This window comes from Fervidicella metallireducens AeB, assembly GCF_000601455.1.
GTDB classification, from domain to species: domain Bacteria; phylum Bacillota; class Clostridia; order Clostridiales; family Caloramatoraceae; genus Fervidicella; species Fervidicella metallireducens.
In genome coordinates, this window is record NZ_AZQP01000019.1 from 1 (window position 1) to 49,422 (window position 49,422).

43 protein-coding genes and 1 pseudogene are annotated in these 49,422 nt (G+C 31.7%); 17 read left to right on the forward strand and 27 right to left on the reverse strand.

What is annotated here, in order from left to right; genetic code table 11:
• Window positions 1-136: 136 nt before the first annotated feature.
• Window positions 137-454: a hypothetical protein gene (locus Q428_RS07120; RefSeq protein WP_035379537.1), complete on the reverse strand. Its 318-nt coding sequence runs from the start codon at window positions 452-454 to the stop codon at window positions 137-139.
• 132 nt (window positions 455-586) lie between these two features.
• Here Q428_RS07120 and Q428_RS07125 point away from each other — a divergent pair, with 132 nt between their 5' ends.
• Window positions 587-958, forward strand: a complete 372-nt coding sequence (locus Q428_RS07125) for a PilZ domain-containing protein (protein WP_035379539.1) — start codon at window positions 587-589, stop codon at window positions 956-958.
• Between the two features lie 7 nt (window positions 959-965).
• On the opposite strand, the gene Q428_RS07130 is transcribed toward Q428_RS07125, so the two are convergent.
• The 3 genes from Q428_RS07130 to Q428_RS07140 all read right to left on the reverse strand — a co-directional run bounded on the left by Q428_RS07130 (window position 966) and on the right by Q428_RS07140 (window position 3,179).
• Window positions 966-1,664, reverse strand: a complete 699-nt coding sequence (locus tag Q428_RS07130; RefSeq protein ID WP_035379541.1) for a 2-phosphosulfolactate phosphatase — start codon at window positions 1,662-1,664, stop codon at window positions 966-968.
• 376 nt (window positions 1,665-2,040) lie between these two features.
• Entirely contained in the window at window positions 2,041-2,241 is a 201-nt protein-coding gene (locus Q428_RS07135) for a hypothetical protein (protein ID WP_035379543.1), read from the reverse strand.
• 122 nt (window positions 2,242-2,363) lie between these two features.
• A complete protein-coding gene (locus Q428_RS07140) occupies window positions 2,364-3,179 on the reverse strand; it encodes a hypothetical protein (protein WP_035379545.1) in 816 nt (271 codons plus the stop codon).
• 185 nt (window positions 3,180-3,364) lie between these two features.
• Between Q428_RS07140 and Q428_RS07145 the strand changes: the two genes are divergently transcribed.
• From Q428_RS07145 to Q428_RS07155, 4 genes are all read left to right on the forward strand, one after another.
• Window positions 3,365-4,402 carry a YkvI family membrane protein gene (locus tag Q428_RS07145; protein WP_035379547.1) on the forward strand — a complete coding sequence of 346 codons (1,038 nt, stop codon included), beginning with the start codon at window positions 3,365-3,367 and terminating at the stop codon, window positions 4,400-4,402.
• Window positions 4,403-4,511: 109 nt separating this feature from the next.
• Window positions 4,512-4,880, forward strand: coding sequence for a Nif3-like dinuclear metal center hexameric protein (locus Q428_RS15955; protein WP_051515033.1), 369 nt, complete (start codon window positions 4,512-4,514; stop codon window positions 4,878-4,880).
• A gap of 2 nt (window positions 4,881-4,882) precedes the next feature.
• Window positions 4,883-5,341 carry a hypothetical protein gene (locus Q428_RS15960; protein WP_242847793.1) on the forward strand — a complete coding sequence of 153 codons (459 nt, stop codon included), beginning with the start codon at window positions 4,883-4,885 and terminating at the stop codon, window positions 5,339-5,341.
• A 223-nt stretch (window positions 5,342-5,564) separates the two neighbouring features.
• Window positions 5,565-7,442 carry a SpoIID/LytB domain-containing protein gene (locus tag Q428_RS07155; RefSeq protein ID WP_035379549.1) on the forward strand — a complete coding sequence of 626 codons (1,878 nt, stop codon included), beginning with the start codon at window positions 5,565-5,567 and terminating at the stop codon, window positions 7,440-7,442.
• Between the two features lie 85 nt (window positions 7,443-7,527).
• Here the strand turns inward: Q428_RS07155 and Q428_RS07160 are convergent, their stop codons facing one another.
• From Q428_RS07160 to cls, 7 genes are all read right to left on the reverse strand, one after another.
• A complete protein-coding gene (locus Q428_RS07160) occupies window positions 7,528-8,421 on the reverse strand; it encodes a radical SAM protein (protein ID WP_035379551.1) in 894 nt (297 codons plus the stop codon).
• 12 nt (window positions 8,422-8,433) lie between these two features.
• Window positions 8,434-9,114, reverse strand: a complete 681-nt coding sequence (locus Q428_RS07165) for a phosphatase PAP2 family protein (RefSeq protein WP_051515035.1) — start codon at window positions 9,112-9,114, stop codon at window positions 8,434-8,436.
• Window positions 9,115-9,199: 85 nt separating this feature from the next.
• Window positions 9,200-10,954 carry a sensor domain-containing diguanylate cyclase gene (locus Q428_RS07170; protein ID WP_035379553.1) on the reverse strand — a complete coding sequence of 585 codons (1,755 nt, stop codon included), beginning with the start codon at window positions 10,952-10,954 and terminating at the stop codon, window positions 9,200-9,202.
• 114 nt (window positions 10,955-11,068) lie between these two features.
• Complete coding sequence (locus tag Q428_RS07175) at window positions 11,069-11,737, reverse strand: hypothetical protein (RefSeq protein WP_051515036.1); 669 nt, start codon at window positions 11,735-11,737, stop codon at window positions 11,069-11,071.
• 188 nt (window positions 11,738-11,925) lie between these two features.
• The gene (locus tag Q428_RS07180) at window positions 11,926-13,503 is read right to left on the reverse strand and encodes a sodium:neurotransmitter symporter family protein (protein WP_035379554.1); all 1,578 of its coding nucleotides are present in this window, start codon (window positions 13,501-13,503) and stop codon (window positions 11,926-11,928) included.
• Window positions 13,504-13,754: 251 nt separating this feature from the next.
• On the reverse strand, window positions 13,755-14,414 hold the full coding sequence (locus Q428_RS07185) for a LexA family transcriptional regulator (protein WP_035379556.1): 660 nt from the start codon (window positions 14,412-14,414) through the stop codon (window positions 13,755-13,757).
• 82 nt (window positions 14,415-14,496) lie between these two features.
• Window positions 14,497-15,933 carry a cardiolipin synthase gene (gene cls, locus Q428_RS07190; RefSeq protein WP_152539085.1) on the reverse strand — a complete coding sequence of 479 codons (1,437 nt, stop codon included), beginning with the start codon at window positions 15,931-15,933 and terminating at the stop codon, window positions 14,497-14,499.
• Between the two features lie 319 nt (window positions 15,934-16,252).
• On the opposite strand from cls, the gene rocF reads away from it, so the two are divergent.
• From rocF to ltaE, 5 genes are all read left to right on the forward strand, one after another.
• Complete coding sequence (gene rocF, locus Q428_RS07195) at window positions 16,253-17,149, forward strand: arginase (protein WP_035379558.1); 897 nt, start codon at window positions 16,253-16,255, stop codon at window positions 17,147-17,149.
• A gap of 242 nt (window positions 17,150-17,391) precedes the next feature.
• Window positions 17,392-18,684, forward strand: coding sequence for a hydroxylamine reductase (hcp, locus tag Q428_RS07200; RefSeq protein WP_035379612.1), 1,293 nt, complete (start codon window positions 17,392-17,394; stop codon window positions 18,682-18,684).
• A 214-nt stretch (window positions 18,685-18,898) separates the two neighbouring features.
• Window positions 18,899-19,489 carry an ECF transporter S component gene (locus tag Q428_RS07205; protein ID WP_035379560.1) on the forward strand — a complete coding sequence of 197 codons (591 nt, stop codon included), beginning with the start codon at window positions 18,899-18,901 and terminating at the stop codon, window positions 19,487-19,489.
• 55 nt (window positions 19,490-19,544) lie between these two features.
• Complete coding sequence (locus Q428_RS07210) at window positions 19,545-20,528, forward strand: P1 family peptidase (protein WP_035379562.1); 984 nt, start codon at window positions 19,545-19,547, stop codon at window positions 20,526-20,528.
• Window positions 20,529-20,573: 45 nt separating this feature from the next.
• Window positions 20,574-21,611, forward strand: a complete 1,038-nt coding sequence (gene ltaE, locus Q428_RS07215; protein WP_035379564.1) for a low-specificity L-threonine aldolase — start codon at window positions 20,574-20,576, stop codon at window positions 21,609-21,611.
• Between the two features lie 44 nt (window positions 21,612-21,655).
• Here ltaE and Q428_RS07220 read toward each other — a convergent pair whose 3' ends face one another.
• The 4 genes from Q428_RS07220 to rluF all read right to left on the reverse strand — a co-directional run bounded on the left by Q428_RS07220 (window position 21,656) and on the right by rluF (window position 25,754).
• Window positions 21,656-22,057, reverse strand: a complete 402-nt coding sequence (locus Q428_RS07220; protein ID WP_035379566.1) for a hypothetical protein — start codon at window positions 22,055-22,057, stop codon at window positions 21,656-21,658.
• Between the two features lie 197 nt (window positions 22,058-22,254).
• Window positions 22,255-23,184: a PfkB family carbohydrate kinase gene (locus Q428_RS07225; RefSeq protein ID WP_035379568.1), complete on the reverse strand. Its 930-nt coding sequence runs from the start codon at window positions 23,182-23,184 to the stop codon at window positions 22,255-22,257.
• Window positions 23,185-23,291: 107 nt separating this feature from the next.
• On the reverse strand, window positions 23,292-24,848 hold the full coding sequence (locus Q428_RS07230; RefSeq protein ID WP_035379570.1) for an ABC-F family ATP-binding cassette domain-containing protein: 1,557 nt from the start codon (window positions 24,846-24,848) through the stop codon (window positions 23,292-23,294).
• Window positions 24,849-24,938: 90 nt separating this feature from the next.
• Window positions 24,939-25,754: a 23S rRNA pseudouridine(2604) synthase RluF gene (rluF, locus tag Q428_RS07235; protein ID WP_201769265.1), complete on the reverse strand. Its 816-nt coding sequence runs from the start codon at window positions 25,752-25,754 to the stop codon at window positions 24,939-24,941.
• 192 nt (window positions 25,755-25,946) lie between these two features.
• Between rluF and Q428_RS07240 the strand changes: the two genes are divergently transcribed.
• Complete coding sequence (locus Q428_RS07240; RefSeq protein ID WP_035379572.1) at window positions 25,947-26,384, forward strand: MarR family winged helix-turn-helix transcriptional regulator; 438 nt, start codon at window positions 25,947-25,949, stop codon at window positions 26,382-26,384.
• Between the two features lie 46 nt (window positions 26,385-26,430).
• On the forward strand, window positions 26,431-27,708 hold the full coding sequence (locus Q428_RS07245; protein ID WP_035379574.1) for an MFS transporter: 1,278 nt from the start codon (window positions 26,431-26,433) through the stop codon (window positions 27,706-27,708).
• Between the two features lie 48 nt (window positions 27,709-27,756).
• Here the strand turns inward: Q428_RS07245 and Q428_RS07250 are convergent, their stop codons facing one another.
• From Q428_RS07250 to Q428_RS07270, 5 genes are all read right to left on the reverse strand, one after another.
• On the reverse strand, window positions 27,757-30,144 hold the full coding sequence (locus Q428_RS07250) for a PAS domain-containing protein (RefSeq protein WP_051515037.1): 2,388 nt from the start codon (window positions 30,142-30,144) through the stop codon (window positions 27,757-27,759).
• A gap of 142 nt (window positions 30,145-30,286) precedes the next feature.
• Window positions 30,287-31,132: a rhomboid family intramembrane serine protease gene (locus Q428_RS07255; protein WP_035379576.1), complete on the reverse strand. Its 846-nt coding sequence runs from the start codon at window positions 31,130-31,132 to the stop codon at window positions 30,287-30,289.
• 86 nt (window positions 31,133-31,218) lie between these two features.
• Complete coding sequence (locus Q428_RS07260) at window positions 31,219-32,586, reverse strand: SpoVR family protein (RefSeq protein ID WP_035379578.1); 1,368 nt, start codon at window positions 32,584-32,586, stop codon at window positions 31,219-31,221.
• 3 nt (window positions 32,587-32,589) lie between these two features.
• Complete coding sequence (gene yhbH, locus Q428_RS07265) at window positions 32,590-33,753, reverse strand: sporulation protein YhbH (RefSeq protein WP_035379580.1); 1,164 nt, start codon at window positions 33,751-33,753, stop codon at window positions 32,590-32,592.
• Between the two features lie 4 nt (window positions 33,754-33,757).
• Window positions 33,758-35,680, reverse strand: coding sequence for a PrkA family serine protein kinase (locus Q428_RS07270; RefSeq protein ID WP_035379582.1), 1,923 nt, complete (start codon window positions 35,678-35,680; stop codon window positions 33,758-33,760).
• Window positions 35,681-35,986: 306 nt separating this feature from the next.
• Between Q428_RS07270 and Q428_RS07275 the strand changes: the two genes are divergently transcribed.
• Entirely contained in the window at window positions 35,987-37,276 is a 1,290-nt protein-coding gene (locus Q428_RS07275) for a sensor histidine kinase (RefSeq protein ID WP_242847794.1), read from the forward strand.
• Between the two features lie 46 nt (window positions 37,277-37,322).
• Window positions 37,323-38,206: pseudogene (locus Q428_RS07280) on the forward strand (response regulator).
• A gap of 71 nt (window positions 38,207-38,277) precedes the next feature.
• Here the strand turns inward: Q428_RS07280 and Q428_RS15965 are convergent.
• Together Q428_RS15965 and Q428_RS15970 are read right to left on the reverse strand one after the other, a co-directional pair.
• Entirely contained in the window at window positions 38,278-38,703 is a 426-nt protein-coding gene (locus Q428_RS15965) for a hypothetical protein (RefSeq protein ID WP_341349017.1), read from the reverse strand.
• Between the two features lie 17 nt (window positions 38,704-38,720).
• Entirely contained in the window at window positions 38,721-39,233 is a 513-nt protein-coding gene (locus Q428_RS15970) for an aromatic acid exporter family protein (protein WP_242847795.1), read from the reverse strand.
• A 162-nt stretch (window positions 39,234-39,395) separates the two neighbouring features.
• Here Q428_RS15970 and Q428_RS07290 point away from each other — a divergent pair, with 162 nt between their 5' ends.
• Window positions 39,396-39,656, forward strand: a complete 261-nt coding sequence (locus Q428_RS07290; RefSeq protein WP_035379586.1) for a thioredoxin family protein — start codon at window positions 39,396-39,398, stop codon at window positions 39,654-39,656.
• A gap of 89 nt (window positions 39,657-39,745) precedes the next feature.
• Here the strand turns inward: Q428_RS07290 and Q428_RS07295 are convergent, their stop codons facing one another.
• From Q428_RS07295 to Q428_RS07305, 3 genes are read right to left on the reverse strand one after another with little or no spacing between them, the layout of a single operon-like run.
• Entirely contained in the window at window positions 39,746-41,155 is a 1,410-nt protein-coding gene (locus tag Q428_RS07295) for a glycosyltransferase family 2 protein (protein WP_035379588.1), read from the reverse strand.
• Between the two features lie 5 nt (window positions 41,156-41,160).
• Window positions 41,161-42,306, reverse strand: coding sequence for a HEAT repeat domain-containing protein (locus Q428_RS07300; protein WP_035379590.1), 1,146 nt, complete (start codon window positions 42,304-42,306; stop codon window positions 41,161-41,163).
• A 10-nt stretch (window positions 42,307-42,316) separates the two neighbouring features.
• On the reverse strand, window positions 42,317-43,798 hold the full coding sequence (locus Q428_RS07305; protein WP_035379591.1) for a response regulator: 1,482 nt from the start codon (window positions 43,796-43,798) through the stop codon (window positions 42,317-42,319).
• 376 nt (window positions 43,799-44,174) lie between these two features.
• Between Q428_RS07305 and rbr the strand changes: the two genes are divergently transcribed.
• Window positions 44,175-44,759, forward strand: coding sequence for a rubrerythrin (gene rbr / locus Q428_RS07310; RefSeq protein WP_035379593.1), 585 nt, complete (start codon window positions 44,175-44,177; stop codon window positions 44,757-44,759).
• A 345-nt stretch (window positions 44,760-45,104) separates the two neighbouring features.
• Here rbr and Q428_RS07315 read toward each other — a convergent pair whose 3' ends face one another.
• Window positions 45,105-46,715: an Ig-like domain-containing protein gene (locus Q428_RS07315; RefSeq protein ID WP_035379602.1), complete on the reverse strand. Its 1,611-nt coding sequence runs from the start codon at window positions 46,713-46,715 to the stop codon at window positions 45,105-45,107.
• A 332-nt stretch (window positions 46,716-47,047) separates the two neighbouring features.
• Between Q428_RS07315 and dsdA the strand changes: the two genes are divergently transcribed.
• Window positions 47,048-48,412 (forward strand): D-serine ammonia-lyase, encoded by a 1,365-nt coding sequence (gene dsdA, locus Q428_RS07320; RefSeq protein WP_035379604.1) that lies wholly within the window; start codon window positions 47,048-47,050, stop codon window positions 48,410-48,412.
• Window positions 48,413-48,520: 108 nt separating this feature from the next.
• Here the strand turns inward: dsdA and Q428_RS07325 are convergent, their stop codons facing one another.
• Window positions 48,521-49,171, reverse strand: coding sequence for a diguanylate cyclase (locus Q428_RS07325; RefSeq protein ID WP_051515038.1), 651 nt, complete (start codon window positions 49,169-49,171; stop codon window positions 48,521-48,523).
• Window positions 49,172-49,422 lie beyond the last annotated feature (251 nt).

A 49,422-nucleotide genomic window follows, 5' to 3' on the forward strand; every position in this document is an offset into this window, starting at 1 on the left:
TTACTTTTATTCCTACTACATATATCATGAATTCAACATTTTTAAAATCAAAAACACAGAATCAAGCATCTCTGTGTTTTTGATTTATTCATCCTAACTCTTTGGGTAACATATCAGCAAATTGTTTTATATCTGATTATTTCTTTTCTTCTTTCTTATCACCAACGCCTCTCCTTGGTACACAAGAGGCTACAAATCCTATCAATATTGACTGTACTGAAGGCGCTATGATATTAAGATATCGCTCATACTCCAAGGCATAGACGATTACAGCTGTAAGTATATTAATTGCAACTGTGGCGATAAAGATATATATCACAAATTTAGCAAATGAACTTATGTATTTTTCCCAAATAGCATGTCTTTTGTATCCTGGAATTATTGCTGAAAATAAGATAAAAGTAACAATTACTATTCCTGCATCAAGTAATGCAACCTTTAGGAAAGTCCACATCAAAATCCCTCCAATTCTTGATTATAGTTTTTGCAATTTATAATTTTTCATTCAAAATAAAAGAAAATAAAACATTCTCAATCATTTATATTTTTGGTATAATATACCTAGCGGTATTAGGAGGGATAACAGGTGGGCTTTGAACAACGAAAATTTAAACGTGCAAAATTCGAATATGAAATACTATATCCAACCGTATTATTTAAAAATGACAAAAAAACTTTTTATGATAATGTTAAAATGTTTACCAGCGACATATCTGAAGCTGGTATTTGTTTGATTTCCAGTTTTTACATTCCTACTGACAGCTTTGTGTCCTTTTATTTAAGAATAGATGATAATCTGCCCTTTAAGGTTCTAGTTAAAATACGCTGGAACAAACTTACTGGTGGTTACTTTACCTGCGGTGGGGAATTTATAGGGCTCAGACTTGAAGAAATATATAAGATAAGAAAATTTATAGACAAATGCACACAATTAGAAAATATAGGGCATCCCTCATAGGGCTGTCCTATATTATTTTCCCATTTTTCACTTCAGGTACAATATCAACAATGTCTTCTTGAAAACAATATTCTATGTCTTCCTCAAGACCTATAGAAATCATATACTTGTAATGGCTAGCCATCTTTACATAAGAAAATAAATCACCTTTATTATCCCTGTATGCCATATATGCTGTTGCTGCCAAATCCTCTAATTCACCATTTTTTATCTCTAAAAGATTATAAATAATTTTACCTGCACAGATATAATCATCTAACGAAAATTTGCCATCAGTACCAGAACAAACAAATACAACATCCTTGCCAATTTCCGCTATTTTTTTTGAAACTGCTTTCCCATTTATAATTCCACCAATGAAAACATAAGCCCCATCACTGCATTTATTTATCGCCTTAGTTCCATTTGTTGTATTTAGTATTACTCTCTTTCCCCTGACTATATTTTCTTGATATTCTAAGGGAGAATTAGACAAATCAAATCCATTTATTTTCAATGCCTTTCTTTCGCCACCAATAATAGAATTATTATTCTTTAACTTGAAAGTCTCATCAATCTCAGTTGTTGCAACAACCTCCTTTGCTCCATTACTTAAAGCAGTAATTATTACAGATGTTGCCCTTAATACATCTATAACAACTGCAACTTTACCCTTCAAGTCAATCCTGTCCACATATTCTATTGAAGGTATTAAACTAATCTTCATTAATATCACCCCTTATTATTTTACAACCTAAGTAAAGATTTTTAAATAAGGCAAAATAAAAGGAGCTGTTTAAGCCCCTGATTATGTGTATAAAATTTAGTGGTTAACAGGTTTTTTGATACCGTTTTTTTTCTTAAGACACTTATGACGAGAACCTCTAAAAAAATTGAGAAAGCTTTCAAAAATATTATATAACTTTTTATATTTCTTCTGTTTCCTCTTGACCTTTAAGTCAATTACCCTAACCTCGCCACTCTCTCCGCCCATAATTCCACCCCATTTTAATTTTCATAATATTCTTTATATTCATTATATATGACATTCCCTTCATTTTCAACTTATGGTATATCTAGAAAAAATATTAAATGCATGTAACCTATTGAATCTGTTTTAAACTGTCTTTTTCTATATCGAATTCCCAGATTCCTTTTAGTTTCTGTTCCTCATCTGTTCCGTTTTTATCTGGAGTAACTTTAAATATAATTTTTCCTGGGGAAACAAAATAGCAACCTGACAAAGAAAACACATCCATTCTAAACTGCTTGTCAATACTTGTATTTAATATTTCCCCTTCCATGGTATACAATATTATTCTATGTTTACCACTATCCTGTATATTCTCAACTAAGAATTTTTTGTTATCTGGGGAAAAGCTGACTAATTGAATTTTGCTTTTAAAATATAAATCTATAGGTTTAATTATAACCGTTGGTTTTTTTCTTCCTGTCCCTGAGTTTGTTGTTCTTGATTCTGACCAGACTGCCCCCCTTGATCTTGTCCCTGACCACTTCCCTCTGCTAAGGCAAATGCTTCACTTGATTCTTCCATTTCAGCCATACCGATAAAACTATTTTCACTTATACTGGTAATCAATATCTTTTTCCCGTCTGAACTTAAAGCACAGGGTCCAAACTGATTTTTAGGAACCTTAAATTTTTGTTCTGGCAGAGACCCTTTTTTAGGTGTAATAAACTCTGGTAAATCACCTATTTTTATAATCTCTTCCCCTTTAACTTTGTATGAATCTCTTTTTACAATAGATTTATCCTTTCCATCAATAACTATGCTTTTATCCTCCTGAACTTTATCTATTACAATTTCACCATCTTCTTTTATCAATGTATATTTATATGTTTCATCCGAAAAGTAAGGAACTCCGTTGTAGGAATTATATATATGTACTTTAACAACAATTGCTCCTTCCTGAGAACTACCTTCTTCCTCATCATTTTCATCATCCTCTACTATTTTGTATCCTATTGGATGAGGGTTATCTTCTAATTTAACTTCCCTTATCTGGGATTTTAAATTTTTGCTATAAAAAGACTTCATTGCATCTATATTTCTTTCCAGTACAAATCTTAAATAATTATCTAAAAATTCACCTGCTGCTTTTTTGTCTATTTGTTCAACCTTCTTTTTATTATCACTATTCTCCTGCTGATTTGGTTTATCAGGGCACCCAGTTAAAAACATCATTAAAAATATCAGTATTACAGTTAAAATCTTCTTCAATTCACTCACCTCTCCTATTTTGTATTATTCCACTTTATATTGTTTTTAATCTATTACCTTATAAAAAGATTATAATAATCCCTATCCCACCCCCCTGACATTATAGTTATCATCCTTTAAGCAATGTGTATTTTTTTATGTTTTTCTGAATAGTATTAGTTGTATAGATTTTTGGAGGGATCTAATTGAAAAATGACTTAAAAATCGCCTTTGTATTCATTGGGACTATCGTTGGTGCAGGACTTGCATCTGGCCAGGAAGTTCTGCAATTTTTCAGCAGGTACGGTATCAAAGGATTTTATGGTATCATTCTCTGTTGCATTATATATTTTTTAATTTCCGTAATAATTGTTAATCTTTGTTTTAAAAATAATTATGGAAATTACAATGCTATTATAAGGTCAGTCTTCGGTGAAAGGCTTGGGTGGATAGTTGATTTAATTCTTACTCTTTTTATTTTTGGAAGTAACACCATAATGATATCAGGTGGTGGTGCCATGTTAAATGAATATGCAGGTATCAATAAAACAGCTGGTATATTCATTATGGCCTCCTTGGTGTTTTTAGTTGCTATCTTTTCAACGGAAGGGCTTATCCTTGTAAATTCAATAATTGTTCCATTTTCAACATCAATCATTGTAATCCTAGGTATAGCAGTTTTTTTTGTAAATCCTGATTATAAAGAACTGATTTCAAATATCCATATTTCAGTTCCACCAAGGAGCAACTGGGTTCTTTCCAGTATTCTATATGCATCTTTTAATCTGACGGTAGCAACAGGAGTCATTTGCCCAATGATTTCTGAAGGAATAAAGAAAAAACACTTTATTAACGGTTGTATACTTGGAAGTGCAATTTTAACGGCACTTGCTGCTGTAATAAATTTTTCTATCTTAATCTATGCTCCAAAAAGTTTTTATACTGAAATACCTAATCTGTACATAGCAAAGGAAATAAGCTCTGTTTTACCATTCATTGTAACATGTATTATCTGGCTCGAAATGTTTTCTACTGAAATAGGTAATCTATATAGTTTGTCAAAACGATTACAGGGCTCCTTAAAGGTTTCTTACACTTTTTCATTGATTATAATAATCCTTTTTTCAATACCCTTTTCATTTTTGGGTTTTTCAAATCTTATAAAAATGCTATACCCACCCTTTGGAGTAATCAGCTTTGTTTTTCTTATTGGTTGTACATTAAAATATTTTAAAACCCGCTGAAAATAAAATATTCTTTAGACAGATTTTAAATCATTAATTTTCCAGTTTATTTAAAAATTAAGCATAATATGTTATCATATTTTTATAAAGAATAAAGGGGGAAGTTCACATGTTAAATACAAAAGAAATTATGGACATTGCCTTATCCTTATCAGGTCTTAAAGAAACTCCATCTGATTCAGGTATAATAGTTGAAGGGGAGAACATTAAAAAAGTTTTAATTGGTGTAGATATGGATACTCCAGAACTTCTTGTTGCTAAAGAAATGGGCTTTGATTTGGTTATAAGTCATCATCCAAAAACTGGTTCACCTGATATTAATTTTCACAATGTAATGTTAAGACAAATAGATAAAATGGTCGAATTTGGCGTTCCAATAAACAAGGCACAAAAAGCTTTAAGAGAAAAGGTTGGAAGCATTGAAAGAGCCAGCCACCCAGGTAATTTTGACAGGTTCAATCCTTTGCAAAACTTATAGGTATGCCATACATGAATATACATATGCCCTGCGATATTATAACAGAGAACTACCTTCAGGGTTTATTAAATGAAAAATTTAAAGACAATCCAAAGGCTACCTTAAAAGATATAATAGATACTTTAAAGGAGATTCCAGAATATAAAAATTCAATTGTTAAACCAGTAATTAGAGTTGGGGGAAACGATGATTTTGCAGGAAAAATCGCTGTACTTATGGCTGGTGGCACAAATGGCGGAGAAAAGGTTTTTAAAGCTTATTTTGAAGCAGGCGTTGGCACAATCATTTGTATGCATATGCCTGAAGATGTAAGAAAAGCAGTGGTTGAGCAAAATATAGGCAATGTAATTGTTGCTGGTCATATGCCATCAGATTCAATAGGTATAAATATGCTTGTTGAGGAATTAAGGAACAGAGGTCTTGAAGTGACTACAATGAGCGGAATAATAAATAAGTTTTAGCCAAATAAACTGATATAAAATAATGTTCGATGCATATACCCATGATTCCAATACACAAAAGATAAAAATATTGGAGTTATGGGTATTTTTTGTAACATACTGCAACTTTTAACATCAGGTTCATTCTGTAAATTTTTTTAATAATTTTCAAAAACAGCAGGTGAATAAACTAGGTAAGTGATATAATATATTTGTTGTATAATTCTAATTGGGAGTGGTCTTATTGATAAGAAGAAAAAAATATAGATATAAACGAAAAGTTAAAAAGTATTATAACTTTAACATAAAATTATTCTCCTTTATCCTTGTTATTTTAGCTTTATTTATTTCAGCTGGATATTACATATTTTTCAGAAAGCTGACAATTAATTGTGGAATTGTTGTTGATAAACATGAAACTAAAAACTATTTAGAGCTTAAACTTGCATATGACGGCAAAACTCAAAGAGTTAAAGTAAAAAAATCAACAAAGTTAATTGATTCCATAGCCTATAACGTTACCTTAAAGGGGCTCTATGTTGACAAAATTGAACCCTGTAAAATTTACACTGGTGAAGTTCAATTTAAGGAGGGTAATTCAGTTGTATTAAGCAATAATAGCCTTACATTAAGTGAAAGGGTAAGATATTATAACTTCGCCAATAATAAATTGACTCCTGTATCCAATAAAGTAGTACTGGTAGGTTATTCTAACTGCAGATTTATTGCAGATAAATCAAATAAAATATCAGTTATCCTGGCAGATATTCCTGATATTAAAAAACTGAGAGTAGGGATTTCCAATTCTGATTTTACTTCATTAAATCATTCACAATTGATTATGGCTTCTAAAAAAGGGCTTTCTTTTCAATTTGATAACAACTTACATGAAATTAGACGAGGAGATGCACTGAAATTAACATATAACAATGGTATAATACATCTTTTCATTGTTAATGATGATAATAAAACTTTTCCAGTTAAAGCGTCAATTGGAACAACGAAAAACAAGATTTTAATTTATTCAAATTCAGATGTTCCTATAAAGATTAAATCTTTAAAACGTTCAAACACCCATGTACCTGAATATTTTGGTTCATTAAAGGTATTTATTAAAGATAAATCTATGCGATTAGTCAATGATGTTGATATAGAAGACTATTTAAAATATGTTGTTCCTTCAGAGATTCCTAGTTCTGCTGGGTTTGAGGGATACAAATCACAGGCAATTGCAGCAAGAACATATGCTTTATCCGATTTGATTTCTGGTAGATTTTCAAATGAGGGCTTTAACCTTGATGACTCTAATAAAAGTCAGGTTTATAATGAACGTTATCCAGTTGAAGAATCTGAGCAGAACAAATTAATCAGTGCTATTTCAGAGACAAGTGGTAAGATATTGTCATATAATAAAAAACTAATCGATGCCAAATATTATTCAACTTCCTGTGGTTTATCTGCTCCATTTAATCAGGTTTGGTATTCTTCGAATACTTCAAAAATCAGTAATCCAGAACCATATTTGGATTACGTTGATTTAACTGAAACTGGCATTAAGGATTTATCCAGTGAAGATATCGCCTCTACCTTTTTAAAGGATTGGACTACAAGGGCATTTGACTCTAATTCACAATATTTCCGCTGGAAAGTTGAACTGGATTATCAAACCCTTGAAAAAACAATTAACTCTAATATATATTTAAGATACACTAAATCACCTGATAGCTTTAAAAAGAAATGGTTATTTAATATTTATAAAAAGACCACTATACCTAAAGAAGGTATAGGAAAAATAAGAGATATTGAAATCAGCAAACGTGGACGTGCTGGAAATGTAATGGAGATGTTGATAACAACAGATGATGCTGTATATAAAATTGAAAAGGACATAAACATAAAAAGATTGCTTGCTCCTAAAAATTTTGAATTAAATTTTTTATATGGTAAACCTCAATATGTTTCCACATTTCCTTCAAGCTTCTTTGTTTTAGAAAAGGAATATAAAAAAAACAGCCTTAAAACTGTAACCATTTATGGTGGAGGATATGGTCATGGAGTGGGTATGAGCCAGACAGCTGTTATAGGTATGGTACGTAAAGGCTATAACCATGAAAAATTTTAAAATTTTTCTATAAGGATGTTACCATTACTGATTATAAAGATATCATTAATAACTCTTTTTAAAGGTCTGGATTAACTCCAGACCTTTATACACCTTCTAAATCAAAATTTGGCACATACTCCTCAGTTGCACTTTCAAATTCCTGAAAGAAACCATTTTCTAATCCTTTGGAGATAGCATAATCTATAAGCCCTTCATAATGATTTTTATTTATTCTCCTGTTTATTTCACTATATTGATGGGCTCTGAATAAAGGGGTATACTGACACATTATATTTAAATATATTTCCCGGGGAAGGTTTTCTAAAACCCAGTCGATTATTTTCTTTGAATCAAAAAGCAATCCTGGAAGCATTAAATGCCTTATCATCATCCCCTTGACAAGGAGCCCTTCCTCATTAAAAACGGGATTTCCAACCTGCCTATACATTTCTAACACTGCTTTTGATGCAGTTTTAAAATACCCATCAACCTTAGAGTATTTTTTCCCATACTTATCGTCAAAATACTTTATATCAGGAAGATATATATCAACCAATCCTTCAAGAAGCTTTAAAGCTTCAACCCTCTCATAGGAATTAGTATTGTATATAACAGGTATTGTAAGTCCACATTTTTTTGATAATATTATTGCCTCTCTTATTTGTGGTATGTAATGTGTTGGTGTAACTAAGTTTATATTATGAGCTTTTTTTCTCTGTAGTTCTAAAAAAATTTCTGCAAGTCTGTCAATAGAAATAACCTTTCCATACCCTTCATGGCTTATTTTATAGTTCTGACAATATACACAATGTAAATTGCAGTTACTGAAAAATATCGTTCCGGAACCATTTTCACCTGAAATACAAGGCTCTTCCCACTTATGGAGAAAAGCCTTTGCTATCTTTATATCAGCTGAAGATTTACATGCACCTATTTCATTTCTTCTATTAATTCCACATTCCCTTGGACAAACATTGCATCTTTCTATATTTATCATACTCATCACCATTTATCTATTTTCTGTAATATTAAATAAAACCTTTGCTCTTGAATGTAGCTGCTCTTTTACTTCATTATAGTTAAATCCTAAATATAAACCATATGCAATTATTGTAGCTGATATTGCATCATACACATAATGCTGCTTAATAAAAAAGGTAGAGAAAATTATTAATATACAACACACAGTTGAAACCATTTTCATAATAGGTGTTACACTTTCTTCCCTGTTTATATACACAGCTACTAAAACAGATTCTAATACATGAATGCTTGGAAAACAATTATAAGGATTATCTCTTTGGTATATTGCTCTCACTCCTCTAGCAAAAACATCTTCTCCATAAACAGTTGGCCTTGGTACTGTTGTTGGAAAAACATAGTATATAATAAAACACACTGCCATACCTAACAATATTCCACCTAGCAGCTTATAATACTTTTTTTCATTATAAACAGCAAAATAAAAAAATATAATTCCTAAATATACATACCAGAATGTATAAGGCACAATAAAATACTTGTTGAAGGGAACAAGCATATCAAACTTACTGGGAATATGATATACCCTGCCCCTGTCATTATTTAAATAAACATATACCAAAGACATTATAGCTATTGAAGATAAAAGCAGTAACCTTTTAATTACGTTTTTATAATCCTTTATTGCATCTTTAAAAAGTTGTATCATCCATATCCCCTCACTTTTTGCTGATAAACAATCCTACAACAATTATATATGTTATTTTTTAACAATATTTGCATCTTTTATTAAATTACTGTGAACAACTTTGTTTATCTCTGCAATCTGCTCCTGCTTCCTTATTTATTCCCCTATTGAAAACACAAACCCTATTTCTGCCTCTCTCTTTACACTCCTTATATAAAACTGTATCTGCATTATCGATTACACTATTTTTTTCATTTCCATCCTCAGGGTAAGAAGCTATACCGCCGCTGATAGTTATTTTGAGATTTTCCTCCCCAACTTTTATATTCATTTCTTCAACTCGTTCTCTAATTCTTTCTGATATTATAAGGGCATCTTCCTTTGATAAATCTTTAAATATTATGGCTATTTCTTCCCCTCCAAATCTACAAGGAATATCAGTTTTTCTTATGGACTTCATTATTATATCAGAAATTGACTTTAACACCTCATCCCCAATAAGGTGCCCATAGTTATCGTTAACGGTTTTAAAATTATCTACATCATACATAACTAAGGAAAAGGGTGTTTCACTTTCAATAAGGTTCTCAATTTCTCTATCAAAAACCCTTCTATTATATAACCTTGTTAAAGTATCCCTATTGGCCTGCATTTGCATGCTTCTATAGAATGTATCATTTTCTATTGCTAAAGCCATTTGGTTAGATAATATACTTATAATTTCCTGAATACCATTGTCTACAAATTCAGAAAGCTCCCTTCCTCCGCTTATCATTATAACTCCAGAAATTTTCCCTTTTATAATTATAGGAGCAAATATCATAACTTCTGAAACTTGAAGTAGCTTTCCCGTTATTCTGATTTTTTGATCCTTATCAACATTCTTACTTATATACACCTTACCTTCCATTAATGTTCTTATAGTTTTACCTGTTTCAGAAATATTGAACATCATCTCGCCAATATCTATATCTTCATTTCCGTTATAAGCAACGGGATAGACAACAGCATCATTTTCAATATCGAAGGTATAGACTGCACATACAGTATATGGGATAAGCTCCTTTAAGCTTATAATTAAATGTTTACACTTATCTCTAAAATCACCATATTTAACAATATCCTCTGTTATTTTCAGTAATGTTTTGATTGCTTCATTTTTAGCCTGAAGCTTCTTAAAGAGATAAATGCTATATTGAATAATAATTAAATTTCCAATTACTAAAACACATGCATATTCAGAATATTGGTATGCAATATATAATGTAATAGAAACCATAGTTGAAACTATATAATTGGTAATTATCATTCCCCTTGCTTCATGACTCATCCTGTTATATTTGCCTGATTTTAATGTACTTTCTATCTGGATAAAAGTTATATTTACTAAAATATAAAGAAGCATAATCAACAAAAAGGCTACTATTTTACCTGCAAAACCCGATAAATTAATATGCCTTAAGATATCTTCAGCAATTTTTGCTGATAGATATATGTTAATTATAAACATTGGGATATTAAATAAATGCCTTGATAAATTCAGTCTTTTCTTTATGTGGATGTCAATAAAGATAAAAGAAATAACCAAGGATATTAACTCAAATATCACACTTATTTCAACACCAAATACTATTATTAAAAACACCGTAAGGGTATCTGTAAAATCCAGACTCATTTTACCCACATCTATCACCATTGTTCGCATTGCTATACATGCAGTTAATGAAATAATTAGCAGCACAAAACCCTGTAAGTCGATGTCTTTAAAATTAGCATCAGAGATACAATGAAATAAAATATATCCAGTAAAAATATATAAAAATAGTCTAAAAATTGAATGGGGTATTTTATTTTTTTTCATAATTATCACCTTGCAATACAAATAACATATTCTATAATATACCATTTTAAGGTACAGTTTTCAATTTACAAATTCAGCCAGAAATTAACATATAAAAAATAAGCCTTAAAAGGCTTATACAAACATTTTTCTATGTTTTATTCCTATAATAACAGAGTATGTAGTAGAAAAAAATAATATTACCCCAAGAATAATAAATGCAATAGTTATGTTTTTTGTAAATTCATAGTTGATACCATTTGAAATAGCTTTAATATATCCTTCAAAATCCTTTGAAGCTAATATACCATTTTTTATCCACATTATAGAAGTTACAAAACCCATCGGTATAACTGCCATTGTCATAATGAATCCGTTATAATTTCTGTTTCTTAGTCCCTTTAACCCCATATATATAGGTACTATAAACAATATCGGTAGTACCCAGCTGAAATACATTGGTGATAAGGCTAAAAATAAAATGCAAGTTAATATAAAGGATTTGGCATATCTATTTAAATATTTTATCTCTCCCCTGAAATCATATAAAGCAGCATTGCAGAATCTGAAATAATATTCAATTTTTTCGTATTCCTTATCGTCTATGCTCTTTTGAACTTCCTTTCCTTTTTTCACAATACTGTTTAAAAGTTCTATTTTATCATCAGAGATATTTAAATCTCTGTAATTTTCTTTTATTGACTTTATTTCTTTTAAATACTTGTCTTTTTTATTTCCATTTATTTGTGAGTTTTTAATTTTTCTTTCAATAGAATCTAAAACAAACTGGAAATTCTTATCCATTACCTTCACCCCCAAAATCATATCTTTATATTAAAGCAGGGGAAAAATCCTCCTGCTTTAATTTTAACCCTTTAATTGTTTTTATCATGCTTCATTAAAGTGGTGAGGGTAATTATGCAGCAAACCAGGATTATCCCCCATGCACCTATTAAAAAAGCTAATGCACTACCTGACATAAAAATCCCTCCTTAAATTCTAACTATTAACTTACCTGTTTCAATTTCTTTTATATATTTACCCTTAATTGTTCTGTATGTTTGTATAAATCCAGCTATTAAAACTATAATCATAACTATTCTTGCAGCCTGAACCCATGGTATCAACTTAGGGCTGTTTTCAACAAAGCTTGGAATCAGTTTTAAATATCCAGCCTTATAGTAATCTCTAGTAGAGCCTATTAACAAGGCAATTATTGTTAGTGGTGTTAGAATCTGAATGAACAATGTGAAGAACCATTGTGGTACCTTCCAGTAACCCCCTCGGTTCATTTCTTCCAGTGCCTTACCTCCCATTAACCAACCTGTTGCAATGACTTCAATAAGTCCTAAAACAACAAGGAAATAACTACCTACCCAGTTATCAACTTCTGTCAAATATGCAAGGTCTGCTGTCTTTGTTAAGATTGGCTCTAATCCAACTGGAAGTCCTACTATAATATATAATCCAAAGACTATAACTGAGCCTAATTTTTTCTGCAGACCCATCTCCTCAAGCATCGCTACAAGATAATTGTACATAGCTATTGCAGATGTTATTCCTGCCATAAATAATATTAAGAACCATAATGCACCAAATAGTTGTCCTCCACCCATAGCTCTGAATATATTAGGAAGGGCTATAAAGGATAATCCTACCCCACTCTTCATGCCTTCAGGTCCTAAAAATGCATAACAGATAGGAATAGCTATACTTCCACCCATTATAACTTCAGCTAACTCATTTAGAGAAACAGTAGCAAAACCTGAAACAACTATATCATCATCTGCTTTTAGATATGAAGCATAGTTTTGAATTATTCCCATACCAAGTGATAAAGTAAAGAATATCTGTCCTGCTGCTGCAAGTGCAGATGTCCAATTAAGATCTGACCATCTTGGCGACCATATATAATTAAGTCCAGCAATTGGAGTCCAATCTGGTTTAACTGGAGCCCCAAGGGTTAAAGTTCTAATTATCAATATTATTCCAAAAACATAAATTAAAGGCATCATTATCTTTGCAACAACTTCGATTCCCTTCTGTACGCCTCTCATAACAGCAAAGCCTAAAATTGCAAGGGCAATCAACCAGAAAATAATTACCTTTGTTGGATCCTGAATATAAGAAACGAAGTATGCTCCTGTATCAACAGCCTTATCCATATATCCCCCAGTTAAAGATAAGAAGGAATATCCCAAAGTCCAACCTATAATATGGTTGTAATAACCATTCAATAATACCGTAACACTGAATGCAATGGCCCCTGCCAGGCCTCCTATTATAGCTGCAGTCCTAGGCTTTACACCTTCTCTAGCCTGTAAGTAGACCATTGGGCCTAAGGTTCCATGACCGTATTTTCCACCAAATCTTCCCTGATTCCATTCACAAAGCATCAGTGGAATACCTAGAATTATTAATGCTGCAAAGTAAGGAACCATGAATGCTCCTCCACCATTTTTTGCAGCTTGGTATGGGTATCTCCAGAAATTACCCAATCCAACTGCATTACCTGCCATAGCTAAAATCAGTCCTAATTTACTCCCCCAGTTCTCTCTTTTTTCCGTCATAATTGTCCCCCCTTTTTTGAATTTTTATTTATATATTAATTCATTTATTCAAATATTTCAACAATTATTCTTGAATAAAGTGGAAAATTAAATATTCTTTACATATTTAACCTGTTTATAAAAATACAAATATATTTTTCTATATTAATAAAATTATGGTGTTTGCAAGTGATTTGAAATATTCATGGAATACTTATAAAAAAAGAAACCCTCAGGATGAGAGCTTACTCTCCATTCCCAAAGGTTTTTATCTACAGCTCGATTTCTAATTTCACACATCTTCCAATTATATTTACTTCCTTCACATCCTTAGTTTCTGTTTTTATGTCATTATAATGGGATATTAACAGAACTTTATTTGCATCTAGTCTCTTTATTTGTCTTATTACCCTTTTTTCATTAATCTCAATAATGGAAATTGAATTGTTTACTATTTCAGGATTTTGAAATACCATTACACTATCTTCCTTCTGTATTCTGAAACCTCTCATGCTGTCATCAGGTACCTTTACATATAAAAGTTTTTCAGAATTATACCCTTCAACCTTTTTATCTATAACAGGAAGATATTTGTATCCGTAAATCTCCCTCATACTTATATCGCAGACAGGAATCTTTTTTAAAATATGGGAAAAGGCATCTTCCCATTGTTTGTTTACAGCTTTATTTTGCATATTTTCAGTTTCTTTAATGTTTTCAATGGGTTTATCTATCTCCTCAAAAACATCATCATCTATGTTAATATTAAAAGTCTTTTCCACCTTTTTTATGAAACTTTCATTTGCAATACGTCTTCCACTCTCAACTTCATTAATAAAACTTTCTGCAACTGCAAGTTTTTTTGCAAATTGTTTTGCTGTCAATCCATTTGCTATCCTGGTTTCCTGTATTTTCTTGCCAACCCTACTCATGGTAACACCTCTCATACATCAGTGATTTTGTGAAATATTGGTATAATTATAACAAAAATTAAAGTCCCTGAAAAGCTTTTAATTAAAGCAAGGAAGAGAACACCCTTGCAGCAGCCTCCATAAATCTGGTTATTTTAGGAGTTCTTTCATAGTCTTCAACAGAGTATTTCCTACTCTCCTTTAAATCATTTATAAATATTTCATCTAGCCTTTGGGTGAAATCCTCATCATATATTACTGCATTAACTTCATAATTCAACTCATAGCTTCTGATATCCATATTTGCTGTTCCAATTGTTGCTATTTTACCATCAATAGTAATATGTTTGGAATGTACAAATGCATCATCTTTATAAAAATATACCTCAGCACCACATTTCATTAATTCTGCTAAATATGTGCGTGATGCGTAATATACCATTATATGGTCGTACCTGCCGGGAAAAAGTATCTTTACCTTCACCCCGCTTAAGGCTGCTATTTTTAATGTCTCCATTATACTCTCTGTAGGAACAAAATAAGGTGTTGTTATATATATATTTTTTTTAGCCATTGTAATCATTTTAATCATTGTCTGCATTATAGATGGGTATTCTGAATCTGGTCCACTTTTAATTATTTGCATAACTTTTTTTCGTGGATTACCTACCGCTGGAAAATATTTTTCGAATTCCTCATCGTAAAAAAAACTACTATCATCTATTCTTTTTATCGCCCAAAAATCATCTAAAAAAACCGCCTGAAGGCCCAATACACCATCGCCTTTTATCATTATGTGCATATCTCTCCAATAACCCAATTTCCCCTTACCAAGATATTCATCTCCAATATTCATTCCCCCAATAAAACCAACCCTGCCATCTATTATTGCTATTTTTCTATGATTTCTATAATTAATCTGAGTATTAATATGTCTTAAAAGGGGTGCCAGAAAATAGGAATACTGTATCACATCTACTCCAGCTTCCTTTAGTTCCTTTATGTACCTCCTACCAACTTTTATTGACCCAACTCTATCCATTAAAAATCTGACCCTGACGCCCTCCTTAGCTTTTTTTATCAGCATCTCCTTAACCTTGTTTCCTATTTTGTCATCCTTTACTATGTAGTACTCTAAATGAATATGATGCTTTGCTTTAGCCATTTCATCAAGAAGATATTTAAATTTTTCCTCTCCATCAGAAAAAAGTTTAATATCATTTTCAACAAATAAGGGCGAATCACTGATATTGCCTAAAAGCTGTATAAGTTGTATATAATCCGGATTATCTATTCTATTTATAACCCTATAAATCAATTCCTTCACTGTTGGGGAAAATTCCTCGCTTAGTTTATGCCTTTTCCAGTTTCTACCCAAAAATATATATAATATTAAACCAACTGGCGGTAAAACCACAAAAACCAAGAGCCACGCAATTGTTTTTTCTGGACGTTTTCTTTCCAATATGATGATGATAATTGAAACAATTGCATTAATAAAAAACAACCAGGACAAAACATCTTGGATTTTAAGAAACATAATTTCACCCCCGCAATTCTGATGTTATCAATATTTATATCAGTAATTTTATAAAATGTAAACAATATTTTATTTGTCAGAATATTGATATCTATTTTAAAGCAAAATGTATTATATAGAACATTTTAAAAAAATAATTCTCTGTCAACTTTTATTTTTCTTAATTTTTTATAATTCACACAATATTTTTCTCTATAAATGAATAATAATTTATACTAAACTTCATATTCCAAATTCTGTTTATTTTTTCTGCTGGACATAGTTATTATTATCTAATAAAATTAATGCTAGTCTTATGTATATGAAAGGAGTTAGATAGATGAAAATAAATGTTATAGGAATGCCTATTCACTACGGAGCAGATAAAGAAGGCTGCGATTTTGCACCAAACAAGTTAAGAGAAATGAATATTCAAAAAACCATTGAGAATCTAGGATATGAAGTTGAAGATTTAGGTGACATAGATGTTGTAAAGGTTTCAAGTGAAGATAAATTTCAAGACCATCCAAAAATGAAATATTTAAACGCAATTTTAGATGCCAACACAAAACTTGCTGAAATGGTTCATCAATCGATATCTAAAGGCAATTTCCCTCTTATTCTTGGAGGAGATCATTGCCTTGGTCTTGGAAGTATTGCCGGTGTAAGCACACATATTGAAAAGCTAGGGGTTATTTGGATAGATGCCCACGGGGATCTAAATACTTTAGAAACTTCTCCTACTGGAAATATCCATGGTATGCCTTTAGCAGCAAGCATGGGCCTCGGTCATGAGTCACTTGTTAATATATATAAGGATAGAATAAAAATTAAAGAGGATTATATAGTTCATATAGCTGGCAGAGATTTAGACGAAGGAGAAATAGAAATCTTAAATCAATCTAAAATTAAAGCTTTTCCAATGGAAATGGTAAAGAAAGTGGGAATGACAAAGATAATTGAAGAAACTCTTCAATATCTAAAATCCAGGGTTGATGGTATACATGTAAGTTTTGATCTGGATGCTATAGATTCAAGATATGTACCTGGAACGGGAACTAAGGTAGATAACGGTATTACAGTTGAAGAAGCAAGACAGCTTCTTACTGCATTAGCCTCATCTGGCATGATGGTTTCATTAGATTTTGTTGAATTAAATCCACTCCTTGATGTAAATGATACTACTGCTAAAATATCTGTAGATTTATTGACGGATATATTTAAAAACTTGAAATAGTTTTTTATTAGGGCTGTCCCTTAGCATTTTAGTTGCTAATGTGACAGCCCCTTTTATGTGATAAAAATCCTCCTTAGTGTATGATATATATCACATCATTTTCTTTTTAAATTCGTTAATATAAATATGTAAATACGAAACGCAATAACATAGGAGGAATCAACATGTCATTCTTTAAAAATATTTTTGGTCAAAATAACGATTCACCAACACAAATTCAGAGGGAGGTACAAAAAATGGATATGTTTTGTTATCAATGTGAACAAACACCTAAGGGAGGTTGCACAAAATTTGGAGTTTGCGGCAAAAATCCAGTAATCTCAAGTCTACAGGATACAATTATTTTAGGTTTAAAGGGAGTTGCAGCATATGCAACACACGCAAGACAACTTGGATATACTGATCCTGAAGTTGATGCTATTACCCATGAGGCACTCTATACTACACTTACAAATGTCAACTTCAACCTTGAAGACCATATAAATATGGCATTAAAGGTTGGAACTGCTACCTGCAAAGTTATGGATTTATTAGATAGAGCTCATACAGACAAACTAGGAATACCATCACCAAAGGTAGTTACTGAAGATAAGGTAGAAGGCCACTGTATACTTGTAACAGGACATAATTTATACGCTTTAGAGGAATTATTAAAGCAAACTGAAGGAAAGGGCATTAACATTTACACCCACTCTGAAATGCTTCCTGCCCACGGATATCCAGAACTTAACAAATATCCTCATCTTAAGGGTAACGTAGGTAAAGCCTGGTATGATCAGAGAAAGGTTTTTGAAGAATTCCCAGGAGCAATACTAGTTACAACAAACTGTGTTATGCCAATTACAACTGGAAGTTACGGACATAGAACATATACTTATGATATTACTGGACTTGAAAATGTCAACAAAATTGAAAATGATGACTTCTCACCAATAATAGAAAAAGCATTATCTCTACCTAAGGCTAATATAGATTCAGATAAAAAACTTTTAACTGGATTCCATCATCAAACAGTATTAAGTATAGCTCCAGAAATAATTGATGCTGTAAAATCAGGCAAGATCAAAAGATTTTTTGTAATTGCAGGTTGTGATGCTCCAACAAAGGGTAGAGACTATTATAGAGAACTTGCCCTATCACTTCCAAAGGAATGTGTACTTTTAACGACATCATGTGGAAAATTCAGATTTAATGATGTAGACTACGGAACAGTACCAGGTACAAACATTCCTAGATTTATTGACTTAGGTCAATGCAATAACTCTGTTTCTGCTGTTAAAATAGCTGTGGCTCTTGCAGAGGCATTCAATTGCTCAGTAAATGATTTACCATTAAGCATAGTTCTTTCATGGTTTGAGCAAAAAGCTGTGGCTATATTATTAGGTCTTTTCAGCTTAGGAATTCAAAACATATATGTAGGACCAAAGGCACCAGAGTTCTTAGCTCCTGGAGTTGTTGATGTACTTGTAAAGAATTTCAACCTCCATATAGTAAGTGGAGATGCCCAGGCAGATTTAAAAGAAATGATGAAATAATTCACTTAATAAGGCTGCTGCACTAGCAACTAAAAATGCTAGTGCAGCGCCCTTTTAAACTTTCTTACAATTAAGACTTTTTCTTATCCTCTTTAAATTTCCAAAAAAAGTGATAGAATAATATTGTCGGTATTCTTAAAGAAACCGAACAATGATAACTCTAAAGGATTTTTCGACTTATATCCTTTGTGGAGTAAGAACGGAGGTAATTAATTTGGAACAAAGAGTAACAGCTAAAGGTTTAAAATTCAGCACAAGGCAGATTACCGTTATCGGATTATTATCTGCTATAAGCATTGTTCTTGGTATGACACCACTTGGATTTATACCTATACCACCAGCTAATGCAACTATAATGCATATACCTGTCATCATAGGTGCAATAGTAGAAGGACCTGTGGTTGGTGCAATGATTGGACTTATCTTTGGAATATCTAGTATAATTAAAGCAATCACCCAACCAAACATATTATCCTTTGCCTTTTTAAATCCTATTGTATCAGTTTTACCAAGGGTTTTAATTGGTATTACGGCGTACTATGCCTACAAAGCAATCCCTGGTAAATCCCATGTAATAAAATCTGCATTTGCAGCTGCAATAGGAACTATTACAAATACTGCAGGAGTTTTAGGTTTTATATATCTTCTATATATCCAGAAGTTCGCCGCAGCAAGTAACATAAGTCTTGAAAAGGCTAAAGCTGTAATTATAGGAATTGCAGCCACAAACGGAATTCCTGAAGTGTTAGTATCAATGGCAATTGTTATTCCAGTTACACTTATAATGAAAAATGTAAGAAAATAGTTATTCATCCCGGCTATAGCGGGATTTTTTAAAATATTATGGAGTGTGATTTTACATGAAGGAAATTAAAATTACTGATATTGAGGGTATTAAAATTGGTAATGCACAGGATTATGACGCTGCTACTGGATGTACTGTGATTATATGCCAAGAAGGTGCTGTTGCTGGAGTTGATGTAAGGGGTGGCGCTCCAGGAACACGTGAAACAGATCTTCTAAATCCAATAAATCTTGTAGACAGAATCCATGCAGTTGTACTTTCTGGTGGAAGTGCCTTTGGTCTTGATGCTTCATCTGGAATTATGAAATATCTTGAGGAGAATAATATAGGTTTTGATGTTGGTGTTACGAAGGTTCCTATTGTATGTAGTGCAGTGTTGTTTGACCTTGTAATCGGGAAAAATGATATACGCCCTGACAGCAGGATGGGATATAGTGCATGTGTAAATTCCAACTATACAAATGAACTTCAAAACGGTAATTATGGAGCTGGAACAGGGGCAACTGTTGGAAAATTTTTTGGACCGGAATATTCAATGAAGGGTGGCCTTGGTACATATTGTGTTCAGGTTGGAGATTTGAAAGTTGGTGCAATTGTAGCAGTTAACTGCCTTGGGGATGTTGTAGATACTAAATCAGGTCAAATAATAGCAGGTGCATTAACAAAAGATAAAAAAAACTTTCTTAATACCGAGAAAAGCATGATAAATAAGTATGGTGAAATCAGCAATGTCTTTAATGGCAACACTACAATTGCTACTGTTATAACAAATGCAAAACTAAATAAATCCAATGCTAATAAAATCGCTTCAATGGCACACAATGCCTTTGGTAGAGCCATTAGACCAGCACATACAATGTATGATGGAGATACAGTTTTTACAATGGCAACTGATAAAGTATCTGCAGATATAAACGTTGTAGGAGTTTTAGCCACAAATGTACTGGAAGAAGCCATTATAAGAGCTGTTCGCGATACATCCTCTCTTTTTGATTATAAATGTCATAAAGATATATCTGCCTCCCATAATTATATTTAAATATACAAAATATTTATATATAATAGAGTAAAAGGGGGTTATAGGATGAAATATATTGACCTTAGAAGCGATACAGTCACTGAACCAACTCTGGAAATGAGAGATGCTATGTACAGGGCTGTTGTTGGAGATGATGTCTATGGCGATGATCCAACAGTGAATGAACTTGAAGAATATGCAGCATATATAACTGGCAAAGAAGCTGCATTATTTGTTCCAAGCGGTACCTTTGGTAATCAACTTTCATTATTTACCCATTGCAAAAGGGGAAATGAAGTCATCTTAGGGGATGACTGTCATATAGTTATGCATGAAGTTGGTGCTGCTTCTGTTATAGCTGGTGTGCAGCTTAGAACTTTAAAGTCTGATAAAGGTAAACTAATGCTTGAGGATATTAAAGCTAAGATTAGACAATCAGATATCCACTATCCTGAAACTGGACTAATTTGTCTTGAAAATGCTCACTCTAACGGTAGGGTTTTCTCCATTGAATATATGAAGGAAATATATAATTTGGCTGAAAAACATAACATACCTGTTCACCTGGATGGAGCAAGACTATTTAATGCTGCAACTCATCTAAATGTGGAACCAAAGGAGATAACTTCATATTGCGACTCAGTTATGTTCTGTCTATCTAAGGGTCTTTGTGCCCCTGTAGGCTCCATATTGGCAGGTAATAAAGACTTTATTGATCGTGCAAGAAAAGGTAGAAAATTGATGGGCGGTGGCTTAAGACAAGCAGGCTTCTTAGCTGCAGCAGGACTTGTTGCCCTTAAAAAAATGCCACAAAGACTACATGAAGACCATGAAAATGCAATTTTTCTGGGACAGGAACTTTCTAAAATTCCTGGAATTAATGTTTATTCTGAAGATATACATATAAATATGGTTTTCTTTGAAATTGACAAAAAAGTCTACGATACAAGCAAGTTAGTTGAAAACTTTTTAAACAGAGGAATAAAAATAAATCCTGAAGAAGACGGCCTCATGAGGTTCGTTACAAACTATTGGGTTACCAGAGATGATATCGTATATGTAGTAGATAATTTTAAAGATTTCCTTCAGAAAAATATGTTATAAGTTAAAATCCTCCAGATAAGAATTTCTGGAGGATTTATTTTCATCTATTTTATCTCTAAAATGGCCATTCTCCCTTCACCACATTCATTACAGGGTATCTTCATATCTTCCCCTACAAGAAGCTCATAAAGGGATAACATATTCTTACTTTCACATTTTACACAGTTTTCAATTATATCAATTTTGGGGAAATTCATCCAGGCAACCATATACTCATCAGTAGCGTCCTCTATATATCTACTCTCTCTGACAACTTCACCGCAGTTTTTACAGATTTTATCAACCCAAAAACCTGATATTCCACTTTCCTTTGCCAAGTCATTGATACCTTCAGGATATCCATAATCTTCTTCTTTTCCGTCCCTTGTCACATAGAACTCTTTTCCCCAATAAAGAGTTTTTTCACTGCCGCAACATCGGCATTTTAATACCGCCATTTTACTCATGCTAACACCCCTAACATAAAATTGCTAAATTTATTTTGTATTATTCAGTCATCCCCATTAAACCCTAATCTATATATATCACATCAACCCCCAATTTTCAATATACAATTCAAAATATTTAGAAAATTAAAACCATTCCTGCATCACTTCGCCCTGCCTCCCAGTTAAATTCAATAAAAAATCCCCATAAGGGGATTTTACACAACTATTATATTCATTTTATTTTTAATTTCAGGATTAGTACTCTCACTTATGCTAATCGTTAAAGAAGCTACCTTTGTACCAATCTGAACTGATTTTTCAATGCCATAGCCTTCTACTAAACCATATACAGTGCCTGCAAAAAACGAATCCCCTGCGCCAGTTGTATCAACAACATCTACAGGAATTACATCTTTGTGTCCAAAAACATCAGCTATTGAGTCATAATAAACAGCACCTTTTTTACCTAAAGTAACTACTATTCTTTTTAGTCCTGATTTTGTCATTTCCTTTAATACTTCTTGGGAGTCATTAATATCCTGAATTTCCCTGCCGCTTATTATACTGAATTCGATATTGTTACATATTAAACAATCTAATCTGTTAAATATGTCTTTATTTCTTTTTATTACATCAGTATGACCTATTACTCCAAAAACCCTTTTATTATACTTCTCTGCTGCATCCAAAATTTTCTCAATATGTACAGCATCAAAGTCTAAGTCCAGAACAACGGCTTTGCAATTTTCAATTATTTCATCACAATCCCTGTCTATTATGTCATAAATATACTTTAAATCCGGCTGGTGTGATATTGATGCTGCTATATCTCCCTTTTCATTTAAAACAACCAACCACATCCCCATGCCGTCTTTTTCAACTATATTTACAAATTCAGTATTAACTCCTTCCTTCTTCAATCGGCTTAACACTTCAATTCCTGTACCACTATTATCAACGGCTGAAATAAACCTTGTTTTAAGTCCCATATAACTTAGATTTTCAACAACATTCCTGGCTACACCACCATGTTTGAATGTAACCTTACCCACATTTGTACCCTTTGGATTTAATATATCCCTTGGAAAACCCTTTATATCCACAAAAACTGCACCAAAAACAACTATATCATACTGCTTATCCACGTTTTTCTCTCCTCTTTTCTTATGTTTTCAAACCATCAAAAGATACCTGAGCTCAGGTTAAACCCTTCAGCCCAGGCTTTGTTAATGTAAAAGACCTTCATTATGTTCTATACAACCTTTGTCGTCCAATCCTCAACATTCCAAATATCAGTAACCCAATCTTCATAAAACTCAGGTTCATGGCATACAAGAAGAACAGTACCTTTAAATTCCTTTAAAGCCTTCTTCAATTCTTCCTTAGCATCTACATCCAAATGGTTTGTTGGTTCATCTAGAATTAACCAATTTACCTCCTTCAGCATTAACTTACACAATCTCACCTTTGCATTTTCTCCACCGCTTAAAACAGCCATTTGACTTGTGATATGGTCATTAGTTAATCCACATTTTGCAAGGGCTTGACGAACCTCATAGTTTGTTAATCCTGGATATTCATTCCATATTTCATCCATTGCAGTATTATAATTATCCCTGTTTGATTCCTGCTCGAAGTAACCCGGATATAAATATTCCCCAAGTTTAACCTCCCCTTCTACTGGTTTTAAAATCCCTAAAAGGGTCTTTAGCAGGGTGGATTTTCCCAGTCCATTTACACCTCTTATAGCAACTTTTTTACCCCTCTCTAAAGAGATATTAAGAGGTTTAGTAAGAGGTTCATCATATCCTATTACAAGATTATTAGCTTCAAACAAGAATTTTCCTGAAGCTCTTGCCTCTTTAAATTTAAAGCTAGGCTTTATTTTTTCCTTTGGCTTTTCTATAATTTCCATCTTATCAAGCTGCTTTTGTCTGCTCTTAGCACGTCCAGTAGTTGATATTCTTGCTTTATTTCTTGCTATAAAATCCTCTAATTTTTCAATTTCTTTCTGCTGTCTTTCATATGCCTGTAATTGCTGTTGTTTTTTAAGCTCATACATCTGAGTAAACTGGCTGTAATTTCCGGAATATCTTGTTAAGGTAGCATTTTCAACATGGTAAATGACATTAACAACAGAATCTAAAAACGGTATGTCATGGGAAACCAGAATAAATGCATTCTCATAATTTTGAAGATATCTTTTCAGCCATTCAATATGCTCTGCATCAAGATAATTAGTTGGCTCATCAAGGATTAATATCATTGGCTTCTCTAAAAGCAATTTTGTCAAAAGAACTTTCGTTCTCTGACCTCCACTAAGTTCTGACACGTCCCTCTCAAGACCTATATCTCCTAATCCTAGCCCATTGGCAACTTCCTCTATTTTTGCATCTAAGGCATAAAATCCACTATCTTCTAATGTCGTTTGAATTTCTCCAACATCCTCCATCATCTTTTCTAGTTCTTCAGGAGAAGCCTGTCCCATCTTATCATAAATCTCAAGCATTTCCGCTTCTAACTCAAACATATGCTTAAAGGCGCCTCTTAAAATATCCCTTATAGAATTTCCCTTTTCAAGGATTGTGTGCTGATCAAGGTATCCAAAGGTAACCCTGTTACACCACTCAACCTTACCTGCATCAGGCATCAACTTACCAGTAATAATATTTAAAAATGTAGATTTTCCTTCTCCATTTGCACCAATTAAACCAACATGTTCTCCCTTTAACAAACGAAATGATACTTCTTCTAATATGGTTCTGGCACCAAAACCATGGCTGACATTTTCTACTGTTAAAATACTCATCATCTTCACCCACGCAATTAGATTTTTACTTTAATATTTTATATTAGCAAAGCTATATAAGTCAAAGAAAAACATATAACTTATCAGGTATTATTTTCTAAGATTCTGATTCTTATTTCTCACCCTTTTGTTTTGTGAATCTTTTTTTAAGTCTTTTTTTACTGTTTCAGACTTAACGATTGTATGTTCAGGTTTATAATTTAATTGTCTAAATAACTCATTTAATTCCTTATCGCTTAAATCCCTCCATTGGCCTAGTGGTAAATTCCCCAGCTTAATATTCATTATCCTTACCCTTTGAAGCCTTACTACATTATATCCAAGAGCTTCACACATCCTTCTTATCTGTCTGTTTAAGCCTTGAGTTAATATTATTTGAAAAACATTATCTCTTATTTTATTTACCTTACAGGGCTTTGTAACCCTTCCCAATATTTTAACTCCACTTGACATAGCCTGTATAAACCTTTCAGTTATTGGCTTATCAACGGTTACAATATACTCCTTCTCATGTTCATTTTCAGAGCGCAGTATTTTATTAACTATATCTCCATCATTAGTTAGAAGTATCAATCCATCAGAATCTTTATCCAACCTGCCAATATGAAAAATTCTCTCCTTATGATTTACAAAATCGATTATATTACCGTGTACATTTCTCTCGGTGGTACATGTTATTCCAACAGGTTTGTTTAACGCAATATAGACAAGGGGCTTTTTTTTACCTATGGGTTTTCCATCAACTTGTACTATATCTCCCTCTTCAACTTTACTTCCCATCTCAGCTATCTTTCCATTTATTTTAACTCGTCTTTCTTCTATTAATTTATCTGCTTCACGTCTTGAACATATACCTGTTTCGCTTATGTATTTATTGATTCTCACAAACACACGCTCCTTATGCATTTTTATTAAGCTGATATTTCTATTATTTATTCTATCCAGAATGAACAATACTAATATACATTTACTAAAATCCAAAGTCAATTTTACTTTGATATCGTTTCATTTTTTTTACTTTTCTGTCTTTTTCTTATTGACTATTGAATTTTTAGAAATTATAATAATTAGAGAGGCGAAATATTAGGAGGAAGAATTATGGATTTTAACCAGATGGATGATATAGAAAAAATCGAGTTTCTACTCAGAAAGATTTGTTTTGACATAAAACAAAAGGGTAGAACTATACTTGGAGATTATAAAATAACCCCTCCACAATTCAACGCCCTGCAGATTCTGGCTAACCATGATAACTTAACTATAAGTGAACTAAGTAATAAGTTGTACCTTGCACCAAGCACAATAACTGATCTTGTTGATAGAATGGAGAATAATGGGCTTGTTGAAAGGGTTAGAACTAAGGAAGATAGACGTACAGTCAGAATACATGTACTTGATAAGGGTTATGAAATAATTAACAAGGTAATTGAAGAGAGATGCCGATATATAGATACTTTGCTTGAAGAAACATCAGAGGAAGATAAAAAGATTTTTATCAAATATCTAGAGTATTTTTATAATGATATTTCTACATAGTACCTTCCAATATATCTGATTTTACATAACAAATGGGGGGATAACTATGGCTGAAACTACCAATTCTAATGACAACGCTTATTGGGACCAATCTATCCTTGATAGGAATTTAAAATTCTACGTTTTGAATGGAATTCTATATACAATCGTTACTTGTTTATATAAACCATTTTCCGTAAAATATATCTACCGTTTAAATGGAACTGATTCCCATGTATCACTGTTCAATGCACTTCCAGGGCTAATTGCTGTTTTTGCCACTATACCAGGTATTTTATTAATGAACAAAGCTAAGAATAGAAAAAAAGTGATGTCATTTTTCTTCTTGTTCAGCAGGATTTTTATATTGAGCTTTGCCTTTATGCCATTTATACCAAAGGAATATAGACCAATTGTATTTGTACTCTTAGCAAGCTTTATGAATTTTCCTGAATCTGTTTCAACAACTGCGCTGCAAAGTTATTGTGGTGATATATTCCCCGAAGGAGAAGTACCTAATGCCATTGCATCTAGAAATAAATTTTCAACTCTGGCAAACTTTGTAATTATGTTCATCTTAGGTGTCCTTTTAGGAATCATAGGTGAATCTGAGGATGCAATTATGCATACCTATCAGATATTCTTCGTACTATCCTTTATAGTTGGACTTATAGAGATAAAAACCTTTAATGAGCTTGAAGAGGTTAAACATCACGATAAAGAGGATATAAGGATTTTAGAAACATTAAAGGAAATTGTATCGAACAAAAAATATACAGTTTTTATAATATGTTCACTTTTATTTCACTTTGGATGGCAAATGGGGTGGCCATTGTTTAATATATATCAAATCAAATATCTTGGAGCTAACGAAACATGGTTGAGTATAATAAACATAACATCAGGCCTTGTAATGTTTTTGAGTTACAATTACTGGAAAAATCTTATATACAAAAAAGGTAATTCCTTTGTAACTGCCTTTGCCACCTTCGGTATGGCATTAACTCCAATAATATTTGCATTATCTCCAAACCTTTATACAATAACTGTTGCAGGTTTAATAACAGGTTTTTTTACTTCAGGAACAGTAACAGTATTACTTAATCTTCTTCTTGAAGTATCACCTGAGAAAAACAGGGTTGTATATATAGCCATTCATGTTACTTTAACAAACATAACACTTTGTATTTCACCTTTAGTTGGTGATCAAATACTGAAGTTCTCAAATATATATATTGCACTATACGTTACTGCCTTATTTAGATTTATAGGAAGCATGTCCTTTACTATTAGAAATTTATTAATTAACCGGAATTCAAATGAAAAATGTAACTTAAACCTATAGAAGAAGGGGCGCTCAGCGCCCCCTCTCTTTTTATTCCCTTTCAGTTAATTAATCAGTATAAATATCTGAAAATTCAATATGTGTTCTTTCAATGTTAGCCTGACTATTGTATTCTGCCATGTTTATTTCACTGTCATATAGTGCTAGTTTAATAGGTATTTTAATTGTAAATTGACTTCCTTGGCCGTATTTGCTCTGAACACTCACCCTTCCATCATGCATTTGTACAAAGGATTTAACAAGAGCTAGCCCTATTCCGCTTCCTTCATGATTTCTTGATAGTGATTTATCAACCTGTATAAATCTGTCAAATATAGTCTTTATTTTATCCTGAGGTATTCCAATTCCTGTATCCCTCACATTTACTATAACATGTTCTTCCTTTTTATTTATATTTACAAATATCTTTCCACCCTTTGGAGTAAATTTAATTGCATTGGATATCAGGTTTAAAATTATTCTTTCTATTTTATCTGGATCACATGCAATTACCTCTTCTTCTATTTCTGTATCGAAGATTAAATCAATTCCCTTATGCTTTGCAAAATCCACAACAGATAGGGTTATATCTTCAATAACCTTTACTATATTGCAGTTTATCATATTTGCCTTTAAATATCCTGCATCAATCTTAGTTATATCTATTAAATTATTAATCAGCCTTATAAGTCTATAGCAATTCTGATTCATAATTTTTATATATTTATTTGTTTTATCATCCTCACTAGATAACATATTCTTATTTGTATTAAGTTTCATCATCTGTATAGCAGCAAGTATAACATTTAAAGGTGTTCGAAGTTCATGGGATATATTTGCAAAAAACTCGGTTCTAAGCTTATCATATTCTTTAGTTTGTTTTAATAATTTGTTTTTTTGTTCCATTTTTCTCTGTAGGCTCTGTACCCTTTTTCTTTCTGTAACATCCCTTGAGACTGATAAAATTACATCTTTGCCGCCGTATTTGTACCTGATTGCAGTTGTATCTACGTCAATTGGGGTATTATCTTTACATCTAATAAATTTCTCCTCTGTCAATGGCATAAAACCTTCTATTGCCAATAGTTTTCTCTTTTTCAAGTATGCCTTTTCATATCTTGGATGTGATATTATTATTTCCCTTATATTTTTATTGATTACTTCATTAGGATTTTCATAGCCAAAGATTTTTGCAGCTGACTTGTTTGCAAATATTATGATATTTTCCTGTGTAATGTAAACTGCATCTGGAAGAAGTTCTACCAGGTTTCTGTACTTTTCCTCGCTCTCTGCAAGGGCAATCTCAGCTTCTTTCCTTTTGGTAACATTCCTGGCTGAAAGAATTATACACGATGGATTTTGATTATTCTCCTTAATTAACTTTCCAATTACCTCAAGCCAGAGATAATTCCCATTTTTATCCCTGTATCTAAACTCAAACATTTTTATCTTATGTCCACATTTTATCATTTGAATATATTCTTTCGTTATATTTACGTCATCTGGATGCATATCTTCATATAAGCTTTTACCTATCATTTCTTCTACTTTATAGCCTAAAATCCTTTCATGGGAGGGAGTTGCATATTTAAATATGCCATTTTCATCAATTATGGCAATAATATCTAAAGTGTTTTCTGTTATCTCTCTAAGTTTCATCTCCCTTTCAATTAAAACCTTTTCCATTTCTTTCTTTGTTGTTATATCCTTTGCTACAACCTGAACTAGATTTCTTCCTTTAAAAGGGAAAATTGACGAAACCACCTCTACATCAACTAAGGTACCATCAAGTCTTATAAATTTTTCTTCTAAAGGAGGCTGCATTCTTTTTTCATTATTACAAATTTCCTTTATCCTGTTTTCAACCTTATTTATATAATCTTTGTGTACAAGACTTTTTAAATCTCTGCCTATAAGTTCCTCTGGGTTCTTTGCTCCTAACAGTCTTGCTCCTGCAGGACTTGAAAAAACTATTTTCTCTCCATCATGAACAAAGGTGGCATCTGGATATAACTCAAAAAGCTTTTTATAACGCATTTCACTTTCCTTCAGCTGCAGCTTAATCTCTTTCTGCTCAGTTACATCCTTAACCAAAGTCAATATATATAATCTTTCATCATCTTCCATTACAAAGGATGTTATTGCAAACTCTCTCTCTCTTCCATCTTTTCTCACTATTGCACACTCAAAGGATGTAATTTTCCTCTGTAGTATCTTAAGAGCAGAATTAACATCACATGTACCTTCTTTTATTGGTAGAATTGTATTGTATATGCCCTTATTGTTTATCTCCTGAATATCATATCCTGTTATTTCTATCATCTTTCTATTCCACAAAATTATTTCAACATCTGAGCCTGTTTCCTTTACCGTGTATATACATATTCCTTCTGATGCATCCTTTAGAAGACTCTCCCTGAAGAAATATATTTTTCCCTTATCAATTTCAGTAATCATAATTAGCAACCCCCTAAAGGAAATTCCATATATCCATATAACAATATTTTACTATTCTACAAATTTATTAAAATTCCTTTATTTTTTACCGTAGTTAAGCTAAAAAAATACTTCGGAAAAACCGAAGTATTTTAAATTATTGTTATTTGATTTCACTATTTGGAAAATTAATGACCTTACTTTCTTCTTTCTTTTGAATATGCTGATGGTCAGCAATATGTTCCATGCAATAGCAGCGAATACCCTCACACTTTGAGCAATACCTGAATTCCATTTCAGGGTTATCTGCATCCGTAATTCCACACACGCTGCATTTATGTGTATATGCCTTTTTTACAGCATTATACTTTTTCTGAAACTGAGCCTTTCTATGCCTTGATTTACCCCTTGTTGCTGTATTTGTAACTATATCCTTACCAAAGAAAACAAAATAATTAATTACAGACATAATAGCCGCTATCTTTGAGGGCAATGGAAGGGTGATTATCGAAACTATAATAAAAAACCAGTCTAAATAAGCAAGATATTTAACCTTTACAGGAAGTACAAAAAATAGTAAAAATTCATAATCAGGATATATCTTCGCAAATGCTAAAAACAGAGAAAGGTTTAAATAAACAGATGTTCCATATCCATTGGTTATAAAGGCAGCAATTGTTGTTCCAATCATACCTAAAAAATAGTATAAATTAAATCTGAAACTTCCCCATTCATGTTCTAAAGTTATACCTATCATATAGTACAGCTGCAATATAAATATTATCCATATTAAGGAATTAGTTGGTGGGATAAAAATATAGGTAAAAAGTCTCCATATTTCACCCTTTAAAACCAATGAAGGAATTAAAGCAATTTTATCTGCAAACATTCCTGTCTGGTCAAAAAATCCTACGCAAAAAACAAAGCCCGTTATTCCAGTAATATATGTCATTAATCCCTTTATTGCATATCTTCCAAACTTTCTTTCCAATTTATCAATCCAACTCACCTTATGTCCTCCTTCACATTTTTTCCTATTTATTCTATTGTACTATTTATATTGACAAATGTTAATAGGGACAATTTCCATTGTCCCTATGCCCTTGATAAATTTTTATTTTCATTACAAATGATTTTAGTCTCTTTTCCATCAAGCTTTGTATTTAATATCACCGTATGCCCCCAAAGATCAACAATATGTTTTACTGTTGCCTGTGCATACTCTAAATTTAACTCCCTTCCATCATATACATGCTGAAGGGTTAAAGTTTTATCCTTCTTAGACATATCTACAACCTGAATATATGGGACCATCCCCATACCACAGGAATTACATAGCGTATTTCTTATATTTTCCCAACCTTCTTCATCAGAGACCTCTTCAATGATGTAGAAATTTCCTCTTTTCATATACTCAAAGAGATTAAGCTCCGAACATAAGTCCTGTGTAAGGTATCTTCTAATAAAGGACTCATCCCTTTCCATACTTCTAACTTCAAAAATTTTATCTCTTCCATATCTCTTTTCTATATCTTCAAACATTTTAAATCCTAAAAAATATGGGTTTAGTCCTCCTCTTACAGGTGCAATTACATCATTATGACGTTTAATAAACTCAAGGTATAGAGAAGATGGCAGATTTATCTCCTTTAAAATGTTGTAATGCCAATAGCTGGCCCATCCCTCATTCATTATCTTTGTTTCTATCTGTGGTATAAAATATAAAGTTTCCTCACGGACAATATCTAAAATATTCCTTTCCCATTCCGTTAATTCTCCGTATTTTGATATAAAATACATTATATCTTCCTCAGGCTGAAGAGGTATTTTATTAACATCCGGAGGATCAGTTTTTTGAATTGGTTCTATATCGCTTCTTCTTTCACTTTTTTTCTTATACTCCTCAAGAATTTCTCTTTTTATATCTTCTTCACTTAAACGTTTAATCCCTACATTTCTTGATATCTGAAGCTTTATTGCATGTGCTGCATTTAAAATTTTTTCTACACTTTCATATCCTATACTTGGATCATTGATATAACTTCTAATTAAATCCCCATGTCTTTTAAACATTTCAAGTGTATAATCTGCACTGGTTCCTTCCTTAAAGAGTCTGTTATTTTTAAAAAAATCATTATGACCATATACATGGGCCATTGTCAATATTTGAAGAAGCAGGGTATTTTCCTTCATTAAATATGCAAGGCATGGATTTGAGTTTATAACCATCTCATAGGGAAGTCCCGTTAAATTAAATTTATATAGCATCAAATTTCTTTCATATGCCTTACCAAAACTCCAATGGGGATATCTTGAAGGCATTCCTACATATGCCTCATAACCTATCATATCTTTATATCCGATTATTTCAAATTCTTGATTATAGTAATCAAGTCCAAATTTTATGGCAACTTCTTCTATATTTTTATTCCATTTCTCTAACTCTTTTATAGTATACTCCATTTATCAGCCCTCCCTGATTTCCTTTTTCAACATATCCTTAAGGGCTTTCCATAACTCCTCTTTTTCCCGTATAGTTACAGCTATAAATCTTTTGTCTGTTACACCCTCAATAAGTCTGTATTTTATGCTTATAGTATTGTATGAAGGCAGTATTTCAACATATCCAAACATATTACATAACTGGCACAATTCATTTGCTGCTTTAATACACCGCTCATTATCTTCATTCCAATTTTCTCCATCACTGGCATGAAAGGCATATATATTCCAGTAAGAAGGATTATATCTTTCATTTATTATCTCCAATGCCTTTAGATATCCACTGGAAATATATGTCCCTCCTGACTCTACCTTGTGGAAAAACTCATTTTCATTAACTTCCTTTGCAGTTGTGGTGTGAGATATAAATACTATTTCTACATTTACATATTTCATCCTAATAAAATTAGCTAGTACAAAGAAGAACGACCGTGCCAGATACTTTTTAGTGCTATCCATTGAACCCGAAGTATCCATTATACATAGAATAACTGCATTTGACTCCCTTCTAGGCTTCTTCTTAACCTTAAAGTATCTTAAATCATCCTCTTTAAAGGGAAATCTATTGTTCTCCTCAGATAAACCAAATTCCTTTAAAGCCCTTTTCCTTCCCTGTTTCCTTTTTATTTTTTCTATTACCGTTCGTTTTTTTGCCAGTCTAGGTCTGATGCTATGCCTTTGATAACCTAGTTTTTTCTTTGATTTATCTGATAATATCTCTGAAAACTTCTTTTTATCTAAATTAGGAAGTTCTAAATCATTTAATAAATATTCCAAAACATCTTCCATTGTAATTTCAGTTTCGTAAATATCTTCTCCTTCCTCGTTTCCAGCCCCTGTGTTTCCCTTTCCCTGCTGCCTATCGCTTCCTATTCTGTCACCTCTTTTTTCCGAACCGTCACCACTACCTATACCTGGAGTATTTTTTCCGTAAATAAATTGATACTCCTTAAGTCCCCTAATAGGTATTTTAAACTTTTTATCTTTGCTCTCACCAATTATACTTTCATGGGATAAAATTTCCCCTAAATTCTCTTTTATAGATTTTTCAACCAATTGCTTATGCCTTCTTCTGTCCTCCAGAGATCTGTCATGATCAATAGGGTTATAATCTTTAAAGATTGCCATATTATCAATCCTTCCATAGATTATTAGCCGCATATTTTAATATTACATCGCAGCAATAATCACAGTATCCATTTGCCTTCATCTCTTGAACCATGGCATTGTATTTTTCATCCTGTTCCTTATCTCTTACCCTGGATTTTGTAATAATTCTGGATAAGTCCTTAACTGATGCCGTTAGTTTTTTCTCTATTGCCTCCTTTAAAGGTTCATATGAAGTATAATCTATTTTGCCTCCGTTTCTTACTATATAAAACATATAAGATGTTACATCTGTTCTAAATCCCTTTGATGAACTCTCTGAAACCCCGATTTGTTCCTCAATAGATCGCATAAATTTTTCATCTGGCTGAAGTTCTTCACCAGTTGCCTTATCCTTTAACCTTGTTTTATTTACATATGCCTCTGCATTATCAATATAATTGTTGAACAAACTCTCAGCCTGCTCCCTGAAACTGTGAATAAATGCCTTTGTTATTTCTTTCTCTAATATTTTGTTGTACTCTTTTCTTATGGTATCCTGTACAAATGTAAGGAATTTTTTCTTTTCTTCTTCTGAAATATCAAGTTCCTTTATGGATTTTATAAGGCTTTCCATTATACTTAGAGGATTTATACACTCATGCTCTGAGCTTGATAACGCATTGTCAATTGCTTTGACTATAAACCTTGTGGAAATTCCCGTCATTCCTTCTCTAAGACCAGCTTCTTCCCTGAGTTCAAATATATCAACCTTTTTAGTAGTTCCTTTTTCTACAATCTCCTCACCATTGTATATCTTAAGTTTTGTCAGTGGATCAACCTTTTGAGATGGTGCAAGTCTTGTGAGAATTGCAAAGGTCGCTGCCATATCTATTGTATGGGGCGCTATATGGGCTTTGAAATTACTTCTTTTTAAAATTTTTTCATATATCTTAACTTCTTCATTTAATTCCAGACAATAAGGTACTTCTATTTTAACTATTCTATCAAGAATGGCTTCATTTGTATGATCAGATTTGAATTTATTCCACTCTGCCTCATTTGAATGGGCTATGATTATACCATCAAAATAAATCATTGCACCCTTCCCTGGTGATGGAATAGATTTTTCCTGTGTGGCTGTTATTATGGTGTGAAGATATTCAACCTCATTTTTAAATACCTCTATAAACTCTACAAGTCCCCTGTTACCTACGTTAAAAGCACCATTTAATGAAAAAATTCTAGGATCATCCTCAGGGTAAAGGTCCATTTTAGAGATATCTACTGAGCCTGTAAGGACAGATGTGTCCTGATTATTTGGGTCAACTGGTGGAACAACCCCTATTCCCCTTCTTCCCCTTATTGAGAAGTTTCTTGTTGTAACAGGAAATTTTTCATATTCACCGTTATACTCATTTTCAAGTCTATACTTGCATATAGGACATAAATCTCCTTCGATTTCTACACCTAAAAGCTCTTCAAAATCCTTTCTTAATTCTTTAGGAATAAGATGCAGTGGTTCTTCATTCATTGGACATCCCTTTAGAGTATATATAGGCCCACTGTTTTCAAGGGCTTTTTTTAAAGCTTCAACCAATGAGGATTTTCCAGCTCCAACAGGACCTACTAAATATAAAACCTGCCTTGCCTCTTCTCCCTTCATAGATGCAGAATAAAAATAATTTACTATCTTCATAAGTACCTTATCTATACCGAAAAAATCATCTTTGAAAAAATTGTATTTTTTAATTGTATCGTTTCCATATATCCTTCGTATTCTTGGATTATCCTCTGTTTTTATAACCTCAAAACCCTTCTCCATGATAATATCGTACATTCTTTTATGAGCTAATTTAGCCAATTCTGGATTATTTCTTAAGATTTCAAGGTACTCAAGGAAAGTACCTTCAAAATTATTTTTCTTTTGGTGTTCCCTATCCCTTTCAATAAGCTCTTTAAAATTCATAAAACACCTCCAGATTTCAAAACTTTAATATCACGCATTAAATAGTGAAATCCCTTCAGTTAATCCTTTAATCAATGCATAATATTGTATATTAATATAATATGTACCTCTTGTTTAATAGTTGATTTTATTTTTTATCCCAATTTTCTCTTTAATTTTTAGCTCAATTTAATGTGCAAGATTTTATATTCTAAATAATTAATATTTATAAACTGATTTGCAATATTTATGTTGATATTTTGCATTTTATCCTATATATTAAAAGCAAATAGATAAAATTTTATTTTTACATAGATTTCTGGGAGGATGTATTCTTTGCGTGAAAGTTTTTTTATTCTATTTTTAATGATAATAATCGTACCCTTAACTGGTGAGTTAAAACTCTATCTTTTTAATAATGCTTTCCGTGTAAGTCTTGGCTCTGCTGCCTTTCTGTTTTTTCTTTTATGGATACGCAGAGTTCCCCAGGTTTTATATGGCTTCGTCGTTGGTTTATGTGTAGTCTGTTTCAGGTTTTTTCTGGACTGGATTTTTAAAGTTCCATTCCTGCCAATTGAATCACTTAGACTACATATTCCTGCATTTTTCTACTATCTAGCTTTTTCTTTGCTATTTTATGCTATAAAGGTCAATAAGTTTCATGATAAACCTTTTTTACTTGGATTTTTATGTGTTTTAATTGATATAACCTCTAATATTCTTGAACTTCTCATAAGATATTTTTATTTAAATAACCAATTGACTTTAGGTAATATTGGACAAATTATAATCATAGCTACTATAAGATGTTTCTTTGTTTTGAGCTTCTTTAATATAATAAAACTCAGGGAAGCTACATTATATTTTCATCAGCAGCAACAACAGAATAGACATATGCTGTTATTGATTTCTAACCTTTATGCTGAATCTATCCATTTAAAAAAATCCTTAAAGGATGCAGAGACAATCACAAGGGATTGTTATGAATTATATAGAGATATTCAAGCAAATGGATATGAACTTAAAACTGATGAGTTGTCTCAAAAGCTCTTGACAATTGCTGGTCAGGTTCATGAAATTAAAAAGGATAATCAAAGAATATATGCAGGTCTTTCTAAAATGATTACACAGGAAAGCTCTCAGGATTATATGGATATATCTGAAATATGTAATATTATTATTAAAACAAACACTAGATATGCCCTTTCTCTTAACAAAAGTATAGAGTTTATTTTAAATATAGATAATGGATTACCTCATTTTCATGTTTATACAATTTTATCTCTAATCAACAACTTAGTATCTAATTCTGTTGAATCAATAAAAGAATGTGGTTTTATTGATTTATCAGTTAAAAAAATTGATGACTTTGTTGAATTTAAAATTCGGGATAATGGACCTGGCATTGTTCAAAAGAAATTAGAGTTAATTTTTAAGCCAGGATATACCACTAAATATGATATTGATGGTAAGCCTTCAACTGGTATGGGACTTCCCTATGTAAAGTCTGTTGTTGAAAGTCTCAATGGCAATTTAATAGTTAACAGTAACCCAGATGAAAATGAAACAAATTTTATTATACAACTGCCAATTAATCGAATAGCCGAGAAAGGATGATAAGATGAAATTTTTTCTAGTTGATGACGATGATGCTATCCGCTCAATGCTCACAGAGATTATTGAAGACTGCGGCCTTGGTGAAGTGGTAGGTGAAGCCCAAAATGGAGCTGAAATTAACAGTAAACTCCTAAATATTAAAAAGGTTGATATTTTAATTATTGATTTATTAATGCCCATAAGGGATGGACTTGAAACAGTCAGAGAAGTTGCTCCCACCTTTGATGGTAAAATCATAATGCTTTCACAAATTGAAGATAAGAAAATGGTTGGCGAAGCATATTCACTAGGTGTTGAATATTATATAACTAAACCCATCAATAGACTGGAAGTAATAGGTGTAGTTCAAAAAGTTATTGAACATATGCGGCTTCAAAAATCCATTAATGACATTCAAAATACATTAAACTTTTTAACAACTGGAAAAACTGAAAACAGGGAGGTAATTACATCTAAAGATAAAGATATAATCAGTGCAGGTCAAACAATTTTAACAGACTTAGGTATAATTGGGGAGAGCGGCAGTAAAGATTTGCTGGAAATTTTAAAATTTTTATCCGAGATGGAGGGTGAAAAACTTAAAGAACATGAATTTCCCTCTCTAAAAGATATATTTTTAAGTGTTGCTGAAAAAAGACTTGGGACCTTCGCATCTGATGACGATATAAAAAAAGAAATTAAAGCATCAGAGCAAAGGGTACGCAGGGCTATTTATCAAGCCTGAGCCATTTAGCTTCATTGGGACTGACTGATTATTCTAATCCTAAATTTGAGGAATATGCCTCAAAGTTTTTTGACTTTACGGAAGTTAGAAAAAAGATGATAGAAATACAGTCAGAAATAAGCCCGTCTATGTCTAACGTTCGACTGAATACAAAAAAATTTATTAAAATACTCTATCTGGAATCCAAGAAAAAAATCTCTAAATAATTTTATTACTAAGGACTTTTACAGAACACTGCTGCTAAAAGTCCTTTTATTTAAGTTATAGATGCTTTATTTCAACACCATATTTTTTTAAACTCATTCTTAATCACAAGAAAATTTTCCACATCATTTAGAAATTGAAAAAGCATGGCCCTGCTTTCGAATTCTTCACGAGTTACCGGCAGTGGCATTTTTCTGAAATTATCTCTTAAAATATTTAACTCTTTTATAAGTATTTCTGCTGTATTCTCTTCATAAATAGATTCAGCTACCCTTTCAGTAAACTCAGCAATCATAACACTTTGTTCATATTTCATGAAAAACCTTTGAAAATGCTGTCTCATTCCTTTAATTGTTTCAAATTGCTGCATTCTCATTTCAATATATTGAACATAATAACTTGCATCTGTTAGAAAATAATTATTTAAATTAACATATGCCAGTTTTCTTGTTTTTTTGAGTTTACTTTCTAAAAAGCTAAAGATTTCTTTGTCATCCAGTTCTACTTCTTCTCTTTTTAAGGCATCAGCATTTTAAGTAAAACCTGCTTCATTTTTTCTTCTATGATTTTTTGTTCTTCCTTTATATTTGCCTCTATACTTGGTATATAAAGATTAAGTATAAGAGCTACAGCTATTCCTATTATAACCAGAGCCAATTCATTTTTTAACCAGAATATCTCAACGGATTCTTCCAAAAGAAGGTGAGATACCAATACGGAACTTATAACAATGCCCTCCTGAAGATTTAGACTTACTGTCAGAGGAATAAACAAAAATAGAAAAATACCAAATGTAACTATATGGTATCCAAACAAATTAAATATTGTAACTGAAAGAAGCAATGCTATTATACTTGCTATAAATCTTTGAAATGCTATTTTCACCGATTTTCTTTTTGTATTCTGTATACTCAATATTGTAATTATCCCAGCTGATACTGCATATTCTAAATTAAAGCTTTGTGAAATAAGTATTGCAATTACGGCACCTACAGCAGTTTTAATTGTTCTATATCCAATTAATTGCATATTTACCCCCTTTATTTAATGTATCTATCATTTAATAAACTATATTATATCTTTATTTTTTTCTTATACAATTAAAAAGATGTTAACTATTTCTAAAATTTCTATGATATTATTTATACATAAATTTTTTGCCAAAAAATTGATTTAAGGTTGGTGATTCTAGTGAAACCTATTCTTATCTTTATACTAAAAAATTGCCCCTATTGCAGGCAGGCACTTTCCTGGATTGATGAACTTAAAAAAAGTGATGCAAAATTTAACTCTATTCCAATAACAATTATAGATGAAAAACAGCACCCTGAGATAGCTGACAAGTACGATTATTACTATGTTCCCACATTTTATGTTGACGGCAAAAAAATTCATGAAGGTGCTGCCACAAAGGAAATTATAAAAAAAATATTTGAAATGGCTTTAGATTAAACCCTCTTTTAAACCTCTCCCTTCTTTAACTTAAAAGAAGGGTTTTTTATTATTGCTATGTTTATACAAATTATAGAATAAATATAATTTTAACTATCAAAACTACTTCTTTTTATTTTTCCCCAGCTATGTTTCATCTTTCTAAATTTTATTATCCCTTCTATCCTGTAAATTGTTGTTAATTGTCTGTATCCGAAATTCTCTATCACCCCATATAAACTTAACTTTATAAGTTGTTTTAAGCTGGGATATTTATTGAATGTGTATTCCTCAAGGAGTATTGCACCAAGGGATAATAAAATTCCATATAAAATTGATGATGATAAAAACAACAAGAAATACTTTGTATTCAATATTTTAAGGAAAAATGCAGTTGGTATTAAAATATATCCTATTATCTCTATAACAGGACCAATCATTTCAAATATCCAAAAATAAGGCACTGCAATCAGGCCTATCTGTTTATATCTTGGATTAAAAAACATCCTTTTATGTTTAAATAAACTGTCCATCAATCCTATCTGCCATCTTCTTCTTTGTCCCCTTAAGTCCTTTAATCTCTCAGGAGCCTGTGTCCAACAAACAGGATCTGGTATAAATTTAATTTTATATGGTCTTTTAATTCTAAGAAAATATTCATGTAGCTTTACTATAAGCTCCATATCCTCTCCTATTGTGTTTTTAGCATATCCACCAACCTCTATTGCTGCATCCTTTCTAAAGGCACCAAATGCTCCTGATACTATTAATAATGCATTTATTGAATCCCAGCCTACTCTTCCTGTTAAAAAGGCCCTTAGATATTCCACTATTTGAAACATGGCTAGTTTACTCTTTGGAAGATCAATATCTACAACCCTCCCCCTTTGAACTTTAGAACCATTGGCTATCCTGACTATCCCTCCAACTGCTATTGTATTTTTATCCTCAATAAATGGCATTATAACTCTAACTAAGGAATCACTTTCAAGTATTGAGTCTGCATCTATGGATGTTACAACCGGAAAATTAGAAACATTTATACCAGCATTTAAGGCATCTGCCTTTCCCCCATTTTCTTTATCAACCAGTATTAAATTTGGTATGTCAATATTCCGATATATACCTGCTATTTTATTTGTCTTGATTCTATATCTTACAGGCTGATTCACCTCAACTAAATCAAAGGCCTTAATGACCTTATTTAATGTTCCATCCTTTGAGCCATCATTTATAACTATTACCTCAAACTTTGGGTAGTTTAAGGCAAGGAGAGATTTTATATTTTCAACTATTGTTTCTTCTTCATTGTAAGCAGGAACCAAAATTGATATAGGTATCATATTATCAGAAACTATATATTTTTTATAATCTGAATATCTTATTTTTCTTATATATTTATTTAGATTAAATGTGGCAAATATAAGTTGTAGAAAATAAATAAAATTAATAATGAAAACGTAATATATAATCACATAATTAAATTTTAAAACAATCTCCCTTAAAAGTGATATATCCATATCAATCACCTATCTTTTTCTTCAGTATACTTTTTAACTATTTCACTAAGTTTAGGATTTCTATCTGTTGTTTTGTCATACTCTATAACCCTATCCCAACCATAGCTTGTCTCAAGAATAGATACTATAATGTCCTTTGCAAATCTATCCTCTCCTTCTAGTATGTCGTAAACCATATCAATCCCACCTTCAATGCTGACTAAAGAGTTAGCTGCATTATATCTTACATACCATTCTCTGTCAGATAACGCTGTAGTTAAAGGTATAATGGCATTGTCACTCTGCAGCTGTCCTAAGACCTTTGCAGCAATTGCCCTAACCTCCCAAGTTTCATCTGACAATAAAGAAATTATTGGTTCAACATATCTATTATCTCCCATATTACCTAATGCCTTCATTGCAGCTATCTTTTTTTCTTTGTTTTCAATCGCTAAAAAAAATGCTATTTCATCTGCTAAAGTTGTGTCTTTATAATTGCCGGCAGATTTTATAAATATAGAGGATATAAACTCATCTTCAATATAGATTAGATTTCTATAAACATATATCTTATCTCCCTCAAAACTATCTGCTATTTCAACAAGACTTCTTTCACTTAATGGAATAGATTTTGTTAATTTTTTAAATGCCTCTATAAAAGCCTCATTATCACCTATCTTTGCAAGTGCCATTAATACATTGTATTTTATCTCAACATGCTCTATATCAATTAGCTCAAGTAAAGGGTTGATTACTTTTTTGCTTCTTATATCTCCTAAGTGTTTGCAGGCAAGAGCAATTTTGTGAAAATCTTTTTTACTCAATTTTTCTAATTCATACTCTACAAGACCAATCTCCTCAGCAAGTTTAGTTAATTTGCCAGAAATGCTGCCTTTAAAATTTTCAAAATAAAACAACATCCTCTCTTCTACTACTTCTCTTTTAATTTTATGTCTGATATACTCTGACAATATATTAATTTGTATTTCTGTTATATCTTTCTCATCAAGCTGAGATACAATGTTATCAAGATAAGATGCTATACTATCCTGATACCTTCTCTTCTTTTTATTTTTGTACTTATCGTATAGTTTTTCAATTACAAGATACAAAAACAATGCCAATATTAATATTGAAAAAATTATAATGGAATATAAAACTATTAACTCCATAAAATCACCACTAATCTATTAACTTTTTAATTCTGCTGTCTAGTTCCACAGGTGAAAATGGTTTTAAAATATAATCATCTGCTCCTAAATCAAGTGTTCTTTTTATATATTCTTCATTCTTTTGCGATGACAAAACAATTATTGAAATGTTATTATCCCTTTCTCTGATATTTTTAATCAGTTCATCTCCGTTCATCAGTTTTAGATAATAATCTGTAACCACCAAGTCTATTCTGTTATTGTTTATAATTTCAATGGCTTCTGTTCCATCTTGAGCAGTGAAAACATTAAAACCTTTATTTTTATATCTGGACTTTAATATTGAGAGTATGATTTTGTCATCGTCTACAAACAAAATATTTTTAATTTTACTTTGCTTTAATGATTGACTATCTAAGATGACTCTGCTTTTTCCCTCTATCTTTGCCTTTGATAATGCCTCCTTGCCCCTTATATAAACTTCTTTAAAATCCTTCAGTTGGTTGATTTTTGTGGCAATTCCTGCTGAAAAACTTATATTAATGCCATAGTTTTTACCTAAATCAATTGAATATTTTAAAACATCCTCAGCTGCATTTTTCACCCATTTTATATCCCTTTCATAGAATAATATGGCAAATTCATCACCTGATATCCTATATGCAATATCAACCTTTGTTGTATATTTTTTAAACTCTGATACAACATTTTTAATTATATTATTTCCAAATGATAGTCCCATATTTTTATTTATCTCTGACATGTTGTCAAAATCTATTAAAAGCAAAGTAACCTCTTTTTCTTCATTTATGGCTTTAGAATATAAAGAATCTGCTAAAATCTCTCCCTGTCTTTTCACATAAAGCCCTGTAGCTATGTCATATACGGTATTCTTTAGACATTTAGAGCTCATGTTTATGAAATTTAATATCTTTAAATATAGTTCCTCTACATCAAAATCATATTCAACGCATTCAATTACACCTAGTTTTAAAAATTCTAATTTTGCATTATAATCTCTATCTGAGATTACTATAATAGGAAGTTGTTCTAGTATTTTTTCCTCTCTAACAGATTTTAATATGGTAAGAGCATTTAAATATTTGTTGTTTTGAATAATTACCAAAGATGGATTGTATGAAAAAATTACATCTACCACATCACCCTTTGATATAATTACATCTATTCCCTTGTCTTCTAACTTTTTAACTATTCCAACCAGTTTATCATCTCCATCAGGAAATACTAAAACTCTACTTTTATCAAGTGATTTATTATTTAAAATGTCCCTTACCTTTAAAAATTTTTCCATTAGTATTTTTTCTTTGCTTTCATCTGTTATATCTTGAAGTTCAAAATAAATATCCTCTATCTCGTTCTCTTTAGAGACTTCCTTCATCTTGTTTAATAAGCCCCTTACAACGTTATAAAAACTATTATCCTTATTTTTAATTTCTACTAATTCATTCATTGTATTTAATATATCCTTTAATACTCCTTCTAAATAGTCCATCTTATTCACCACCTATAATTTTAAAGTCATCCTTAGTATATATTTTATTATTGCCTTTTTTCAAAGCTATTCCAATATAAAATCCATCACATTTAATGGTTTTAATCCCTTTATTTGTATTAAAATCCTCCTTTACATGCCTTTATAATGTTAATTTTACAATATTATCAATCCAAACTCCATTATATTGTTTGAATGCTATTTTCTTTATTGTTTAATAAATGTAACTAAAGATTATTAGGGGAAATGTTTATTTGGCGAAAAATCAAGGTAGGTACAGAGTTGTGGCTTAAAACGCCTCTATACAATGTTTGTTTATAGTTTGAAATTATTTAAATTTATGATAATATATAGAAAAATGCTGGAGGTGAAAAAAATGAAATCATTAAAAGGAACAAAAACAGCTGAAAACTTGATGAGAGCCTTTGCAGGTGAATCACAGGCAAGAAACAGATATACATATTATGCTTCAGTTGCTAAAAAGGAAGGTTACATTCAAATTTCAAACTTGTTTTTGGAAACAGCAGAAAACGAAAAGGAACATGCTAAATTATTTTTTAAATTTCTAAATGAAAGTCTAAAAGGAGAATCAGTTGAAATTACTGGCGGCTATCCAGTAGGACTTGGAGATACTAAAACAAATCTTGGATATGCAGCAAGCGGTGAAAAGGAAGAATGGACAGAAGTATATCCTTCCTTTGCAAGAATTGCAGATGAAGAAGGTTTTTCAAATATTGCTGATGTATTTAGAAAGATAGCTGAAGTTGAGAAACATCATGAAGCTAGATACAGAAAACTTCTTGAAAACATGGAAAATGGAGAAGTTTTCAAGAAAACCCAGCCAGTTAAATGGAAATGTGGTAACTGTGGCTATATACACGAAGGTACCGAAGCTCCTGATGTATGCCCAGCATGTGCACATCCACAGGGCTATTTTGAAATAAATGCTGAAAATTATTAATTAAATGATGTGCTCCCCCTTAAAATAAACAGCTGAATAATGAAGCTGTTAACTTTCAAGGGGGAGTAAATTTTGGTAAAATTTCGGGACACATACTTACTGTAATTATTTGGGTAAAATATTCTTTATTTATTCTGATTAATCCTTATATGTCCTCTATCTTACTTTAAATATTTCATATCAACTACAAAGTAATTTACATGTCCATCTTCATCTTCCATTAAACATCTTCCTATAATGTATTTACCATCTCTTGCAAACCAATAACATAAATATAAAAGCCTGAATTTTCTTTGAGAAGAAAAGCTAAAGTGCCCCCGAAGGAAATTGGTGGCACTTTGAAAATTATTTTACGGTTACCTTACAATAAACTTTATACTTATAGCCTGGCATATAGGCATATATAATTGCTGTTCCCTTTGAGATAGCTGTTACACATCCTGTTGAGTCAACTTTTGCAACTTTGCTGTTGCTTGTTGACCATATTATCTGTTTGTTTATTATGTTAACTGGCAAAGTTGATGCTTTTAGGTTTATTTTTTGACCTTTCCTTAAAGTAGTGTTTGATATATTAAGCTTGAGACCTGTAAGTTTAATATTGCTAATGCTATCTCCATATTTAGTAAGTACAGCATCTCCAAAGCCAATGCTTATTCCGCTCATATCCTTGTCTCTGCTTGTTGAAAATCCAACAGCAGTATACTCGCCATTGTAAAAATAACCATGATTAAAACAATTTCCATCTGATCCGCCAAAGGATTTTTTCCATATTAAATTTCCTTCATCATCGTATTTTAACATTATTGCAGTAGATTTACCCTTTGATAATGAATACATATCCTTATCATTAGAATAAGATCTTCCAAAGACAATGTACCCGTCATTATCAGTATTAAGACCGTTAAAGCAGTCATAATTGCTTCCACCAAAGGTTTTATTCCAAATCAGGTTACCGTTATTATCAAATTTTGCAATAAATCCATCAGTATCTCCCTTTGAAAGTCCCTCAAAGTCTTCGTTTGATGATTTTGTTTCACCAATTGCAACATAACCATCCTTTGTTGAAATAACATATTTAAACGTTTCATTATTATTTCCAGCCAATAATTTTTTCCACTCAATATTTCCGTCTTTATCATATTTAACGATTATTGCATCATAGCTTTGATTATAATAACAGTCTTTAATTCCTGACATATCATATGTATCAGAATTAGAACTTCCAACGGCTATAAACCCTCCATCTGAAGTTGGACAAACCGAATAAAATATCTCGTATATATCTCCGCAGAAAGTTTTTTTCCAAAGTATATCCCCGTTTTGAGATAATTTAACTATCAAAGCGTCACTACGCTGTATGTTTAAATTTGATAAATCCTTATCTGTAGATGAGGTTTGACCAACAGCAATGTAGTTTCCATCCTGTAAAACTGCAACGGATGTAAAAAAATCATAATTTGAACCACCTATAATCTTTTTCCAAATAATATTTCCGCTGTTTGAATATTTTACTAACACGGCGTCCTCCATTCCTTTGTTTAAGCCTTTTAAATCTCCATCGGAAGAATATGAGGATCCAGCAACAATGTAATTGTTATAATTATCTTTTGTAATAGAGTAAAAGAAATCTTCCTTATTGCCTCCAAATAAACTTTTCCATTTTATAGAGCCGTATTTATCTATTTTCATTATAAAAGCATCTGTATAATAACCTTTTCTTAATCCCTTAAAATCTCCTGTGTTTGAGCCTGTATGACCTAATATAACACATCCTCCATCTTCTGTTTGAATTAAGGATTCAAAATCATCTCCCTCTTCTCCCCCGTAAGCTTTTGTCCAAAGAAGGATAGGGGAAGATGATGCCTTTGCAGTTTTTCCTAAATAATTGAAGGGTATTTGTAACAACATACAAAATGTTAATAATAGGATTGTTTTGATACAAAATTTTTTCTTCATAGCAACTACCTCCAGTCAAATACTTTGTTTTTTATCAATATTATAACAAATTTGGCAAATGGGACATATACTAATTGTTGTAAAATGATACTATATGTTGTTTTAGTATTTTCAGCCCGAATTTTAATCAAAACTTGAAAATTTCCTAGTTTAATATAATTTCATTTTATGATTTTATTAGATTTTTGTTATACCTATACAAATTCTACTATATAATTGGTATTTATTTTCAATAAAGTTAATACTATGTTTTTAAATTATTACTTATCTGTCCTTATGCCTCATAAATTTGATACAATATACTTAAATATTAAGGGAAAAGGAGTATAGTTATGAAAAACAGGATTGTGGCTGGAAAAACTATAGCACAGTGGACAAAAGAATTTCCAATCATAGAAGATTTAATGTCTACTAAGGAGGTATTCTGGACAAACCCAAAATACAGCTCCTTTGAAGAAGCAATTAAGAAGGTAGCTTTGAATGAATGCCATGTAAAAGATGCTGAAGAAAGATTATTGCGTTTTGCTCCATTTATAGCGAAACTTTTTCCTGAAACCGTAAAACTAAATGGACTAATTGAATCCCCTATTGTTAAAATTTCAAATATGAAAAATGAGTTATCCAAAATGTTTAATCAAAAATTGCCTGGACAAATGCTATTAAAATGCGACAGTCACCTTGCAATAGCTGGTTCAATTAAAGCCAGAGGAGGAATATACGAAGTTTTAAAGCATACCGAGGACTTAGCACTTGAACATGGATTAATAACTGTTAATGATGATTACTCAAAGCTGACAGATGAGAAATATAGAAAGTTCTTTAACCAATTTACTATACAAGTTGGTTCAACTGGAAATCTTGGTTTGAGTATAGGTATTATGAGTGCTAAGATAGGCTATAAGGTAGTTGTTCATATGTCAAGTGATGCTAAACAGTGGAAAAAAAATCTATTAAGAAGTAAAGGTGTAACAGTGATTGAATATGCTTTTGACTACAGTAAAGCAGTTGAAGAAGGTAGAAAGATTTCAGATGCTGATCCAATGAGCTATTTTGTTGATGATGAAAACTCAACAAACCTTTTTCTTGGATATGCAGTTGCAGCTTCAAGGCTTAAGAAACAACTTGATGAAATGAATATAGTTGTAGATAAAGAGCATCCTCTATTTGTTTATCTACCTTGTGGTGTTGGTGGAGGTCCTGGTGGAGTTACCTTTGGTTTAAAGCTGATATTTAAGGATGATGTACACTGCTTTTTTGCTGAACCAACACATTCTCCATGTATGCTGCTTGGAATGCTGACAAATAAACATGATGAAGTATCTGTACAGGATTTTGGAATTGATAATATCACAGCAGCAGATGGACTTGCCGTTGGTAAGCCTTCAGGATTTGTTGGTAAAACACTAGAAAACCTATTAAGCGGTGTTTACACAGTTCAAGATGATAAGCTATATATGCTTTTAAGCACTATGGCAGATTCTGAAAATATATATCTTGAGCCTTCAGCTCTTGCAGGAGTTCCTGGAATAGTTAATTTGTTTAAGAATGAACCCGCTACTGAATATTTAAAGAAACATAATTTAAGTGACAAGATGAATAATGCAACACATATAGCATGGGCTACTGGTGGAAGTCTTGTTCCTAAGGATGTTATGGATGAGTATTATAATAAAGGTGTTTATCTAAGAAATTGCTAATAAAATATAAAAACAAAACTCCCCTCAAAGTTTATTTGTAATTGGTGTTTCCTTTGAAGGGAGTTTTATTCATTGGTTCTAAATAATTCTTATATGTTCCTGTTCCTTTTAATAGTCATATTTTTTCAAAAGATCATCTAATGCTTCCCTTAAAAGCACAGCCTCTCCTACGCCTTCCCTTTTAGCTAATTCAGACAGTCTTTTTAGCTGCTCATAGGTATAATGACTTGTTTTTGTAACCATTTTTTCTTCTCGTGACAGGCAAACCCTGTTTCTCTCACCAGCCTTAGCCCTATAAAGTGCTCCCTCAGCTTTTCTTATTACCTCAGTAATTCTGTTACCATCATGTGGAAAACAAGAAATTCCTGCACTTATAGTTACATTTACTTTGCCATTCAAGGTTTCTTTATTGAAGGAATATGTTTCCCTTATCTTTTCCATAATAAGAAATGCTTTCTCCTTTTCAGTTGACGGCATAAGGATCGCAAACTGATCACCAGCATATCTATATATACTAGCTTTTGCATCCACATTATTTTTCAAATGCTCAGCAATAGATATAATAACTTCATCCCCTACATCATAACCATATTCCTCATTAACACGCATAAAATTATCAATGTCAACCATTGAAAGAGATAAATCCTCACATTTGTCCAATGATTCCCCTATCATCGATTCAAAGTCCTTAACAAAACACTCATACTTCTTAAGTCCAGTCATCTTATCAACCAAACCTTCATAGCTATTTTTGCTCATACTCATCAACCCCTTAATATTATTTTGATATATGTATGCATGTATATTTATCCTATATTTACAATAATATACTTTAATACATATGTCAATATATTATTGTGAGCAGATGGGACATATACTTCTTGTTATTGTATAGCAATATATGTTGTATTGAGTCTCTCCATGCCCTACTTTAATTTAAACTTTATAATGCCCTAACTTGAAATAACTTTCTATTTTGTTTTTTTCATAAATTGACTATGCTTGTCCAA

What these genes read in the sequence shown, in the direction of transcription:
- Q428_RS07305 (WP_035379591.1), bottom strand. Translation starts at nt 43,798, where the DNA reads ATGGACTATTTAGAAGGAGTATTAAAGGATATATTAAATACAATGAAT.
- Q428_RS07220 (WP_035379566.1), bottom strand. Translation starts at nt 22,057, where the DNA reads ATGAGTAAAATGGCGGTATTAAAATGCCGATGTTGCGGCAGTGAAAAA.
- Q428_RS07275 (WP_242847794.1), top strand. Translation starts at nt 35,987, where the DNA reads ATGTATTCTTTGCGTGAAAGTTTTTTTATTCTATTTTTAATGATAATA.
- Q428_RS07240 (WP_035379572.1), top strand. Translation starts at nt 25,947, where the DNA reads ATGGATTTTAACCAGATGGATGATATAGAAAAAATCGAGTTTCTACTC.
- rocF (WP_035379558.1), top strand. Translation starts at nt 16,253, where the DNA reads ATGAAAATAAATGTTATAGGAATGCCTATTCACTACGGAGCAGATAAA.
- Q428_RS07160 (WP_035379551.1), bottom strand. Translation starts at nt 8,421, where the DNA reads ATGATAAATATAGAAAGATGCAATGTTTGTCCAAGGGAATGTGGAATT.
- cls (WP_152539085.1), bottom strand. Translation starts at nt 15,933, where the DNA reads ATGTTTCTTAAAATCCAAGATGTTTTGTCCTGGTTGTTTTTTATTAAT.
- Q428_RS07315 (WP_035379602.1), bottom strand. Translation starts at nt 46,715, where the DNA reads ATGAAGAAAAAATTTTGTATCAAAACAATCCTATTATTAACATTTTGT.
- Q428_RS07170 (WP_035379553.1), bottom strand. Translation starts at nt 10,954, where the DNA reads ATGAAAAAAAATAAAATACCCCATTCAATTTTTAGACTATTTTTATAT.
- Q428_RS15955 (WP_051515033.1), top strand. Translation starts at nt 4,512, where the DNA reads ATGTTAAATACAAAAGAAATTATGGACATTGCCTTATCCTTATCAGGT.
- Q428_RS07260 (WP_035379578.1), bottom strand. Translation starts at nt 32,586, where the DNA reads ATGGAGTATACTATAAAAGAGTTAGAGAAATGGAATAAAAATATAGAA.
- Q428_RS07175 (WP_051515036.1), bottom strand. Translation starts at nt 11,737, where the DNA reads ATGGATAAGAATTTCCAGTTTGTTTTAGATTCTATTGAAAGAAAAATT.
- Q428_RS07250 (WP_051515037.1), bottom strand. Translation starts at nt 30,144, where the DNA reads ATGATTACTGAAATTGATAAGGGAAAAATATATTTCTTCAGGGAGAGT.
- ltaE (WP_035379564.1), top strand. Translation starts at nt 20,574, where the DNA reads ATGAAATATATTGACCTTAGAAGCGATACAGTCACTGAACCAACTCTG.
- Q428_RS07295 (WP_035379588.1), bottom strand. Translation starts at nt 41,155, where the DNA reads ATGGATATATCACTTTTAAGGGAGATTGTTTTAAAATTTAATTATGTG.
- Q428_RS07325 (WP_051515038.1), bottom strand. Translation starts at nt 49,171, where the DNA reads ATGAGCAAAAATAGCTATGAAGGTTTGGTTGATAAGATGACTGGACTT.
- Q428_RS07270 (WP_035379582.1), bottom strand. Translation starts at nt 35,680, where the DNA reads ATGAATTTTAAAGAGCTTATTGAAAGGGATAGGGAACACCAAAAGAAA.
- Q428_RS07120 (WP_035379537.1), bottom strand. Translation starts at nt 454, where the DNA reads ATGTGGACTTTCCTAAAGGTTGCATTACTTGATGCAGGAATAGTAATT.
- Q428_RS07230 (WP_035379570.1), bottom strand. Translation starts at nt 24,848, where the DNA reads ATGAGTATTTTAACAGTAGAAAATGTCAGCCATGGTTTTGGTGCCAGA.
- yhbH (WP_035379580.1), bottom strand. Translation starts at nt 33,753, where the DNA reads ATGGCAATCTTTAAAGATTATAACCCTATTGATCATGACAGATCTCTG.
- Q428_RS07300 (WP_035379590.1), bottom strand. Translation starts at nt 42,306, where the DNA reads ATGGAGTTAATAGTTTTATATTCCATTATAATTTTTTCAATATTAATA.
- dsdA (WP_035379604.1), top strand. Translation starts at nt 47,048, where the DNA reads ATGAAAAACAGGATTGTGGCTGGAAAAACTATAGCACAGTGGACAAAA.
- Q428_RS07165 (WP_051515035.1), bottom strand. Translation starts at nt 9,114, where the DNA reads ATGATACAACTTTTTAAAGATGCAATAAAGGATTATAAAAACGTAATT.
- hcp (WP_035379612.1), top strand. Translation starts at nt 17,392, where the DNA reads ATGTTTTGTTATCAATGTGAACAAACACCTAAGGGAGGTTGCACAAAA.
- Q428_RS07130 (WP_035379541.1), bottom strand. Translation starts at nt 1,664, where the DNA reads ATGAAGATTAGTTTAATACCTTCAATAGAATATGTGGACAGGATTGAC.
- Q428_RS07135 (WP_035379543.1), bottom strand. Translation starts at nt 2,241, where the DNA reads ATGGAAGGGGAAATATTAAATACAAGTATTGACAAGCAGTTTAGAATG.
- rbr (WP_035379593.1), top strand. Translation starts at nt 44,175, where the DNA reads ATGAAATCATTAAAAGGAACAAAAACAGCTGAAAACTTGATGAGAGCC.
- Q428_RS07185 (WP_035379556.1), bottom strand. Translation starts at nt 14,414, where the DNA reads ATGAGTAGGGTTGGCAAGAAAATACAGGAAACCAGGATAGCAAATGGA.
- Q428_RS07210 (WP_035379562.1), top strand. Translation starts at nt 19,545, where the DNA reads ATGAAGGAAATTAAAATTACTGATATTGAGGGTATTAAAATTGGTAAT.
- rluF (WP_201769265.1), bottom strand. Translation starts at nt 25,754, where the DNA reads ATGCATAAGGAGCGTGTGTTTGTGAGAATCAATAAATACATAAGCGAA.
- Q428_RS15960 (WP_242847793.1), top strand. Translation starts at nt 4,883, where the DNA reads ATGCCATACATGAATATACATATGCCCTGCGATATTATAACAGAGAAC.
- Q428_RS07180 (WP_035379554.1), bottom strand. Translation starts at nt 13,503, where the DNA reads ATGACGGAAAAAAGAGAGAACTGGGGGAGTAAATTAGGACTGATTTTA.
- Q428_RS07245 (WP_035379574.1), top strand. Translation starts at nt 26,431, where the DNA reads ATGGCTGAAACTACCAATTCTAATGACAACGCTTATTGGGACCAATCT.
- Q428_RS15970 (WP_242847795.1), bottom strand. Translation starts at nt 39,233, where the DNA reads ATGCAATTAATTGGATATAGAACAATTAAAACTGCTGTAGGTGCCGTA.